Annotated in this window: 55 protein-coding genes and 1 tRNA gene; 34 read left to right on the plus strand and 22 right to left on the minus strand. The window is 58.6% G+C overall.

The window, feature by feature from the left end; all coding sequences use genetic code 11:
- Positions 1 to 79 precede the first annotated feature (79 nt).
- Positions 80 to 2,095 (minus strand): excinuclease ABC subunit UvrB, encoded by a 2,016-nt coding sequence (gene uvrB / locus ACW9JC_RS02165; protein ID WP_457453292.1) that lies wholly within the window; start codon positions 2,093 to 2,095, stop codon positions 80 to 82.
- A gap of 336 nt (positions 2,096 to 2,431) precedes the next feature.
- On the opposite strand from uvrB, the gene ACW9JC_RS02170 reads away from it, so the two are divergent.
- Positions 2,432 to 3,628 carry an amino acid aminotransferase gene (locus ACW9JC_RS02170; RefSeq protein WP_457453294.1) on the plus strand — a complete coding sequence of 399 codons (1,197 nt, stop codon included), beginning with the start codon at positions 2,432 to 2,434 and terminating at the stop codon, positions 3,626 to 3,628.
- A gap of 238 nt (positions 3,629 to 3,866) precedes the next feature.
- Positions 3,867 to 4,076 carry a hypothetical protein gene (locus tag ACW9JC_RS02175; protein ID WP_457453295.1) on the plus strand — a complete coding sequence of 70 codons (210 nt, stop codon included), beginning with the start codon at positions 3,867 to 3,869 and terminating at the stop codon, positions 4,074 to 4,076.
- Here ACW9JC_RS02175 and ACW9JC_RS02180 read toward each other — a convergent pair.
- Complete coding sequence (locus ACW9JC_RS02180) at positions 4,073 to 4,303, minus strand: hypothetical protein (RefSeq protein WP_019649343.1); 231 nt, start codon at positions 4,301 to 4,303, stop codon at positions 4,073 to 4,075. The two genes, ACW9JC_RS02175 and ACW9JC_RS02180, sit on opposite strands and share 4 nt — an antisense overlap.
- A 230-nt stretch (positions 4,304 to 4,533) precedes the next feature.
- On the opposite strand from ACW9JC_RS02180, the gene ACW9JC_RS02185 reads away from it, so the two are divergent.
- Positions 4,534 to 4,609, plus strand: a tRNA-Asn gene (locus ACW9JC_RS02185).
- 78 nt (positions 4,610 to 4,687) lie between these two features.
- Here the strand turns inward: ACW9JC_RS02185 and ACW9JC_RS02190 are convergent.
- The 3 genes from ACW9JC_RS02190 to ACW9JC_RS02200 all read right to left on the minus strand — a co-directional run bounded on the left by ACW9JC_RS02190 (position 4,688) and on the right by ACW9JC_RS02200 (position 8,208).
- On the minus strand, positions 4,688 to 5,683 hold the full coding sequence (locus ACW9JC_RS02190) for an AraC family transcriptional regulator (protein ID WP_457453297.1): 996 nt from the start codon (positions 5,681 to 5,683) through the stop codon (positions 4,688 to 4,690).
- Position 5,684: 1 nt separating this feature from the next.
- Entirely contained in the window at positions 5,685 to 6,698 is a 1,014-nt protein-coding gene (locus ACW9JC_RS02195) for an AraC family transcriptional regulator (protein ID WP_248691348.1), read from the minus strand.
- 259 nt (positions 6,699 to 6,957) lie between these two features.
- Entirely contained in the window at positions 6,958 to 8,208 is a 1,251-nt protein-coding gene (locus ACW9JC_RS02200) for an OprD family porin (RefSeq protein ID WP_457453299.1), read from the minus strand.
- Between the two features lie 360 nt (positions 8,209 to 8,568).
- Here ACW9JC_RS02200 and antA point away from each other — a divergent pair, with 360 nt between their 5' ends.
- The 15 genes from antA to ACW9JC_RS02275 all read left to right on the plus strand — a co-directional run bounded on the left by antA (position 8,569) and on the right by ACW9JC_RS02275 (position 22,579).
- A complete protein-coding gene (gene antA, locus ACW9JC_RS02205) occupies positions 8,569 to 9,972 on the plus strand; it encodes an anthranilate 1,2-dioxygenase large subunit (RefSeq protein ID WP_457453300.1) in 1,404 nt (467 codons plus the stop codon).
- Between the two features lie 2 nt (positions 9,973 to 9,974).
- On the plus strand, positions 9,975 to 10,466 hold the full coding sequence (antB, locus tag ACW9JC_RS02210; protein ID WP_457453302.1) for an anthranilate 1,2-dioxygenase small subunit: 492 nt from the start codon (positions 9,975 to 9,977) through the stop codon (positions 10,464 to 10,466).
- 19 nt (positions 10,467 to 10,485) lie between these two features.
- On the plus strand, positions 10,486 to 11,508 hold the full coding sequence (gene antC / locus ACW9JC_RS02215; RefSeq protein ID WP_457453303.1) for an anthranilate 1,2-dioxygenase electron transfer component AntC: 1,023 nt from the start codon (positions 10,486 to 10,488) through the stop codon (positions 11,506 to 11,508).
- Between the two features lie 104 nt (positions 11,509 to 11,612).
- A complete protein-coding gene (locus ACW9JC_RS02220; protein WP_457453305.1) occupies positions 11,613 to 12,773 on the plus strand; it encodes an ABC transporter substrate-binding protein in 1,161 nt (386 codons plus the stop codon).
- Positions 12,774 to 12,839: 66 nt separating this feature from the next.
- Positions 12,840 to 13,751 (plus strand): branched-chain amino acid ABC transporter permease, encoded by a 912-nt coding sequence (locus ACW9JC_RS02225; protein ID WP_151213217.1) that lies wholly within the window; start codon positions 12,840 to 12,842, stop codon positions 13,749 to 13,751.
- 10 nt (positions 13,752 to 13,761) lie between these two features.
- Entirely contained in the window at positions 13,762 to 14,778 is a 1,017-nt protein-coding gene (locus tag ACW9JC_RS02230; protein ID WP_457453306.1) for a branched-chain amino acid ABC transporter permease, read from the plus strand.
- Positions 14,775 to 15,524 (plus strand): ABC transporter ATP-binding protein, encoded by a 750-nt coding sequence (locus tag ACW9JC_RS02235; RefSeq protein WP_457453308.1) that lies wholly within the window; start codon positions 14,775 to 14,777, stop codon positions 15,522 to 15,524. The genes ACW9JC_RS02230 and ACW9JC_RS02235 overlap by 4 nt, the downstream gene beginning before the upstream one ends.
- Entirely contained in the window at positions 15,517 to 16,203 is a 687-nt protein-coding gene (locus ACW9JC_RS02240; RefSeq protein WP_457453310.1) for an ABC transporter ATP-binding protein, read from the plus strand. Before ACW9JC_RS02235 ends, ACW9JC_RS02240 begins: the two co-directional genes overlap by 8 nt.
- Before the next feature lie 6 nt (positions 16,204 to 16,209).
- Complete coding sequence (locus ACW9JC_RS02245) at positions 16,210 to 17,004, plus strand: alpha/beta hydrolase (RefSeq protein ID WP_457453312.1); 795 nt, start codon at positions 16,210 to 16,212, stop codon at positions 17,002 to 17,004.
- A 120-nt stretch (positions 17,005 to 17,124) separates the two neighbouring features.
- Positions 17,125 to 18,069 carry a PDR/VanB family oxidoreductase gene (locus ACW9JC_RS02250; RefSeq protein WP_457453313.1) on the plus strand — a complete coding sequence of 315 codons (945 nt, stop codon included), beginning with the start codon at positions 17,125 to 17,127 and terminating at the stop codon, positions 18,067 to 18,069.
- Positions 18,070 to 18,086: 17 nt separating this feature from the next.
- Positions 18,087 to 19,418: an aromatic ring-hydroxylating dioxygenase subunit alpha gene (locus ACW9JC_RS02255; protein WP_457453314.1), complete on the plus strand. Its 1,332-nt coding sequence runs from the start codon at positions 18,087 to 18,089 to the stop codon at positions 19,416 to 19,418.
- Positions 19,408 to 19,941: an aromatic-ring-hydroxylating dioxygenase subunit beta gene (locus ACW9JC_RS02260; protein WP_457453315.1), complete on the plus strand. Its 534-nt coding sequence runs from the start codon at positions 19,408 to 19,410 to the stop codon at positions 19,939 to 19,941. Before ACW9JC_RS02255 ends, ACW9JC_RS02260 begins: the two co-directional genes overlap by 11 nt.
- A complete protein-coding gene (locus ACW9JC_RS02265; protein WP_457453317.1) occupies positions 19,941 to 20,534 on the plus strand; it encodes a cysteine hydrolase family protein in 594 nt (197 codons plus the stop codon). Before ACW9JC_RS02260 ends, ACW9JC_RS02265 begins: the two co-directional genes overlap by 1 nt.
- Positions 20,531 to 21,319 (plus strand): SDR family oxidoreductase, encoded by a 789-nt coding sequence (locus tag ACW9JC_RS02270; RefSeq protein WP_457453319.1) that lies wholly within the window; start codon positions 20,531 to 20,533, stop codon positions 21,317 to 21,319. The genes ACW9JC_RS02265 and ACW9JC_RS02270 overlap by 4 nt, the downstream gene beginning before the upstream one ends.
- Before the next feature lie 27 nt (positions 21,320 to 21,346).
- Entirely contained in the window at positions 21,347 to 22,579 is a 1,233-nt protein-coding gene (locus ACW9JC_RS02275) for a dienelactone hydrolase family protein (protein ID WP_457453321.1), read from the plus strand.
- A 70-nt stretch (positions 22,580 to 22,649) separates the two neighbouring features.
- Here ACW9JC_RS02275 and ACW9JC_RS02280 read toward each other — a convergent pair whose 3' ends face one another.
- A complete protein-coding gene (locus tag ACW9JC_RS02280) occupies positions 22,650 to 24,167 on the minus strand; it encodes a nucleobase:cation symporter-2 family protein (protein WP_457453323.1) in 1,518 nt (505 codons plus the stop codon).
- Between the two features lie 255 nt (positions 24,168 to 24,422).
- On the opposite strand from ACW9JC_RS02280, the gene ACW9JC_RS02285 reads away from it, so the two are divergent.
- The gene (locus ACW9JC_RS02285; protein WP_457453325.1) at positions 24,423 to 24,704 is read left to right on the plus strand and encodes a BrnT family toxin; all 282 of its coding nucleotides are present in this window, start codon (positions 24,423 to 24,425) and stop codon (positions 24,702 to 24,704) included.
- 3 nt (positions 24,705 to 24,707) lie between these two features.
- Positions 24,708 to 25,031: a BrnA antitoxin family protein gene (locus ACW9JC_RS02290; RefSeq protein WP_457453327.1), complete on the plus strand. Its 324-nt coding sequence runs from the start codon at positions 24,708 to 24,710 to the stop codon at positions 25,029 to 25,031.
- A gap of 62 nt (positions 25,032 to 25,093) precedes the next feature.
- Here ACW9JC_RS02290 and ACW9JC_RS02295 read toward each other — a convergent pair whose 3' ends face one another.
- On the minus strand, positions 25,094 to 25,921 hold the full coding sequence (locus ACW9JC_RS02295; protein WP_457453329.1) for an arylamine N-acetyltransferase family protein: 828 nt from the start codon (positions 25,919 to 25,921) through the stop codon (positions 25,094 to 25,096).
- 112 nt (positions 25,922 to 26,033) lie between these two features.
- The gene (locus ACW9JC_RS02300; RefSeq protein WP_457453330.1) at positions 26,034 to 26,828 is read right to left on the minus strand and encodes an exodeoxyribonuclease III; all 795 of its coding nucleotides are present in this window, start codon (positions 26,826 to 26,828) and stop codon (positions 26,034 to 26,036) included.
- Between the two features lie 175 nt (positions 26,829 to 27,003).
- Here ACW9JC_RS02300 and ACW9JC_RS02305 point away from each other — a divergent pair, with 175 nt between their 5' ends.
- Entirely contained in the window at positions 27,004 to 27,315 is a 312-nt protein-coding gene (locus ACW9JC_RS02305) for a hypothetical protein (protein WP_457453331.1), read from the plus strand.
- Between the two features lie 55 nt (positions 27,316 to 27,370).
- Here ACW9JC_RS02305 and ACW9JC_RS02310 read toward each other — a convergent pair whose 3' ends face one another.
- The 4 genes from ACW9JC_RS02310 to ACW9JC_RS02325 all read right to left on the minus strand — a co-directional run bounded on the left by ACW9JC_RS02310 (position 27,371) and on the right by ACW9JC_RS02325 (position 32,112).
- Positions 27,371 to 28,777: a DUF1254 domain-containing protein gene (locus tag ACW9JC_RS02310; RefSeq protein ID WP_457453333.1), complete on the minus strand. Its 1,407-nt coding sequence runs from the start codon at positions 28,775 to 28,777 to the stop codon at positions 27,371 to 27,373.
- Between the two features lie 144 nt (positions 28,778 to 28,921).
- Entirely contained in the window at positions 28,922 to 30,502 is a 1,581-nt protein-coding gene (locus tag ACW9JC_RS02315; protein WP_457453335.1) for a sensor domain-containing diguanylate cyclase, read from the minus strand.
- 111 nt (positions 30,503 to 30,613) lie between these two features.
- A complete protein-coding gene (locus ACW9JC_RS02320) occupies positions 30,614 to 31,390 on the minus strand; it encodes an aldolase (RefSeq protein ID WP_457453336.1) in 777 nt (258 codons plus the stop codon).
- A gap of 17 nt (positions 31,391 to 31,407) precedes the next feature.
- The gene (locus ACW9JC_RS02325) at positions 31,408 to 32,112 is read right to left on the minus strand and encodes a haloacid dehalogenase type II (protein WP_457453338.1); all 705 of its coding nucleotides are present in this window, start codon (positions 32,110 to 32,112) and stop codon (positions 31,408 to 31,410) included.
- A gap of 109 nt (positions 32,113 to 32,221) precedes the next feature.
- On the opposite strand from ACW9JC_RS02325, the gene ACW9JC_RS02330 reads away from it, so the two are divergent.
- Positions 32,222 to 33,064: a LysR substrate-binding domain-containing protein gene (locus ACW9JC_RS02330; RefSeq protein WP_457453340.1), complete on the plus strand. Its 843-nt coding sequence runs from the start codon at positions 32,222 to 32,224 to the stop codon at positions 33,062 to 33,064.
- A 3-nt stretch (positions 33,065 to 33,067) separates the two neighbouring features.
- Here ACW9JC_RS02330 and ACW9JC_RS02335 read toward each other — a convergent pair whose 3' ends face one another.
- Complete coding sequence (locus tag ACW9JC_RS02335; RefSeq protein WP_457453341.1) at positions 33,068 to 33,856, minus strand: lipopolysaccharide biosynthesis protein; 789 nt, start codon at positions 33,854 to 33,856, stop codon at positions 33,068 to 33,070.
- A gap of 95 nt (positions 33,857 to 33,951) precedes the next feature.
- Entirely contained in the window at positions 33,952 to 35,703 is a 1,752-nt protein-coding gene (locus ACW9JC_RS02340) for a L,D-transpeptidase family protein (protein WP_457453342.1), read from the minus strand.
- An 84-nt stretch (positions 35,704 to 35,787) separates the two neighbouring features.
- Here ACW9JC_RS02340 and ACW9JC_RS02345 point away from each other — a divergent pair, with 84 nt between their 5' ends.
- The 6 genes from ACW9JC_RS02345 to ACW9JC_RS02370 all read left to right on the plus strand — a co-directional run bounded on the left by ACW9JC_RS02345 (position 35,788) and on the right by ACW9JC_RS02370 (position 41,425).
- Positions 35,788 to 36,492 carry a murein L,D-transpeptidase catalytic domain family protein gene (locus ACW9JC_RS02345; RefSeq protein ID WP_338585754.1) on the plus strand — a complete coding sequence of 235 codons (705 nt, stop codon included), beginning with the start codon at positions 35,788 to 35,790 and terminating at the stop codon, positions 36,490 to 36,492.
- A gap of 107 nt (positions 36,493 to 36,599) precedes the next feature.
- Positions 36,600 to 38,297, plus strand: a complete 1,698-nt coding sequence (locus ACW9JC_RS02350; RefSeq protein ID WP_457453344.1) for a copper resistance system multicopper oxidase — start codon at positions 36,600 to 36,602, stop codon at positions 38,295 to 38,297.
- A gap of 10 nt (positions 38,298 to 38,307) precedes the next feature.
- Positions 38,308 to 39,192: a copper resistance protein B gene (locus tag ACW9JC_RS02355; protein ID WP_457453345.1), complete on the plus strand. Its 885-nt coding sequence runs from the start codon at positions 38,308 to 38,310 to the stop codon at positions 39,190 to 39,192.
- 53 nt (positions 39,193 to 39,245) lie between these two features.
- Positions 39,246 to 39,629 carry a copper homeostasis periplasmic binding protein CopC gene (gene copC, locus ACW9JC_RS02360; RefSeq protein WP_457453347.1) on the plus strand — a complete coding sequence of 128 codons (384 nt, stop codon included), beginning with the start codon at positions 39,246 to 39,248 and terminating at the stop codon, positions 39,627 to 39,629.
- Between the two features lie 3 nt (positions 39,630 to 39,632).
- Entirely contained in the window at positions 39,633 to 40,553 is a 921-nt protein-coding gene (copD, locus tag ACW9JC_RS02365) for a copper homeostasis membrane protein CopD (RefSeq protein ID WP_457453349.1), read from the plus strand.
- A gap of 80 nt (positions 40,554 to 40,633) precedes the next feature.
- Entirely contained in the window at positions 40,634 to 41,425 is a 792-nt protein-coding gene (locus ACW9JC_RS02370) for a transporter substrate-binding domain-containing protein (protein ID WP_457453351.1), read from the plus strand.
- Between the two features lie 69 nt (positions 41,426 to 41,494).
- On the opposite strand, the gene ACW9JC_RS02375 is transcribed toward ACW9JC_RS02370, so the two are convergent.
- Entirely contained in the window at positions 41,495 to 41,716 is a 222-nt protein-coding gene (locus tag ACW9JC_RS02375) for a hypothetical protein (RefSeq protein WP_457453353.1), read from the minus strand.
- Between the two features lie 226 nt (positions 41,717 to 41,942).
- Here ACW9JC_RS02375 and dusA point away from each other — a divergent pair, with 226 nt between their 5' ends.
- Entirely contained in the window at positions 41,943 to 42,938 is a 996-nt protein-coding gene (dusA, locus tag ACW9JC_RS02380; RefSeq protein ID WP_457453354.1) for a tRNA dihydrouridine(20/20a) synthase DusA, read from the plus strand.
- 48 nt (positions 42,939 to 42,986) lie between these two features.
- On the opposite strand, the gene ACW9JC_RS02385 is transcribed toward dusA, so the two are convergent.
- Positions 42,987 to 43,820 carry an undecaprenyl-diphosphate phosphatase gene (locus ACW9JC_RS02385; protein WP_457453356.1) on the minus strand — a complete coding sequence of 278 codons (834 nt, stop codon included), beginning with the start codon at positions 43,818 to 43,820 and terminating at the stop codon, positions 42,987 to 42,989.
- A gap of 533 nt (positions 43,821 to 44,353) precedes the next feature.
- Between ACW9JC_RS02385 and ACW9JC_RS02390 the strand changes: the two genes are divergently transcribed.
- The 4 genes from ACW9JC_RS02390 (at position 44,354) to ACW9JC_RS02405 (ending at position 48,341) form a co-directional block, all read left to right on the plus strand.
- Positions 44,354 to 45,094 (plus strand): winged helix-turn-helix domain-containing protein, encoded by a 741-nt coding sequence (locus ACW9JC_RS02390; protein WP_457453357.1) that lies wholly within the window; start codon positions 44,354 to 44,356, stop codon positions 45,092 to 45,094.
- 27 nt (positions 45,095 to 45,121) lie between these two features.
- Positions 45,122 to 45,877 carry an EAL domain-containing protein gene (locus ACW9JC_RS02395; RefSeq protein WP_416128930.1) on the plus strand — a complete coding sequence of 252 codons (756 nt, stop codon included), beginning with the start codon at positions 45,122 to 45,124 and terminating at the stop codon, positions 45,875 to 45,877.
- 34 nt (positions 45,878 to 45,911) lie between these two features.
- Positions 45,912 to 46,598 (plus strand): winged helix-turn-helix domain-containing protein, encoded by a 687-nt coding sequence (locus ACW9JC_RS02400; protein ID WP_457453359.1) that lies wholly within the window; start codon positions 45,912 to 45,914, stop codon positions 46,596 to 46,598.
- A 348-nt stretch (positions 46,599 to 46,946) separates the two neighbouring features.
- Complete coding sequence (locus ACW9JC_RS02405) at positions 46,947 to 48,341, plus strand: undecaprenyl-phosphate glucose phosphotransferase (protein ID WP_457453360.1); 1,395 nt, start codon at positions 46,947 to 46,949, stop codon at positions 48,339 to 48,341.
- Between the two features lie 278 nt (positions 48,342 to 48,619).
- On the opposite strand, the gene ACW9JC_RS02410 is transcribed toward ACW9JC_RS02405, so the two are convergent.
- The 6 genes from ACW9JC_RS02410 to galE form a co-directional block, all read right to left on the minus strand.
- Positions 48,620 to 50,698: a YjbH domain-containing protein gene (locus ACW9JC_RS02410; RefSeq protein ID WP_457453361.1), complete on the minus strand. Its 2,079-nt coding sequence runs from the start codon at positions 50,696 to 50,698 to the stop codon at positions 48,620 to 48,622.
- The gene (locus ACW9JC_RS02415; RefSeq protein ID WP_457453362.1) at positions 50,695 to 51,459 is read right to left on the minus strand and encodes a capsule biosynthesis GfcC family protein; all 765 of its coding nucleotides are present in this window, start codon (positions 51,457 to 51,459) and stop codon (positions 50,695 to 50,697) included. The genes ACW9JC_RS02410 and ACW9JC_RS02415 overlap by 4 nt, the downstream gene beginning before the upstream one ends.
- Positions 51,456 to 52,121 (minus strand): YjbF family lipoprotein, encoded by a 666-nt coding sequence (locus ACW9JC_RS02420; protein WP_457453363.1) that lies wholly within the window; start codon positions 52,119 to 52,121, stop codon positions 51,456 to 51,458. The genes ACW9JC_RS02415 and ACW9JC_RS02420 overlap by 4 nt, the downstream gene beginning before the upstream one ends.
- A 14-nt stretch (positions 52,122 to 52,135) precedes the next feature.
- Complete coding sequence (locus ACW9JC_RS02425) at positions 52,136 to 53,245, minus strand: polysaccharide biosynthesis/export family protein (protein ID WP_457453365.1); 1,110 nt, start codon at positions 53,243 to 53,245, stop codon at positions 52,136 to 52,138.
- Between the two features lie 85 nt (positions 53,246 to 53,330).
- On the minus strand, positions 53,331 to 53,573 hold the full coding sequence (locus ACW9JC_RS02430; protein WP_457453366.1) for a hypothetical protein: 243 nt from the start codon (positions 53,571 to 53,573) through the stop codon (positions 53,331 to 53,333).
- A 261-nt stretch (positions 53,574 to 53,834) separates the two neighbouring features.
- Complete coding sequence (galE, locus tag ACW9JC_RS02435) at positions 53,835 to 54,851, minus strand: UDP-glucose 4-epimerase GalE (RefSeq protein ID WP_457453396.1); 1,017 nt, start codon at positions 54,849 to 54,851, stop codon at positions 53,835 to 53,837.
- 319 nt (positions 54,852 to 55,170) lie between these two features.
- Here galE and galU point away from each other — a divergent pair, with 319 nt between their 5' ends.
- Complete coding sequence (galU, locus tag ACW9JC_RS02440) at positions 55,171 to 56,004, plus strand: UTP--glucose-1-phosphate uridylyltransferase GalU (RefSeq protein WP_338585676.1); 834 nt, start codon at positions 55,171 to 55,173, stop codon at positions 56,002 to 56,004.
- Positions 56,005 to 56,045: the final 41 nt, after the last annotated feature.

Consider the following 56,045-nt stretch of genomic DNA (forward strand, 5'->3'; position numbering starts at 1 on the left):
ATCTTTTGATTTTGATTTTTAAAAAACAAGATCAAAAGATCGCAGCCTTCGGCAGCTCCTACAGGGGATTCGTTCGCAGTCAGACTGTGATTAATCGCTCGCGCAACTTGCCAATTTCATCGCGCATTTGCGCCGCCGCTTCAAACTCGAGATCACGCGCCAACGCGTACATCTTCTCTTCCAGAGCCTTGATGCGTTTGGCGATTTCGCCTGGCGAGCGCAATTCCGCTTCGTATTTGGCGTTTTCCTCGGCAGCCTTGGCCATGCCCTTGCGCTTCTTGCTGCGCGAACCCGGCACGGTGGCGCCTTCCATGATGTCGGCAACGTCCTTGAACACGCCTTTCGGGGTGATGCCGTTGGCCAGGTTGAACGCGATCTGCTTGTCGCGACGACGCTCGGTTTCACCGATCGCGCGCTCCATGGAGCCGGTGATCCGGTCGGCATACAGAATCGCCCGACCGTTGAGGTTACGCGCCGCCCGTCCAATGGTCTGGATCAGCGAGCGCTCGGAACGCAGGAAGCCTTCCTTGTCGGCATCGAGGATCGCCACCAGCGACACTTCGGGCATGTCCAGGCCTTCGCGCAGCAGGTTGATCCCCACCAGCACGTCAAAAGTGCCGAGGCGCAAATCGCGGATGATTTCGACCCGCTCCACGGTGTCGATGTCCGAGTGCAGGTAACGCACGCGCACGCCGTGGTCGGCCAGGTAATCGGTCAAATCCTCGGCCATGCGCTTGGTCAGCGTGGTGACCAGTACCCGCTCTTCCAGAGCAACGCGCTTGCCGATTTCCGACAGCAAGTCGTCGACCTGGGTCAGTGCCGGGCGGATCTCGATTTGTGGGTCCACCAGCCCCGTCGGACGCACCACCATGTCGATGACGCGGCCAGCGTGCTCGGCTTCATAGTTGCCCGGGGTCGCCGAGACGAAAATTGTCTGCGGGCTGATGCTTTCCCATTCATCGAAACGCATCGGCCGGTTTTCCAGCGCCGACGGCAGGCGGAAGCCGTACTCGACCAGTGTCTCTTTACGCGAACGGTCACCTTTATACATCGCGCCAACCTGCGGCACGCTGACGTGGGATTCGTCGATCACCAGCAAGGCATCCGCCGGCAAGTAATCGTAAAGGGTCGGCGGTGGTGCGCCGGCTTCGCGGCCGGACAGGTAACGCGAGTAGTTTTCGATGCCGTTGCAGTAGCCCAGTTCGAGGATCATCTCCAGGTCAAAACGGGTGCGCTGCTCCAGTCGCTGCGCTTCTACCAGTTTGTTGTTGGAGCGCAGGTATTCCAGACGCTCCTTCAATTCCTCCTTGATCCCTTCCACAGCCCCCATCAGGGTTTCCCGTGGCGTCACGTAGTGGCTTTTCGGGTAGAAGGTGAAACGCGGCAGTTTGCGGATGACTTCACCGGTCAGCGGATCGAACGCCGACAGGCTTTCAACCTCGTCGTCGAACAGCTCAATGCGGATCGCTTCGAAATCGGATTCCGCCGGGTGAATATCGATCACGTCACCGCGCACGCGGAACGTTGCACGGGCGAAGTCCATGTCGTTGCGGGTGTATTGCAGGTCGGCCAGGCGTCGCAGCAATTCTCGCTGATCGAGCCGGTCGCCGCGATCCACGTGCAAGACCATTTTCAGATAAGTTTCCGGACTACCCAGACCGTAGATGCACGACACGGTGGTGACGATGATCGCGTCCTTGCGCTCCAGCAACGCCTTGGTCGCCGACAGTCGCATCTGTTCGATGTGATCGTTGATCGAGGCATCCTTCTCAATGAAGGTGTCCGAGGACGGCACATAGGCTTCGGGCTGGTAGTAGTCGTAATAGGAAACGAAATACTCCACGGCGTTGTTCGGGAAGAACGCCTTGAATTCGCCGTACAACTGAGCGGCCAGGGTTTTGTTCGGCGCCAGCACCAGGGTTGGACGCTGCACCTGAGCGATCACGTTGGCGATGCTGAAGGTCTTGCCCGAGCCGGTCACACCGAGCAACGTCTGGTGCGCCAACCCGGCTTCGATGCCCTCGACCATCAGACGGATGGCTTCCGGTTGATCGCCGGCGGGTTCAAAGCGGGTGACTAGCTGAAATTCAGACATGTAAAACCTCTGGGATCACTCTTGCCGGCAAAACCGGCACGAACGAGAAAGACCACAAACGACCGATGTCGCCCGAGGAAAAAACTGGATTGCGCTCAATGTGGAGCCGATTGCCATCGCTTTCAAGGCAAACGTCCTACAACACGTAAAGCCTTTGACGACGTCAATCGACTAACGGTCGAAAAATAATCGGAAAAACTTACCGTAAAAGCCGATTCGTCTGTCGCCATGTGTCGCAGATGGCCTCTATACTAGCTCCCCGTTTGTGCACCGCTCTAGTGCATTCGGCTGGAGCGCGACACGTCCCTCCATTCTCCATTCAGAGCCGCCGCAAAAATGAGCCTGTTCTCCGCTGTCGAAATGGCACCACGCGATCCAATCCTGGGCCTCAACGAAGCATTCAACGCCGATACCCGTACCAATAAGGTCAACCTGGGGGTCGGTGTTTATTGCAACGAGGAGGGGCGAATTCCACTCCTGCGCGCCGTTGTCGAAGCCGAAACGATTCGCGTCGCTCAACACGCTTCCCGTGGCTACCTGCCAATCGATGGCATCGCTGCCTACGATCAGGCCGTGCAAAAGCTGCTGTTCGGCAATGATTCGCCGCTGATCGCCGCTGGCCGCGTCATCACCACCCAGGCCGTTGGCGGTACTGGCGCACTGAAAATCGGTGCCGACTTCCTCAAGCAACTGCTGCCGAACGCCGTTGTGGCGATCAGCGACCCGAGCTGGGAAAACCACCGCGCACTGTTCGAAACCGCTGGCTTCCCGGTGCAGAACTACCGTTACTACGACGCCGCGACCCACGACGTAAACCGTGTTGGCCTGCTGGAAGACCTCAACGCCCTGCCGTCCGGTTCGATCGTTGTTCTGCACGCCTGCTGCCACAACCCGACCGGCGTGGACCTGAGCCCAGCGGACTGGAAAAACGTTCTGGAAGTGGTCAAAGCCAAAGGCCACGTGCCTTTCCTCGACATGGCCTATCAAGGTTTCGGCGACGGCATCGACGAAGACGCTGCTGCAGTGCGTCTGTTCGCTGAATCCGGCTTGACCTTCTTCGTCTCCAGCTCGTTCTCCAAATCGTTCTCGCTGTATGGCGAGCGCGTCGGCGCCCTTTCGATCGTCAGCGAATCGAAAGAAGAAAGCGCGCGCGTGCTGTCGCAAGTCAAACGCGTGATCCGCACCAACTACTCCAACCCACCGACCCACGGTGCAAGCATCGTCGCTGCTGTGCTGAACAGCCCGGAACTGCGCGCTCAGTGGGAAGCCGAACTGGCCGAAATGCGCCTGCGCATTCGCGGCATGCGCACCCAGATGGTCGACACCCTGGCGAAAAACGCACCTCAGCGTGATTTCAGCTTCGTCGGCCGTCAGCGTGGCATGTTCTCCTACTCCGGCCTGACGGTTGAGCAAGTAACCCGTCTGCGCAACGAGTTCGGCATCTACGCCCTGGACACCGGTCGCATCTGCGTGGCCGCGCTGAACCAGAGCAACATCAAGGCCGTTACGGATGCCATCGTTCAGGTGATCTGAATCGCGTCGTGATACGAAAAACGGGAAGCCATAAGGCTTCCCGTTTTTTATTTGTCGCAGATAAATCTCAAACCACGGGCTGAGCCCTCTAAACTCCACACAATTCAAAATGTGGGAGCGAGCTTGCTCGCGATGACGTTCAACCAGCCAATACATATGCTGGATGCAATGCCCTCATCGCGAGCAAGCTCGCTCCTACAGGTATTGTGTACACCCTGGAATTCCTGCGAGAACCCACATGAAAAACGATGACCTTCGCGCTGATCGCGATGACCTGGATGAGCTGGATCGCTTCGTCCCCCGCGCCCCGGCCAAACGCGGCAATAACCTGGTGATGCAAGTCGCTGCCGGCGTGTTTCTCGGCGGTCTGGCACTATGGCTTGTGCAACTGGGGGCCACGGCGCTCTACGCCAAACTGATGATGGGCACGATCACCTTCGGCGGTTAAGCCAGTTCGCTCGCGCGTTGGCTGGCGGCGTCGTCATAGGCGACGTAGAGCGACTCGGCGACCTGGCTCTTGATCGCCTTGGTGCTTTCCAGCCCCAAAACAAACCCCTCGGCCTTGCCGCCGGCGCGATTCAATTCATCAGCAGTGCTGGCCTGAGTGATCGCGTCGAAGAGTTTTTCAGCGTGCGGGCCGACGCCTTTGGGCAGGCTGATCTGTGCGATGCTCATGCGAGCACCTCGTTGGTTTCGGGTGTTGTGGTGGTCAAGCGAGACATGGCGCGTACCTTTTCGGCGAATGGCCGGCAGCGCGTGTAACCACTTCCGGGCGGTCATGGTAGCTCCCTGAGGCGATTCCGGTAACCGCCAATTGCCGAGAAACCACCGTCCGTCCCGATGAATCCGTCGAGCTGCTATCTGGTGCTTGACTTCTCTTTTTGAATCAGTAACATAGGCGCCATTCCGCGATAGCTCAGTTGGTAGAGCAAGTGACTGTTAATCACTGGGTCCCTGGTTCGAGTCCAGGTCGTGGAGCCAGACACGGTTCGGAGATAAAAATCTCCGACCACAAAAAACCCGCCTTATGGCGGGTTTTTTTGTGCTCGCGTTTTCTGCTCATGCCTGAGACTTCATCGTCTGCCTGGGCAACTCTCCAAACCGCTGCCGATAGTAATTGGCAAATCGCCCCACATGCCCAAACCCGAACTCCAGCGCCACCTCAGTCACGCTGGCGTGCGGTCGCGCCAGCAAGTATTCCCGCGCGGCTTCAAGCCGTAATCCGCGCAAACGGTCCATCGGGCTTTGACCGTATTCACGCTGGCATAAGGTGTTGAGGCTGCGAATGCTCACCCCGGCGGCAACCGCCAGTTCAGCCAGGCTGATGCCCTGCGCAAGGTGTTCGCGCATACAGCTGTCGATTTTTTGCAGTTGGCGGGTGGGCTGGCGCGGCGAAGGCGAGTCTTGCTGCGCAACGCCACAATGGCTGAGCAGAAACAGCGGCAGGCTTTGCTCCAGATGCTGTAGCCAGCGCGAAGGCGCTGCGCTCACCTCGCCCTCGGGCAAGTGCTCCAGCAACTCGCTGACCAGACGAAACCAGCGCATCGCCAGTGGCCGTTGCAGGCGGCTGACCGGCGCCAACGTGAAGCCCGACGGCAAGTCATCGGCCAGCGCTTGCTGGCTCGCCTCGATCAGTGCCCGTGGCAGCTTGAGGATCAGTTGCTCACAGCCCTCCTCCCACACCACTCGCGCGTGTTCACGCGGGGACAGAATCGCCACTTCTCCAGGGCTGACGCCATAGCCCATGCCGTCTGACTCAAGGATGGCATTGCCGCGCAGCGGCATTTGTACCAGCACGAAATCTTCGAAAGGCTGCGGCCGGATTTCTACCTGGCCGCCGTAGCGCAGCGCATACAGTTCGCAGCTGGCGACCTGGCCGCGATAGAACGCCGTATCGACGCCACCCCGTGGCCAATTCAGCTCATGTTCGACCAGCGCTTGCCCCATCAAGCGCTGGGTTTCCTGCGCCGAGCGGCTGGTGAAGACCGGCTCGCGGCACATCAGCGACAAGTTCAGGCCCACGCTGTTGGCGGTGGCGGCTTGTAAGGTCGTCATCTCAAAGCGACCGATTGCGACGGGCTTCGCTGCGTTGCAGAGTGGCGCTGGGGGTTTCGTTGAACAGCTTGCGGTACTCGCTGGCGAACCGGCCCAGATGCGAGAACCCCCAGCACATCGCGATCACCGAGATGTTGCGCACCGAAGCGTCTTCGAGGATTTCCTGACGCACCGCGCCGAGGCGATACTTCTTCAGGTAAGCCATGGGCGAGACGCCGAAGTGCTTGCGAAAGCCTTCGAACAGTTTGAAGCGGGACACCCCTGCTGCCGCCTCGATGTCTTCCAGGTGCATGTCTTCGCGGGCGTTGCTTTCGATGAAGTCCTTGGCGCGCACCAGGTAGTACGGCAACTTGGCGCCCAATTGGTCACGCAGTTCGGCGCTGTAGTTGTTGGGCTGGGAAAGGATCAGGCCCTTGATCAACGCGCTTTCGATATCGCGGGTGAAGAACACTTGGTTGAACAGATCCTGCCCGCGCTCCAGCTCATCGATGTAGTAACGGGCCAGCCGCCACCAGGAGGCCGAGGCACCGTTGACCGCGTCCATCACTGGCTCGAACTTCACCGGCATTTCCAGCGGGCGCTGGAGCATGCCTTCCAGGGTCTGGCGCATGGCCATGCGGGTGATCACCACGGAAATCTTGTGGCAGTCACCGGCCATGGTCAGTGCCTGGGTTTCGTGCGGGGTCACGATCAGGCCCTGGTCCTGGCTGGAGTGCAACCGGCGACCGTCCTTGAGCAGCTCCTGTTCGCCACGAATCGGCAGGCTCAAGCTATAGCAATTGAGGTGTTCAGCATCCTCGACGCCGATGGTCACGTCGGTGCCGTATTCCATCCGGCCCAAAGTCGTGGACATCGATTTGAACACATTGGCCTTGTGGTGAAACTGAATCCGGTTTGGCTGGCTGGTCTGCAGTTCGTGTGGCCCGCAAATACCGGCCATCCACGCACGGGCACCAGCCAGGTCGTAGCGATCTATGCGGATATCTCGAAACTGGGCAACATTTGGTTCGGTCATCTCAGTACACCCACGGCAATGGACATCGACACGCTCTTCGGCGCGTATTCTCATTACGTTTGCAAGGGCTATGCCCAGCCGGTGCGAACAGGCGATATCCGCATTTTTTGGCTAGTAATCGGAAACTATCTGGATATCGAACGCGCTGTGCGGCGTTGATGCGCACAGCAACGGTGCCGGTCATAGTCAGCGCCTTGGGTAATCCGCTACCCAAGGCGTCACTTCAGCGCACAACCGCGTTCGATTTGAGGGCAGGACGTTACCAAAATTTCCAGGTGTAAGTGGTGATCAGGCGGTTCTCCACCCAGTCATTGCCGTGGCTGAATTTGGCGACGACATTGCCCGCCTCCACGCCCACGCCTTTGAGCGGCCCGCTTTGCACCACATAGGACACCACCAGGTTGCGCTCCTGCTCCGCTGCCTGACTGAGGTTGTCGCCACGGTCCACCGACGTGCCCTTGAAGTAGCGGGTCATGAAGTTCAGGCCCGGCACGCCGAGGGCGGCAAAGTCGTAGTCATAACGCAGTTGCCAGGATTTTTCGTTGGGCTTGATGAACCCTACCCGCGACCAGTTCACCAGAAACGGCTGCGGGACATAACCGCCCAAGGTCGGGAAGTTGCTATCACCGAGCATGCGCTGATAGCCCACGCCGAAGCGGTGCCCGCCCTTTTTCAGCGAGGTCATGGCGCCGTAGGAGCGGTTGTCGATATCGCCGTAAAGCGCGTCGCCGTCTTCGCTGTTGTTGAAGTAACGTAGGTCCGTCTTCAGCCCATAACCGTCACCCAGATCCGCCAGATGAGTGATACCCAGGTAGTGCTGCTGGTAGATATCTTCCAGTTGCGCGTAAAAGTAGGTGCCGGTCAGCGAAGGGGTGAATGCATAACTGGCGCCGGCGAGGTTCAGGCCGTCGCTGCCATGGCGCACGCCGGAGCCGGTCTGCAGGTACAGCTTTTCGTAGTTGGAGGAGTTACGCGCGCCGATCTCCGTAAGCCGGCCGGCGGTCAACGTCAGGCGGTCGACTTCCTTGGATTCGAGCAAGGCACCGCGGTAGGTCGTGACCAGTTGGCGCGAATCGTCAATGATCACCACGGGCAGAAACGGCCGCAACTCACCGACTTTCAGCTCGGTTTTCGAGTAGCGCATTTTCAGCGTCACACCGCCGCGGCTGTATTCATCGGCCTGCTCCTGGCGGCTCTGGCTGTAAGGGATGATCGTGTCATCGCCTCGCCCGCCACCGCCGTCCAGGCGAAAGGCGTATTGCGCCTCTGCATCGAGGCCAAACTGCACCGGACCTTCGGTATAGCCGGAGGCGAAACGCAGGTCGAAACCCTGGGTCCAGCTGCCCACTCGCGAATGGGGCGGGTTGTTTTCTTTGTAATCCCGATCAATGTAAAAGTTGCGCGTACCCAGCGTCAGCTTGCTGTCATTGACCACATCTGCTTGTGCCAACAATGGCGTCAACAAGCCAACTGTTTGAACCCCCCGAACGAACCAAGTCTTATGCAACATATTATTTCTTCCCCTGCTGCTTATTTAGCAACACATGAATAGAAGGCACTTTTGGTACGGAACCCAAGGCCATGAGCAATGGCAGTTTCCAGCGACCTGCAGCGAGACACTCTGATGGTGCTTCGATTGAAATTAAGCCGTAACAAGTTCGTCAGCGGCTATCCCGTTACTGAACGACAAATAGCCATTTGCTCAGCCGACAAACGCGACAAAAGCCCGTGTTTACGGGGGTTACTCGCCATCAGCCTAAGAACAGAGCTTATTTTCCGGATGGGTTTCCACTATTAAGCGGATAGACCCTGCCCGCCACCAAGGCATTAAATGAACCCATGAATTAGCCCATTGGCCGAGGACTGGGAAATGACAACTGCACGAAGTGTCGAACAGTGGAAAAGTTATATCGAAAGTTGCCTGGACTTCCGTCCGGAAGACGGTGTTTATCGTATTGCCCGCGATATGTTTACCGACCCGGAGTTGTTCGATCTGGAAATGGAACTGATTTTCGAGAAGAACTGGATCTACGCCTGCCACGAAAGCGAGATCGCCAATAATCACGACTTCATGACGATGCGCGCCGGGCGCCAACCATTGATCATCACCCGCGACGGTGAAGGTCGTCTCAACGCACTGATCAACGCCTGCCAACACCGCGGCACCACCCTCACCCGCGTTGGCAAGGGCAACCAGTCAACCTTCACCTGCCCCTTCCACGCCTGGTGCTACAAAAGCGACGGCCGACTGGTGAAGGTCAAGGCGCCGGGCGAATACTCCGAAGGCTTCGACAAGGCCACCCGCGGCCTGAAAAAGGCCCGCATTGAAAGCTACAACGGCTTTGTTTTCGTCAGCCTCAATGTGGAGGGCACCGACACCCTGGAAGACTTCCTCGGTGACGCCAAAGTGTTCTTCGACATGATGGTGGCGCAGTCGCCAACCGGTCAGCTCGAAGTGCTGCCGGGCAAGTCGGCCTACACCTACGACGGCAACTGGAAACTGCAGAACGAGAACGGCCTGGACGGCTATCACGTGAGCACCGTCCACTACAACTACGTGGCCACCGTGCAGCACCGCCAGCAGGTCAACGCCGAAAAAGGCCTGAGCGCCGGCGACACCCTGGACTACAGCAAGCTGGGTGCCGGCGACAAGGAAACCGACGACGGCTGGTTCGCCTTCCACAACGGCCACAGCGTGCTGTTCAGCGACATGCCCAACCCGGCCGTACGCCCGGGCTACGACAGCATCATGCCGCGCCTGGTCAAGGAACACGGCCAGGGCAAGGCCGAGTGGATGATGCATCGCCTGCGCAACCTGAACGTCTACCCGAGCATGTTCTTCCTCGACCAGATCAGCTCGCAACTGCGGATCATCCGCCCGCTCGCCTGGAACAAAACCGAGATCAACAGCTTCTGCCTGGGCGTGGTCGGCGAGTCGGATGCCGATCGGGAAAACCGCATTCGCCAGTTCGAAGACTTCTTCAACGTGTCTGGCATGGGTACCCCCGATGACCTCGTGGAGTTTCGCGAAGCCCAACGTGGTTTCCAGGCCCGACTGGAACGCTGGAGCGACATTTCCCGTGGCGAAGGCAAGTGGGTCAAAGGCGCCACCCGCAACAGCGAAGCCATTGGCATCGCCCCGGCACTGACCGGCACCGAGTTCACCCATGAAGGCCTGTACGTCAACCAGCACGCCAACTGGCAGCGCTTTTTGCTCGAAGGCCTGGCGCGCAAGGCTGCCGAACAACAACCGTTGAAACTGCGTGAGGTGTGAACATGAATTCGCAACTGCAATACCGCATCGAGCAATTTCTCTACCGCAACGCCGAGGCTTGCGATGCCCAGGATTGGGACACCTACCTCGCCATGTTCAGTGACGACAGCGAATTCCACCTGCCGCAATGGGATTCGGAGCACGTCTACACCACCGACCCGAAAAAAGGCATGTCGCTGATCTATTACCCCAACCGGGGTGGCCTGGAAGACCGGGTGTTCCGCATACGAACCGGCAAGGCTGCGTCGACCATTCCGATGCCGCGCACCTTGCACCTGATCAGCAACGTGCGCATCGCGCCGCTGCAGGACGATGAGCTGGAGGTCCGCGTCAACTGGAGCACCCTGTATTACCGCATGCAGACCGCCGAGCAATTCTTCGGCCGCGCCACCTACCGCCTGCGCCCCGACGGCGAGAGCTGGAAGATCGCCCGCAAGCACGTGGTGCTGCTCAACGACACGATCAATTCCGTACTCGATTTCTACCATCTCTGAACCCTGCGGATTAACGCCCATGACGTACAAGGTCGCCTTCAGTTTCGCCGACGGCAAAACACTCTTCTGCAACGTGCAGAACAATGAAATCCTGCTCGACGCGGCCCTGCGCAGCGGGATCAAGATTCCGTTGGATTGCCGCGAAGGGGTTTGCGCGACCTGCCAGGGCCGCTGTGAATCCGGGCAATACACCCAGGACTACGTGGACGATGAAGCGCTGTCGGCCAGCGACCTGGCTGAGCGCAAGGTGCTGAGCTGCCAGACGCGCGTGCAGTCGGATGCCGCGTTCTACTTCGACTTCGATTCCAGCCTCTGCGGCAGCAACGGCCCGAGCAGCCTGCAAGGCACCGTGAGCGAGGTGCGCCAGGTCTCCCCGACCACCGCCATCGTGCACGTGGAAGTCGGCGCAGCGGGTGCGGCGCTGGACTATCTGCCGGGCCAATACGCGCGCCTGCAAGTACCCGGTACCGAACATCGGCGCTCGTATTCCTTTGCCTGCGCGCCGGGCAGCAGCAACTTGCAGTTCCTCATTCGCCTGCTGCCCAGCGGGGTGATGACCGACTACGTGCGCGATCGCTGCCAGGTCGGCGACGTGATTCACATGGAAGCGCCACTGGGTGCCTTTTACTTGCGCCATATCGACCGCCCGCTGGTGATGGTGGCTGGTGGTACCGGGCTCTCGGCGTTCCTCGGCATGCTCGATCAGATCGCCGAGCAGCGAGGCTGCGGTCACCCGGTACACCTCTACTACGGCGTGCGCGAGGCCGAGGACCTGTGCGAGATCTCGCGCATCGAGGCCTATGCCGCAACGATCCCGGGGTTCCGATTCACGCCCGTGGTCAGCAACCCCAACCCCGACTGGCCGGGCAAGACCGGCTACATCGCCGAACACCTGGAGTTGGCCGAGCTGCGTGACCAGCCGTTCGACCTGTACCTGTGCGGCCCGCCGCCGATGGTCGAGTCGATCAAGGACTGGCGCCAGCAGCACGGCCTGGATCAAAGCCGCCTTTATCTGGAGAAGTTCACCGAGAGCAACAGCTGACACAGCGACCCATAACAACAATCAATCGGCCCGACCGAACACTGAATCACTGCCCTCATCGACATCTACCGTGCGTTGGCACGACCTACTTCATAGGCCGCCTCATGAAAAACCTGGTATTGCGTGCATGTCTGGCAACCTCCCTCTGCGCAGCGACGGCTGCCCAGGCCGTGGAGCCAGTCCGAATCGGCTTCATCACCACCCTCTCCACCCCCGCCGGTTATCTGGGCGAAGACTCGCGAGACGGCTTCCAGCTGGCGATCGATCAGGAAGGCGGCAAGCTCGGCGGCGTGCCGGTGCGACTCATCGTGGAAGATGACGGCCTGCAACCGGCCAAGGCCAAGCAGATCGCCGACCGCATGAGCCTGGACGGTATCTCGCTGTACACCGGGGTGATTTTTTCCAACGTGCTGGCGGCCGTGATCAACACCGCCACCAAGGACGGTTTCTACGTCAGCAACAACACCGCGCCGTCGACCCTTGCCGGTGAAAAGTGCATGGCCAACTACTTCGTCGGCTCCTACCAGAACGACACCCCGCACGAAATGGCCGGTGTCGCCGCCAATGAACTGGGCTACAAGAAGATGGTGATCCTGGCGCCCAACTATCAGGGTGGCCGTGATGCACTGGCCGGTTTCAAACGCACCTTCAAAGGCGAAGTGACCGAGATCTACACCAAGCTCAATCAGCTGGATTTCTCGGTGGAACTGGCGCGCGTGCGTGCGCTGGCGCCGGATGCGATTTTCCAGTTTCACCCGGGTGGCGGCGGTATCAACTTCGCCAAGCAATACGGCGGCTCGGGCCTGTCGGCGCAAATTCCGATGGTGGTGCCGGTGTTCTCCATGGATGAACGCATGCTCGCCGCCACCGGCGACGTGGCCAAGGGCACCAACATCGTCACCCTGTGGAACCCGCAATCGGACAACCCGGCCAACCAGGCCTTCGTCAAGGCGTTCACCGAGAAATACAAGCGCGTGCCGACGGTGTATGCCGCCCAGACTTACGACACGGCCCGGCTGATCGGCGCCGCCCTGAAAACCTCCCAGGGCAATCTCAAAGACCAGCCGGCCTTCCGCTCGGCCATGAAGAACGTCAAGTTCGATTCCATTCGCGGTGACTTCAGCTTCGCCCAGAACCAACACCCGGTGATCGACTGGTACCTGCTGCAAGTGCAGGCCGGCGCCGACGGCAAGCTGATCGAAGTGCCGATCAAGACCCTGGCGACCCGCCACGTCGACAGCTACGCCGCTCAATGCGCGATCTGACCGGCACCTGACTCCCGTCCTCGCCCTGCAGCACAACTGCGGGGCGTTTTCATGAGGAACGCAGCAATGCTATTGCTCGAACAGATTCTCAACGGCCTGCAATACAGCGCCTTGCTGTTTCTGCTGGCCTCAGGCCTGACCCTGATTTTCGGCATTATGGGCGTGATCAACCTGGCCCACGGCGCCTTTTACATGGTCGGGGCTTTCTGCGCCGCCTATACCGCCATGGCCACCGGTTCGTTCTGGCTTGGCGGCCTGGCCGCGCTGATCGGCTCGGCCTGTTACGGCGCGCTGATCGAAACCTCGATCATGCGCCGCCTCTACAATCGCGATCATTTGGATCAGGTGCTGGCGACATTGGCCGTGGTGTTTTTCAGCAACGAATTGCTGACCCTGATCTTCGGCCGCAGCCCACCAGCGATGCCCACGCCCGAGTGGTATTCCAGTTTCGTCGAAGTGCTGCCGGGATTGATGTACCCGGTCAGCCGGCTGCTGTTCATCGCCGCCGGACTGATCGTGGCGGTCGGCATGTGGCTGCTGATCAACCACACACGCTTGGGCATGTTGATTCGCGCCGGTGCCGACGATCACGAAATGGTCGGCGCCCTGGGCGTCAACATCGCCCGGCTGTACACCCTGGTGTTCGTATTCGGCTGCGTGCTGTGCGGCCTGGCCGGTTTCATGGCCGCACCGCTGCTGTCGGTGGAAATAGGCATGGGCGAGAAGATCCTGATCACCACCTTCGTGGTCATCGTCGTCGGCGGTGTCGGCTCGGTGCGCGGTGCGTTGGTGGGGGCCTTGCTGATCGGCATGGTTGATAGCCTCGGTCGTGCCTACATTCCGCCGCTGCTGGACCAACTGTTGCCCAGCGAAACCAGCGGCACCCTGAGCGCCGGGCTGATTTCCGCCAGCGCCTACATCGTCATGGCCCTGGTGCTGCTGGTGCGCCCGCGCGGCCTGCTGCCGGCCCGCGCCTGAGGAGAACGCTATGTCACCACGCCTCATCATTGACCTTGCGTGCCTGGCGACCTTCGCCTGCATGCCGCTGCTGGCCCACTGGCTGCACGAGCCTTACCTGGTCAGTTTCTTCACCCGCCTCGCAATCTACGGCATGGCGGCCATCAGCCTGGACTTGCTGATCGGCTACGGCGCCATGGTCAGCTTCGGCCATGCCGCGTTCTTCGGCCTCGGTGGTTACATCGTCGGCGTCATTGCCTTTCACACGTCCCAAGGCCTGCCGCTGTGGGGCTGGGAAGGCAGCAACAGCGCGCTGGTGGTGTGGCCGCTGGCCCTGTTGGTGTGCGCGCTGTTCTCGCTGCTGGTGGGTTATCTGTCGCTGCGCACCAGCGGCGTGCAGTTCATCATGATCACCCTGGCGTTCGGCCAGATGCTTTATTTCGTGCTCGGCTCGCTGTCGTTGTACGGCGGCGACGACGGCATTCTGCTCAACGAGCGCAATACCCTCGGCGCACTGGATCTGGCTGACGCCAACCACTTCTACTACCTGTGCGTGGCCTTGCTGGCCGGCTGGTTGCTGCTGTGCCGTCGGCTGGTCAATTCGCACTTCGGTTTTGTCCTGCGCGGGCTCAAGCAGAGCGAGCGGCGTACCGTCAGCCTGGGCCTCAAACCGTTGCGCTATCGCCTGACGGCGTTTGTGATCGCCGGCACCGGCGGTGGCCTGGCGGGGATTCTGTGGGCCAACTACGCGCTGTTCGTCAGCCCCGACATGGGCGCCTGGCACAAGTCCGGCGAGTTGATGGCGATGGTGATCCTCGGTGGCGTCGGCACCCTGCTCGGCCCTCTGCTGGGCGCCGCTACCTACCTGGGTCTTGAACAGGTGCTGAGCCAGTGGACCGAGCATTGGATGCTGATCTTCGGGCCATTGCTGTTGCTGGTGGTGCTGTTCGGCAAGAAAGGCGTTTACGGTTTGCTGCTGAGCCTGTTGCAGCGCAAGCCGAAGGTGGCTGCCGTCAAACCGAACGCCGCCGTGGAGGCACGCCCATGAGCGCACAACTGTCGATCCGCGATCTGCACAAAGCCTTCGGTGCCGTGAAAGCCACCAACGGCGCCAGCCTTGAACTGCTCAAAGGAGAACTGCACGCCATCATCGGCCCCAACGGCGCCGGCAAGTCCACCTTGATCGCGCAGATTGCCGGCGAGATTTTCCCCGACCAGGGCCAGATTCAACTCAACGGCCAGGACATCACACGCGTGCCGGCCTGGCAACGGCCGCGCCTGGGACTGGCGCGGGCTTTCCAGGTCAGCCAGCTTTACACCGAGTTCACTCTGCTGGAGAACGTCGCCCTGGCCATTGCCGCCCGCGAGGGCAAGGCATTCGGCATGTGGCGCCCGTTGAGCCGCGACACCCGTCTGCTGGAACCGGCACTGGGCTACTTGCAACAGGTGGGGTTGGGCCTTCGCGCGCAAGACTCGGTGCAGGCGCTGTCCCACGGCGAACGGCGGCAACTGGAGATTGCCCTGGCGCTGGCCCAGGAAGCGTCGGTGCTGTTGCTCGATGAGCCGATGGCCGGGATGGGTGCCGACGAATCCGCGCGCATGACCGAGCTGCTGCACAGCCTCAAGGGCCGCTACGCGATCCTGTTGGTCGAGCACGACATGGATGCGGTATTCGCCCTCGCCGACCGCATCACGGTGCTGGTGTACGGCCAGACAGTACTGACCGGCAGCGTCGAACAAGTGCGCAACGACCCGCAAGTACGGGCCGCTTACCTGGGAGAAGAACATGCTTGAAGTTCAAGGCTTGAAAGCGGGTTATGGCTTGAGTCAGGTGTTGTTCGATATGCACCTGAGCATCGAGCAGGGCCAGGTGGTGTCGCTGATCGGCCGCAACGGTATGGGCAAGACCACAACGGTCAAATCGATTATGGGATTGCTCAAGCCCAGCGCCGGCAGCATCCGTATCAACGGCACGGAAATGCGCGGTGCCGCGCCCTATCGCATCGCCAAGGCCGGCCTGGGGCTGGTGCCGGAAGGCCGCCGCGCCTTCGGCACCTTGAGCGTGCGGGAAAATCTGCTGGCCACCGCCACGCGAGGCAAGTGGGACCTGGCGCGGGTCTATGAACTGTTCCCGCGCCTGCTGGAGCGTCAGGACCAACTGTCACGCACGCTGTCGGGCGGCGAGCAGCAGATGCTGGTGGTCGGCCGCGCGCTGCTGACCAACCCCAGCCTGCTGATTCTCGACGAAGCCACTGAAGGCCTGGCGCCGATCATTCGCGAGCAGATCTGGAGTTGCCTGGCCACCCTCAAGGCCGAGGGCGAGACGATTCTGGTGATCGATAAAAACCTCAAGGAAATGGCGCGAGTGGTCGACCGCCATCACGTCATCGAGAAGGGTCGACAGGTCTGGGATGGCACACCGCTGGAGCTGGCGGCCCAACCCGAATTGTCGCAACGCTACCTGGGAGTGTGAGCAGCCATGGACCTCGATCAGGCTTATAACAACGTCGCCGCCGTGGGTGATTTTCCGCAGATCATGCAGCGTTTTCGCCAGCGCAGCGCCGAGACCTATGCAAGCCACGCCTGGCAGCGTGATGTGCCGTATGGCAATGCCATGCGTGAGCGTTTCGACTGGTCTGCCCAGGCGAATGCCGGGGCGCCAACACTGCTGTTCATTCATGGCGGTTACTGGCAAGCCTCGGACAAGGACGACTACGCCTTTATCGCCGAGGGCTTGATTGAGGCCGGCTTCAATGTCGGTTTGCTGGAATACACCCTCGCACCCGAAGCGAGCATGAGCACCATCGTCGGCCAGATCGGCAAGGCACTGGACTATCTTTTGGCGCATCGCGAAGCTTTGAGCATCGGTCAGCAGGTGGTGCTGTGCGGGCACTCGGCGGGTGGCCATCTGACCGCGCTGTATCGACGGCATCCACTGGTGACCCTGGCCATGCCGATCAGCGGCCTGATGGAGCTTGAACCCATCAGCCGCTGCTGGCTCAACGACAAGCTGCAACTGAGCGAAGAAGAGGTCCGCCGTTTTAGCCCGCAAAGGCTGATCGGCGATGGCGCACCGTTGCTGGTGAGCGTGGGCGGGGATGAGTTACCGGAGTTGATTCGGCACTCGCGCGAATACGCCAGCGCCTGCCTTGAGGCCGGCCAGACTGTGAGCCTTGTCGAGCTTGCCGGGTGTCATCACTTCGCGGTGCTCGACGATCTGGCCAGGGTTGATGGCGAACACGTGGGGGCCTTGCTTGAGCACCTGAACCGCTAGTAGCACGCATCGCAGCTAAAAAATAACTCTCGCCAGAAGTGGACACCGGTTTGCCGTTTGCGGCTTTTTTGACCCGCTCAAGCTTCATACAGTGACTACGAATTCAGACAGGAATTGCGTATGTCCAGCCTCTCGCTCAGGGTCCAACAAATTGATCCTCTGACCCCCAGAATCCGTCGCGTGCTGCTGGTATCCAGCGATGCCCAGCCGCTGCCGGACTTCACCGCCGGAGCCCATCTGGAGGTGCATGTACCGGGCAGTCGCGCTCAACGCCGAGCCTATTCGCTGGTCAACCTGCCCGGCAGTGAACACTACGAAATCGCCGTCCAGCTCGAAGAAGCAAGTAGCGGTGGATCACGCTGGGTGCACTCACTCAAGGTCGGCGATGAACTGCTGGCCGATGCGCCACGCAACCACTTCCCACTGTGTGAAAACACCGAACATGCCCTGCTGATCGCCGGTGGTATCGGCATCACGCCGATGCTTGGCATGGCCCGGTCGCTGCACGCGGCGGGCAAGCCGTTCACCCTGCATTACGCCGGTCGCGATGAAGCGCAGATGGCCTATCTGCCCGAGGCCCGCGCCTGCCTGGACAATCATTGCTGGATCAGCGGCGGCGACCCGCAAAAACGCTTTCCTGCCGCTGCGATCCTGGCCACGCCAAGACCCGGCCTGCACCTCTACATCTGCGGCCCGAGCGCCATGCTCAACAGCGTGTTGGCCTGCGCTCGCGAACAGGGTTGGGCAGAAGATCACCTGCATTACGAACTGTTCAGCGGCGCCCTGGAAGTGGCCGGCGACAAAGGCTTTGAGGTGCACCTGCGCGAAAGCGGCGTGAACCTGCAAGTGGCCGCCGGGCAAAGCGTGCTGGAGGCCATGCTCGAGGCCGGCCTGGACCCGATGTTCGACTGCCGACGGGGTGACTGCGGGGTGTGCGTCGCCCAGGTCATCGACGGCCAGCCCGATCACCGCGACATCTGCCTGTCGGAGCGCGACCGCGCCAGCGGCAGTTTCTGCACCTGTGTCTCCCGTGCCAGCAGCGCGCTGCTGGTGCTCGATCTGTGACAAGCCGAGGACATCCCGTGATACCGACCAACGAGCAAATCGCTGCCTTGATCCGCGAGGACAGCGTTCACAAGAGCGTCTACACCGACCCGACCCTGTTCAAGCTGGAAATGGAGCGTATCTACGGCAACGCCTGGATCTACGTCGGCCATGTAAGCCAGGTGAAGAACCCCGGCGACTATCACACCACGCGCATTGGCGATCAGGACGTGATCATGGTGCGCGGCGCCAACCAGCAGGTCAGCGTGCTGTACAACCGCTGCCCGCACAAGGGCGCCAAACTGGTAGCCGACGGTGATGGCAGTGTCGGCAAATTCTTCCGCTGCCCGTACCACGCCTGGACCTTCAAACTCGACGGCCAGCATCTGTCGGCGCCGCTCAAGAGCGGTTTCGAAGGCACTTGCTATGACCCCAAGCACCCGGATTTTTCCATGGTCAGCGTCGCCCGCGTTGAGACCTATCGCGGCTTCGTGTTCGCCAGCCAGGCGGCGTTCGGACCGGACCTGAAAACATTCTTGGGCGGCGTCATCACCTCCATCGACAACCTCTGTGACCGCTCACCGGTCGGTGAAGTCGAGGTGGCCGGCGGCATCTTCCGAGTTCAGCAGCGCTCGAACTGGAAAGTGTTCTACGAGAACCTGCACGACACCATGCACGCCCGCGTCACCCACGAATCGTCGGTTGACGCGGCGCGTGGCGAAGCCGAAGCCATCGGTGAAATGCCCTTTGAACTGCTGATCATGGATGGCAACGGCGAACCCTACGACTTCTGGGAAAAACTCGAACTGCGCGCCTACCACAACGGCCACGGCTACATGGAAGCCATCTTCGATCCGGCCGCCGCCGAGCGCGACGAAGTCTCCCGCGCCCACTTCGAATGCCTGAGCCAGGCCTATGGCGGGCAGCGCGCCAAGGAGATCCTGGGCATGAATCGCCACAACACGGTGATTTACGGCAGCGGCTCGCCGCACACGGTGTTCATGCAATTCCGGGTCATCCGCCCCATCGCCGTGGACCAGACCATGGTCGAGATCCAGACCTTCCGCTGCAAGGGTGCTCCGGATGCCGTGTTCGACCGCGCACTGACCTACGCCAACGTCATCAACTCGCCCTCCTCCAACGTGATGCCCGACGACGTCGAAGTCTATGCTCGCTGTCAGGAGGGCAACATGACCCGTGGTGGCGAGTGGATCAGCATGCACCGCTACGCCGGCACCGATAAGCCGCTGGAGGACGGCGCAGTCTCCACCAACGGCACCAGCGAACTGCCGATGCGCAACCAGTTCGCCGCCTGGAAACAGTTCATGACTGCCACCCTGATTGCCAAGGAGAGCACCCATGCTGCTTGACCGCCGAATCGACGTCGACACCCGCCAGTTAACACCCGCTCAGGTGCCAGCCGAGACCCTGCGCCAGATCGAACAGTTCCTTTATCAGGAGGCACGCCTGCTGGATGAGCGGCGTTTCTGGGAGTGGGACAAGCTGTTCACCGACACCGGCATGTATTGGGTGCCGCACAAGCACGAGCAAGCCAACCCGTTCGACCATATCTCGTTGTTCTGGGAAAACCGCATGCTGCGCGAAGTGCGGATCCGGCGGGTGGAAAACGCCCGCAACTGGTCCCAGCAACCGCAGACCCAAACCGCGCACCTGGTCGGCAACGTCATGGTTGAAGGTCTCGACGCTCAGGGCTTGCTGGTGATCAGCGCCAGCTTCCAGTACAGCGAATGGCGCCTGGAACAACGCCAGCTCGCCGGTCGCTACACCTATAAATTGGCCGCCCAGGACGGTGGTGGCTGGCAGATCCAGCTCAAGCGCGTGGACCTCATCAACTGCAACGATGTGTTCGCCAACCTTGAGGTGTTCGTGTGATGAACACGCCACTGGTGATCGCCCTGCACTATCAGAACGACGTGCTGCACCCCGAAGGCAAGATTCAGGTCGGACTGGGTGCCGATGTCAGCAAGCGCGCCGCGCTGCTCGATGCGGCCGGTCGATTGCTCGCTGGCGCACGCGCCAAGGGCTGGCCGATTGTCCATGTGCGTGTGGCGTTCCGCCCGGACTACGCCGACCTCATCCAGAACGCGCCGATCCTGCGCACGGTCGCCACCCTTGGCGCTGTCCGGGAGGGCAGTTGGGGCGCGGAGTTTTTCAGCGCCCTAACGCCACTGAACAGTCGCCGCGAGTTCGTCGTCACCCATAACAGGATCAATGCGTTTTATGGCTCACCGCTGGAAACCCTGGTGCGCCGGTTCAATCCCTCGCACTTGTTAATCGCCGGCGTGGCGACCCACTCGGTGGTGGAAAGCACCGTGCGCCATGCGGTGGATTGCGGTTTCGAGGTGACGGTCGCGGCGGATGCTTGCGCCAGCGCGGACAGCGGCGTACACGCGGCCTCGCTGGCGAGCATGGCGCTGATCGCCCGTATCAGTCACGTCAACGAAGCTCTGGAGGACTTGGCATGATGCTCGAAGGCAAAGTGGCGATTGTGACCGGCAGCACGCAAGGGCTGGGTCTGGACATCGCTCGGCAGCTGTTGGCTGAGGGTGCCCGGGTGATGCTGGTGGGGCGCAACGCCGACAGTGGCCAGGCATTGGCGCAAGCGCTGGACTGCGGATTTTGCGCCTGCGATGTGGAGCGCGACGAAGACATCGACGCGTGCATTACTGCCACGCTGGCCCGCTTCGGCAGGCTCGACATTCTGGTCAACAACGCGTGCCTGTACGCCGATCAGGGACTGGCGTCGGATCGCGCGCAGTGGCTGAAGACCCTCAACGTCAATCTGGTATCGGCGGCGATCTTTACCCAGAAGGCCGCCGTGCATCTGCCCAGCGGTGGCGTGGTGATCAACATCGGCAGTACCGGCGGCAAATTCGGTGCGGCCGGGCGCGCGCTCTACCCTGCTTCCAAGGCCGGCATCCTGCAACTGACAAAAAACCTGGCCATGACCCTGGCTCCGGCGCAAGTCCGCGTGCTGAGCGTTTCCCCGGCCTGGACCTGGTCACCCAGCGTCGCCGAGTTCAGCGACAACGATCCGCAACTGGCCGATCGGGTCGGGGCACCTTTTCATCCGCTCGGGCGCATCGGCCGGGGCCATGAGGTCGGCAGCGTGGTGGCGTTTCTGTGCAGTGCCGGTGCCGGCTGGATGACCGGTGTCGACGTGCCGGTGGACGGCGGCTTTTCGATTCTCGGGCCAGACCGTGGCGTGTCGCCGCGCGTGTGGTTCCAGCAACACCGTGACAGCCAATAAATCTGATAACCGAATGAGGTAGATGACATGGGCAAAATGATTGAGATCCGGGCAACGGACAGCAACGCCACGTTCAACGGTTACCTGGCCCTGCCGGCCAGCGGCAAAGGCCCCGGGGTAGTGATCGGCCAGGAGATTTTCGGGATCAACGCCAACATGCGCGCCGTGGCCGATTTCTATGCCGAGGAAGGCTATGTGGCGTTGGTGCCGGATCTGTTCTGGCGCCTGCAACCGGGCATTGATCTGGGCTACACCGAAGCCGATTTTGCGACGGCCATCGACCTGTTCCAGCGCCTGGATGTGGACAAGGCGGTCACTGACATCGACGCCAGTTTCAACGCCCTGCGCGCACTGCCTGAAGTCGAAGGCACGGGCCTGGGTTATGTCGGCTTCTGCATGGGCGGCAAGCTGGCCTGGCTGACCGCCACGCGCACCGATGTGGCCTGCGCCGTCGGCTATTACGGCATGGGCATCGAACACCTGCTGCACGAATCGGAAAACCTCAAGGGCCGCCTGGTCCTGCATTTTGCCGAAAACGATGGTTACTGCGACGCCAGTGCCCGCGCCCAGATCAGCCAACACCTGGCCGGCAACGACAAGGCCGAAATCTACGTGTACCCAGGCGTCGACCACGCCTTCGCCCGGGCCGGGAGTTCTCACTACGACAAACCGGCCTCGCTGATGGCCCATGAACGCAGCATCGCCGCCCTCAAGCGCGAGATCGGCCCCCACTTCAACCTGTCAGCCCTGTGGGAAGACCACATCCGCCACGAGTTCGAGACCCGCGACGTACCGGCCACCATGGCGACCATGGTCGCCGAGCCCTACGTCAACCATATTCCCACCATGACCGGCGGTGTCGGCGCCAAGCAACTCAGCCGCTTCTACCAACACCATTTCGTCCACGGCAACCCGCCGGACATGAAACTCATCCCGATCTCGCGCACCATCGGTGCACTGCAGATCGTCGATGAATTCATCATGTGTTTCACCCACAGCACCGAAATCGACTGGATGCTGCCCAACGTCGCACCCACCGGAAAATACGTCGAGATTCCGATGCTCGGCGTGATCAAGTTCCGTGGGGACAAGCTGTACCACGAGCATATCTACTGGGATCAGGCCAGTGTGCTGGTGCAAATTGGCTTGTTGAACCCTGAAGGGCTGCCGGTGGCCGGCGTGGAAACGGCGAGAAAGCTGTTGGATGAACAACTGCCGTCCAACACGTTGATGGGGCGCTGGACGCAAAGCGAGCAATAATCGAAACCGCATGAATGAAAAAGGCCGATCTGTCATTCAACAGATCGGCCTTTTTTCATTCATCTAAACGTCAGACATGTTCACTGCTTTTCGCATGCACCGGGCGTGGCTCGCCATGCCCGTGGTCCACTTCAACCACCGGAATTTCCTTGCCATCACAGTCATGCAACTTGCCGTCGCTGAAGTAATCCCCTTCGCGCAGCGCTGCCAGATCCTGATAGCGAAGAACTCGCTCGGTGCCCGCCGCAAACACCGACTGCTGGTCGGAGTTACCAGCCGTGAGGTGGTTGAAGGTCAGGTTGAGCACGATCGCCATGATCGCCGACGAACTGATGCCGGAATGGAAAATCGTGGCGAACCAGCTTGGGAAGTGATCGTAGAAGTTCGGCGCTGCGATCGGGATCATGCCGAAGCCGATCGAGGTTGCCACGATGATCAGGTTGACGTTGTTGCGGTAGTCGACCTTCGACAGCGTACGAATGCCGCTGGCCGCGACGGTGCCGAACAACACGATACCGGCGCCACCGAGAACGGAGGTCGGCACGGCCGCGATGACCCGGCCCATGAACGGCAGCAGGCCGAGCAGCACCAGGAACAGACCGCCGGTAGCCACCACGTAACGGCTCTTGATCCCGGTCACCGCCACCAGCCCGACGTTCTGGGCGAAGGCGCTCTGGGTAAAGGAGCCGAAGATCGGCGCGATCATGCTCGACAGCATGTCGGCGCGCAGACCATTGCCCAGACGCTTGGAGTCAACCTTGGTTTCGATGATTTCACCGACCGCCAGGATATCCGCCGAGGTTTCCACCAGCGTCACCATGACCACGATGCACATCGACAGGATTGCCGCGAAGTGGAAGGTCGGCATGCCGAAATGGAACGGGGTCGGGAAGCCGAACATCGGACCTTCGCTGACGGATGAGAAATCCGCCATGCCCAGGAACACCGCGACGATCGTACCGATGACCATTGCCAGCAGGATCGATAGACGCGAGATGGTCGCGCTGCCGATCTTGCTCAGCAGCAGCACCAGCACCAGTGTCATTGCGGCCAGGCCGATGTTGGCCATGCTGCCGAACTCTGGGGAATGGCTGTTACCGCCCATGGCCCAGCGTGCGGCCACCGGCATCAACGTCAGGCCGATGGTGGTGATCACGATGCCCGTGACCAGCGGTGGGAAGAACTTGGTGATTCGAGAGAACACCGGCGTGATCAGTAACCCGATCAGCGACGCCGCTATCACCGCCCCCAGAATCGACTGGAACCCTCCCTCACCGCCGCTGCTGACAATCGCCACCATGGTCGCGACGCCGGAAAACGACACACCCTGTACCAGCGGCAACTGACAACCGAAAAACGGTAGACCCAGGGTTTGCAGCAACGTCGCCAGCCCCCCCGCAAACAATGAAGCAGCAATCAACAATCCAATGTCCGCGGGCGAAAGGCCGGCCGCCTGACCAATGATCAAAGGCACCGCGACGATGCCGCCGTACATGGTCAGAACATGTTGCAGGCCGTAAGCCATATTCGCGCCGATACCAAGATTTTCATCTTCTGGCCGTTGGTGTGAAACATGGGGCGTTTTCATGTTAGGGGGTTCCCTGGTTTTTGTTATGCGCACACTGTATGCAAGACTCAGGACAAATGTCTATAGAGTTGTATACAACTTGCTCGTCAAATTATGAACGGTTGGTCATGCAAGCCGTCTGCCATCGTGCGCAATCTCACCTAAAACCTTGAAATACATCCTCGCGAGCCATTCTCCCCCGCCCGCTAGTCTTTTGAATTCCTGGCGACCATCGGTCGTGATCGCCACCTTCCATATACATATAAAGTATGCATAATGAAGCCATTCGAAATTCAGTATCACAAGGCAAAGAACGCAGCCAACAAACTCAAGCACCAAGGGATCAGCCTCGCCGAGACAGAACCGGTGTTCCATGACGAACGCGCCCTGACTTTTCAGGACGATCACCATGATGAACAACGCTGGATTACCTTGGGGCTGGATGGCAAAGGGCGTTTGCTGGTCGTCGCGTACACCTACCGTGACCCGAATTTCGTTCGAATCATTTCAGCGCGTCTCGCCAGCAAAAACGAGCGGCGCCAGTATCTGGAGGCTTGACCCATGAAAGACGAGTACGACTTCAGTAACGCCAAGCGCGGGGCGGTGGCCTCCAGCAAAGGCAAGACCCGCATCACCATCATGCTCGATGATGTCGTCATTGAGGCGGCACGCGCGCTGGCCGAAAGCGAGGGCTACGGCTACCAGACCGCAATCAACAACACCCTGCGCCGGTCGTTGTTGGCCGATGGCAAAGTCGCTGAGGCCAATTCTACGGCGCACCTCAAAACGGGGATCACCGTTCCCGAACTGAGAAACCTGGAGAAAAAATTGTTGGAGGCCCTCAGAGAAATTCATCGTGTGATGGAACCCGATGCACAACCCTGAACTGACGCAAAAAGGGGCAGATTGATTCAATCTGCCCCTTTTTTGTGTGCACGATGCTGTTTCTATTGCGGTTTGATCAAGCGTTCAAGTGTGTGCATCAAGGTCGCATGGGGCGGCACCCGAATGCCGAACTCGCTTTCCAGCAAGGCACTCAATTGCGGCACATCGGCCACCTGCCGGCGTTCGCTCTCATGGCCTATGCGATGGATCGCAAAACTGCCGTTATTGAGCGTACGACGCCACCCTTCCCCGGTCCGCGCCACCATCAGCTGCTTGGCGAACGACGATTCCGGATGAGTCGAGACGTACCAGTTGCCGACGCTGTAATCGATGTCTTCCTGGCGTTGCAGATCGAAGATATACATCGCTCGCCACTCGTCGCCGACCTTGGCTCGAAGCGTGTAACCATCCTCGTGCTGTTCGATGCGATAGGGTTCGTGAGGTGTGAATTGCTCGGCAGGACTGTCGAGCAACAGCGGCGCGGTGGGCACCATGCCGCCGAAGCCGACGTCGGTGATGTAGCGCACGCCGTCCAGTGTCACCAGGCTCAAGCGATGGGTGCGAGCGGTCCATGCGCCTTCGGGCTGGCCCATGACCACGCGACCGCTGATGCCACGCGCGTCGAATCCCAGTTCCTGAAGCAAAATCAGGTACAGATAGTTGAGTTCGTAGCAGTATCCGCCTCGCCCGTTGTGCAGGACTTTCTGCTCGATCGACGGCAAGTCGATCAGCACGGGTTCGCCCGACAGTGTGGTGAGGTTTTCAAACGGGAAAGCACCGGTGTGGCGCAATTGAAGCTGCTGCAAGGTTTCCAGGGTCGGTGCCGGAGGCGCATCGAAGCCCAGGCGCCGCAGGTACAGCGCACGGTCGGTCAGGCGTGGCTCGCTCATCGTTCAGTCCTTTTGCACGGCGGCTGCGGATCGTTCCGCCAATGGCCGCTATGTATAAGGGATGAACCGTTGCGCACGACAATTGATTTAGCCAATGGCCCAGCGAAAACAATCAACGGCGTTTGCGCGAGTCCAGTTGAATCCAGGTTGGCGCATGGTCGCTGGCATGCGGTTCGTTGCGTACCCAGGCGTCGACACCAGCGTCCTGCAAGTAAGGGCTCAAGGCCGGATTGAGCAATAGGTGATCGATGCGCAACCCGGAATTTTTCTGCCAGTGCTGACGAAAATAATCCCAGAAGGTGTAGAGCCGATCCTCGGGATACAAGTGGCGCAGTGAGTCGGTCCAGCCCTGATCCAGCAAACGTTGATAACACGCGCGGCTCTCGGGTTGCAGCAAGGCGTCCTTGAGCCAGGAGCGCGGGTTGTAGATGTCCTGGTCGGTAGGAACCACGTTGTAGTCACCGGCCAGCACCACCGGGTGATCGCTACCCTGCAACGTCTGCGCATGGCGAATCAGTCGCTCGAACCAGGCCAGTTTGTAGTCGAATTTCGGCCCCGGCTGCGGGTTGCCATTGGGCAGGTACAGGCAACCCACCAGCACGCCATGCACGGCGGCTTCGATGTAGCGACTGTGGCTGTCGCCCTCATCGCCTGGCAACCCTCGCCGACTCTCCAGCGGCTGCGCATCTCGCGCCAGAATCGCCACCCCGTTCCATGACGCCTGCCCCTGCCAGATCGCACCGTAGCCGATGGCCTCAAGCTCGGCGGCGGGAAAGGCGCTGTCGACCGATTTGAGCTCCTGCAGACAGGCGATGTCCGGTTTCTCGCGTTCAAGCCAGGCCAGCAGGTTCGGCAACCGGGCACGCATGCCGTTGACGTTGAAGGTCGCAATTCGCAGCTTTTTCATGACCACCGTTCCGTTTGGCGGGGTGTGAAAACTGTGACCTCAGTGCCCGACCGTGGTTGCGTCGGCCACAGGGTTTTATGGGTTGCCGCAAATATGCCACTCGTCATCCAGCCGGCACCAACCACCCCGGCCTTCACACCAACATCAGGTAACGACTCACCTTTGGAGACGTACCATGATGAACATCAAAATTACCTCCCTGCTGATGGCGGGATTGCTGTCTACGGCGTCGTTAGCCACCTACGCAGCCTCCAGCGATGGCGCTGATGCGACGGGCACCAAATCCGGTGCAACCAGCGGCCCTGTCATGCCACCCGACAATACCCCCGCCGCGCCTTCAGGCGGAAATGCCGGGGATGGCGGCGCGACGGGATCTTCCAGCGGCAGTGCGGGTGGTGCAGGCGGAAACAGTGGCTCGGGCGCAGGTGGCGGCACCGGTTCGGCGGGTGGTGGAACCGGCGGTGCTGGCGGCGGGACGGGCAGCTGAACGCGTAAAGGCAGCCGATGGTGAGCATCGTTGGCTGCCTTTCACTGCCTGAGTTTTACATCTGTTTGACCGGAGGCGGGTTCCACTTGCCGTTCATTGCTTCGGCCTTCGGCCCATACAGGCGCATGGTCAGGTTGAACGGGCCTTTGGGCGCCGGCAGCCAATTGGCTTCCAGCTCCTTGCCGGGGCTTTCATTCTGGAAATACAGATCAAGCGATCCATCCGCATTGGTCTTGAACGGCATCCAGCTGCTGACCGCGAATCGATCCAGTTTATTACCAACCTGGAAACCTTCAGGGTCGTACAGCGTGATTGACCAGAACGCATTCACCGGCGGCTGTTGCCCTTTGTCGAAATGCAGCACGTATTTATTCACGCCATCGAGCGCCTTGCCGTTTGAGTCGCCCACGTTCAACGGATAAATCGCATCCTCGGGCAGGTTGGCGCCAAGCCCTACCTGGGCAACGATCGCGCGCTTGAGGTAATAGTTGCCGTAGACCCCCATGGTGTCTGTGTTCATCGACCAGCCGTTCTCCACCCGCGCCAGCGTCGGTAACTTCCAAGCCATCAGCGCTTGCGCGTCCTTGGGCACCGTTGCAAGCGCCGCTTTTACATCAGGGTCCAACGCATCCAGGTTGAATGGCTTGCCCGGCTCGATCCCGATGCGCTTGATCTGCGCCAGCATCGGCTGATCGGTGATGTGCGGCGGGTTCACTTTCAGCAGTTCGGCGGCGTAGGCGAAGTAGTCGCCGGCCGACATCGTGTCGACTTGGACTTTCGGCGGGGTTTTCATATCCACGGCCGGGTCGATTTTCACACTGACCGCTTCAGCTTCTTTGCCCAACCGCGACAACGGCGTCACGGTGTAGCCCGCCTGAATCTTGTGCACCGCCGCGTAGTCTGCCGCGCCATCAGTCTTGGTGCGGCCGATGATCCAGACAAAGGGAGTTGGCGCCGGCAGCTGACTCATCCCTGCCGGCACGGTGCCGGTCCAGCCCGGTGGAGTGACCAGAAATTGCGCCGCGTCGGTGCCGGTGGTGCGCCAGCCCGGCGAGGCGAACACGTCGCTCCACATGTCGAGCATCGGCAGCAAATAGAAACGCCCGGCGGTGTCCGGCGCGGCGATTACCAGCGGTTCTTTGGTCAAGTCGAGCCAGGCAATGGAATACAACGTGTCGAAGTTGGAGCGCACCACGCCTTTGAAATCTGCTGGTGGATACTGCGGCACGCTCACAAACATGTTCATCGGGCCTTTACCGAATTCCTTGCCCGGCTCGATGTTGGTGAATTGCTGGCGGGTGATGTCCATGGTCAGCAGCGGATAGAAATAAACGTAGGCATCCACGCCGATCGCATGAGCCTCGTCGGCAGTGATTTTCGATTGCGCGTGACTGGTCAGCGGAAAAACGGCGGAGGCTGCAACGGTTAGAGCAACGGCTGTCAATGCTTGGGTTATCGGCATGTTGGCGATCATCCGTGCGTAAGGGAGATCTGCCGGGTTCGGCAGAGCTTACGGAACTCTAGACGATCAACAGGACAACTTTTGACAGGCGGACAGCCGGGCCGTTTGTGGTGTTTCGAGGGTGATACAACCCGGCGAAACGCTTCAACGATCCGAGCGCATCAGCGCCGGGACGCCGCCCTCCATCGACAGCACGGCCGAGCGATTACGCCCCGAATGCTTGGCCTGGTACAGCGCCGCGTCCGCACGCTGGATAAACACTTCCATGCTGTCGCGCCCCGTCGGTATAAACGAATAACAGCCGAGGCTGACCGTGACGTATCCGGTGGGCGAACCGCTGTGGCTGATGTTCTTGTCCATGACGCTGCGGCGGATATGTTCCGCGATCGTCATGGCGCCATGAATGTCGGTATCGGGCAGCAACACCGCAAACTCTTCGCCGCCGTAACGCACCGCCAGATCGGCCTTGCGATGGCAGCAAGCTTTTACCGCCCGCGCCACCTCAGCCAGGCAGTGATCCCCCACCACATGACCGTAAGTGTCGTTGTAGCACTTGAAATAATCGATATCGAGCATGATCAGGCTCAGCGCACTGTGCTGGCGTGCGCCGCGTCCGAACTCGATATCCAGCGCCCGCTCGAATAATCGCCGGTTGGCCAGACCGGTCAGGCTGTCGTGGGTGGCGATCAACTCCAGCGCTTCCTGGGCCTTGCGCAGATCCGCCTCGACCCGTTCGCCGACGCGCACCTGACGGATGAATACCCAACCGAACAGGCCCACGCCGAGCATCACCAGCGCGACGATGGCACTGGAGCGAAACGCGGTGTCGTACCATCCCGCCAAAATCGAGTCCCGGGACGATGCCGCCGAGACCACCAGTGGGTAAGCCTCCAGTTGCCGGTAGCCATACAAACGGACAACGCCATCCATCACCGAGGTGAACATCGCGTTGCCTGAAGGCGCTCGCGGCAGCAGGTTCTGAAAGATTTCGCCCTGGGCCAACGACGTGCCGATCTGCGACTCCATGAATGGCCGGCGCGCCAGCAACGTTCCATCGGTCAAACCGAGGAACATCGAGCCGTTGTCGTCGATGTCGAAGCTTTTGAAGAACTGGTCGAAGTAGGACATTTTGATCCCGGCCAGTAACACGCCCTGGAACTGGCCGTTCTTGTCGTTCACCCGTTTGGAAACCGGAATGATCCACTCGCCATTTTCCCGGCTGCGAATCGCCGGGCCGATGTGCGCCACGGACGACACGTTTTGCTGGTGAAACTTGAAGTACTCCCGATCCGCCACGCCCGGGCCCCGAGGCAGATTTTCGAATGAGGTCACGACCCACTGGCCTTTCTGATCGAACAGCAGGATGCCGTGCAATTGATTCAGCGCCTGCACCCGTCGGGCGAAAGTACTCTGCAAGCGAGCTCTCAGGGAGGGAGCGAATCCATCGACCTGAATCCAGTCCACCAGACTGGTCAGCACCAGATCGGCCTGCATGAACGTGTCTTCGGCTTGCTGCGCCATGGCCCGCGTCAGGTTCGACGAGGCGACCTGGGCCTGGCTCAAGGCATGCCGCCGGGATTGCTCCAGTTGCAGATAAAGCAACGCGCACAGGCACAAGCACACCGTGGCAATGAACAATACCGCTGCCTTGCGCAACGGTATGCGTTTCAATGCGACGCCAGGGGCGTGGTGTGGGTCGTACTGGCGTGTAGGCAAAAAGCGCATCCTGGAAGGGCAAGGCATGGGCGGTGGCCCAAATCCCCTGGTTTTGTGCGCCAAGTCTACGGGGTTAGTACCAACAAATGGCAGCCATATGTCACGTGGTCGCCATCCGCCTCAACCGTCAGAACGCTGCAACCGCCGCATCGCACTATGCAGATGCGCCCGCGCACTTTCGGCATCACCCAAGCGCATCTGTTCATAGGCGCGCTGGGCGATGTCATGGGGCACCGGCAGAAGTTCTCGCTGGGTCGCCATTGCCATCAACTGGACCTGGGCGGCACGCTCCAGGTAATACAGATCGTCCCAGGCTTCGGCGATGGTGGAACCGGCCACGATCACCCCGTGATTCTTCAAGAACAGGATGTCGGCGTTGCCCATTACACTGGCAATGCGATCGCCTTCGGACTCATCCAGCGCCAGGCCGTTGTAGTGTTCGTCCACCGCTGTGCGCCCGTAAAATTTTAACGCCGTCTGCCCCAGCCACAACAGCGGTGGACCTTGCAGCAGGCATAGCGCGGTGGCGTGCGGCATGTGCGTGTGGAACGCCACTTTCACGCGCGGCAACTGTTTATGAAGCCGCGCATGAATATAGAACGCCGTCGCTTCCGGCAGACCTTCGCCCTGAACCACATGGCCGTGGAAATCGCAGACCAGCAGCTTGTCAGCCGTGACTTCTTCGAAGGCGTAGCCGTAAGGGTTCACAAAAAACAGATCGTCGCGCCCCGGCACCATGGCCGAAAAATGATTGCAGATGCCCTCCTCCAGACCATGACGCGCCGCCAGTTGAAAACACGCCGCCAACTCCGTGCGAGCGGTGATGACAGCAGACGAATCCAGATCGAGGTCGGCGTAAATCGAGGGACGGAAACTGCCTGCAAGAGTGTGAGCCATGGCGATGCCTCCGGGGGTTACCAGCCAAGGGACGTGAACAAAGGCACGACCTGATCCAGCGTGTTCAATATCGCATCGGGTCGGTAGTCCGGCAGTAATTGCCGACCGGTGCCACGGTCGATCCATACGCAACGAAAGTGCATGTCCCGGGCGGCGGTGTGGTCCAGTGTCGGGCTGGCGCAGATATGCACCACTTGGTCGCGGGTGACGCCGAGTTGTTCGTGCGCATAGTCGAACAATCGCGGATCGGGTTTGTAGGCGCCGGCCTGTTGGGCCGTGATGACCCTGTCGATATGCCCGCCCAGTTGCGCGACATTGCCGGCAATGATGTCGTCGTCGGTGTTGGAGACGATGCACAGCTTGAAGCCCATTTCCTTGAGTTGCGCGAGGGTCGCGATCACCTCGGGAAACGGCGGCATCCGCGGAATCGCCGCGGCTAGGCGCTGACTGTCTTCAGGCGCGCTGGCCAGGCCAAGCTCTTCCAGAGCCAGATGCAAACCGAGGGTGCTCAACTGACGGAACGAGCGATGCGGCGGAATCTGCTCCAGCCGATGCTCGTGCCGGTCGTAGACCTCGATCAGGCGCTCGACCTCCACGCTGTGCTTGCCCTTTTCGCGCAAAATCTCGGCCACCACGGCTTTCAAACCTTCATCCCATTGAATCAGCGTGCCGTAGCAATCGAAGGTCAGCCATTCGGGGCGCGGGGTGTTTTTAAGGGGCATGGCAGCATCCTCTGAAGTGTGGCTTTCAGGTTATGCGTCAACAGTGATAGTGTGAAATTAAATTAGTACCTGATCGTCAGTTGCAAAACGAATATCAAAGGTGTCCGCGATGCTCGATCTCGAACTGCTCAAAACCTTCGTCTGTGTGGTCGATGAAGGCAGCTTTACCCGCGCGGCCGAGCGCGTGCACCGGACTCAATCCACCGTGAGCCAACAGGTGCGCAAACTCGAAGAACTGGTCGGGCATTCATTGCTGATGCGCGATCGCACGGGGCAAAACATCAGCCTCACCGAGCACGGCGAAATGCTGATTCACTATGCGCGTCGCTTGCTGGCGTTGTCCTCGGAGGCCGTAGAAGCGCTGGCCAGCGACGTCGACCTGGAAATTCTGCGCATCGGCGTGCCGGAAGATTTCGACGCCCGGCGCATGGCGATGATCCTCGCCGGCTTCAACCGCGAAAAACCCCAGGCGCGCCTCGAGACCGTCAGCGGCATGAGTACCGACCTCAAGCAGAAACTCGCCAGCGGTGACATCGACATTGCGCTGGTCAAACGCGAGCCGGACAGCGGTCCGTGTTGGGCCGCCTGGCCGGAAGCGCTGGTGTGGGTCAAAGGTGCACAGACCGACCCGGCCAACGGCGTATTGCCGCTGGCGCTGTTTCCTCAAGGCTGCATTTATCGACAGCGGGCCATCCGCCTGCTGGACGTGGCGCAACGGCCGTGGCGGGTCGCGTTTGGCAGTCACAGCCTGACCGGGATTCAAGCGGCGGTAGCCTGCGGATTGGGTATTTCGGTATTACCTGCTTCAGCGGTGCTGCCCGAGCACAGCATTTGTACCGACCTGCCGCCATTGCCACCCACAGAGGTGGCACTGATCAGCCGCGAGGGCGCACTGAGCGGATTGCAACGAGCACTGGTGGAGTTTCTGCGGGTGGAGTTGAGTCAGGTTTGATCGTCAGATCAGCCGCTCGAGTTCATCCAGCGTCACGCGTGGGACGAGTTCGACAGGAATCTTCGAAGTGCTGGACACGTTGTAAACCCGAAAATCCGCATTCACGACGCTTTTCGCCAGGATCGCGAAAGACGGCAGGATTCTCTTATGAAAATGATCGTCGAGTACGCAGGGAGAAATGAACGTTCCGGGTGTTTCGTAAAAGCGACTCACCGATGGGTCCAGATCGACACCGACCAGAAACACCTTGGTAAACCCCAAGTGATAGGCAAGCTGTATGGCCAGGTAGGCCACCGTCCGCGCATCAAAAAAGCCGCGTTTGAGGTTCTTGCTGAAGCCAAGGGTTTTATTGCGACCATTGCCGATCTTGCGATTTCTCACCAGTTCCTTATCCGTCCTGAACAGGTCACGCCAGGAAAGTCTTGGTGCTCGCCTCAAAAAATACAGATCCCCCTGAGGCTTGAACGAAGTGTGCCAGATATGATTTTCCCATAACGCCACCCGCTCGCTCAGGTGCATGGCTTTTGTAAAGAGTTCGGGTTGCTGCTCGGAAAAACCCTGATCGGTGCACACATAAAAAAATGGACTGATGCCTGTCCCGATAAATTTCGAAATGGCGCCGTTCATGGTAATCATTGGAACGTCTGCGTACTTGTGCAGCGGAAAGTCTTTGGCGGAAGCCCCCGAGGCAATGATCAGTACTGAACCTTTTTGAGAGTTGCGACAATCATCCAGGTCTCGCACTTGGAGTGGCCCGGTAGTGAGTGGAGCTTTTCTCTGCGCAACATCCATTAATGAATTCCCTATCCATGTCGGTCGATCGATGATCTCTGACCCGTTTTCAGAACAATAGTTTTGCTCTGAAAACGCATTCCGCCGCTCCCTTGCTACGGCTTGCTCTGTCCTGTTACGACCAGCGTGCTTTCTCCCCCCGGCAATTCCAATGCGGGCAGTTTTGAAGGCAGGTTCAATTGTCGCAGTACCGGAGAATCGTAGCCGTAAACGTCAGGCTTGAACGTCACCCTTCCCTCTTTGCTCAAGTCGACTGTCCAGTACGCCAGCAGCACCGGAATCTTGACCGGAAGCTTGATGTTTTCGGTCTTGCCGTTGGCCAACTGCTTTTGAATGCCCTCGCTGTTCCAGCGCACCGGATCGTTGAACAGCAGCTCGACCAACTGCAGCGGATTTTCCACCCGGATGCAGCCGGAACTGGTGGCGCGCATGGACTTGGCGAACAACTCGCGGTGCGGCGTGTCGTGCAGATAAATCGCATAGTCGTTGGGGAAACGAATGACCACCTGCCCTAACGAGTTCTCGGGGCCGGCATCCTGACGCAGCGTGATGCCGCGCGCGTTGTACCAGTCGATACCCGACGGATCGAGCACATGTCCATCCCGGTCCAGGGCTCTGATCCGGTTGGCGGCCAGATAATCCGGATTCTGCTGAATCTTGGGCAGCATGTCCTTGACCAGAATCGTCGGCGGCACGGTCCAGGTGGGATTGAACGTGATGTAGGTAATTTCGGACTGAAACACCGGCGTACTGCGAAACGGCTTGCCGACCTGTACCCGGGAACGCCAGATCGGCTGGCCGTCGCGATACAGCGCGACCTTGTACCCGGCGATGTCGACCACGACAAAAGTGCCCTGGAGTTTGTAAAGCAGCCAACGAGCCCGCTCCATGTTCACCCGGACCTGATCGATCCGCGCATCAACGGGCACATTCAACGCCGCCAGGGTCGCCGCCCCCGCCACGCCATCCGCGCCAAGGTATTGCTCGGTCTGATACTTCTTCACTGCCGCGATGACACTGTCGTCGTAATCGTTTCGATTGCTCTTCGGGGCCGCCAGGTATCCACCAGCCGTCAAACGGGCACGCAATTGTGCGACTGCCGTCCCGGTCATTCCCGGCTTGAGCGACTGCCCTTCGGTAACTTTCGGCCAACCGCCGGCATCGCGCACCTGACGCAACTGCGCCAAAGCCTCTCGCATGCTGCGGTAAACCGCTTCCTGCGGCGGTGCCTGAGCGAACCCGCGTGCCACGTCGTGATCGTCGAGCGCGGTAAAGAAACTGTTCACGTCCTCACGGGGGTCAACGCCGACCGGGTCGAAATTCCAGTGAAAATCCAGTCGCGACGGATCAACTTTGCCGCGTCGTAATTGCAGCAGCGCAGCGATGTAGGTGCGGGTCAGCGCGATATCGAAGGCTGCCGATTGCGTCGGTGTCGGCGCGGTGGCCTGCATCGTCAATTGCGCCTGGGCCAACTCGTCAATCCGATAGTCCTCAGGGATCAGGCCATCGATTTTCGTGTCATTCAGGCTTTTGAGCAACTGGGTGACATCGCGTCCGTTGGTCCACGCCGCGCGATAATTACGGTGCGAGTAAAAATCCATGACCACCCGGCTGATATCCACCCGCTGATGCTTGCGCGCAGTGAGCAACGGTGGAAACGCCGATTTCAGCGGTTCGAGCACTGCCTGGATCGCTTGACCGACGACATCATCGGGCGCCGCAGACAAAACGGTCGTTTCAGGAGATACCGGCACGATCGGCGAACTTTCACCAAAAGCAGTGCCGCTGATCAGAAAGACCATAAAAAATACGCGGCTTATGACGAATAACCTTGTTAATTGCCCCATGGATAATCCTTAATCTCCCGCAAATCAAAAGGCTAGCGTTCCACTCGCTGCTAGACTCGATATATTCCTGATGAGACTTACCTTATGCCGTTACAACGCTTTGGCTTTCTACTTACAGCGCTGCTGTTGACGTCGGTCTGCATACCCGCAGCCTACGCCGATTCGCTGGAAGTCGCGCTGGCCAAAGCCGCTCCGAAAGCCAATGCAAAAGTCATCGCCCTGGCTGTACGCGCCACCCAGTGCACTCGCGCCCAAGGCGCAGTCCCGGCACAGAGACTAGCAGTGATCGATTATTCCCTGCCCTCGACTGAACAACGGCTGTGGGTTTTCGACTTGAAAAAGCGCAAATTGCTCTTTCACGAACTCGTCGCCCATGGCCGCAACAGCGGCGAAAACATGGCCACCTGGTTCTCCAACCAGAACGAAAGTTTCGCCACCAGTATCGGTTTGTTCCGCACGCAAGAAAGCTACCGCGGCCAGAACGGCTATTCATTGCGCATGGAAGGCCTGGAGCCGGGCTTCAACGATAACGCTTTTGACCGGGCAATCGTCATTCACGGCGCACCGTACGTCAGTCCCGTGCTCGCACGCGCCAATGGCCGTATCGGCAGAAGCCTCGGCTGCCCGGCAGTCCGGCCGGCGATTGCACATCGGCTGATCGACTCGATGAAGGATGGCCAACTGCTGTTTTCCTACTATCCGGATCAGCGCTGGCTGAAGTCGTCTTCGTACATTAATTGCGGTGGCGGCACCGTGGCGTCGTCCGATAAGCCTACTAAACGCCAGTAACCACCACCCTACCTGTCAAAACTGTAATCCCCGCCTCAGCCTGCTGAAAGCCACCGCCCGTTAGCCTCGTCGACAAGTTCACCAGGCTGACGGACGGGATAATCGGCATGCACTCCAACACTTCACGACGCACCTTCGTCAAAGGCCTGGCCGCCGGCGGCTTGCTGGGCGGCCTCGGGTTATGGCGACCGCCGGTCTGGGCCGTCAGCAGCCCCGGCCAACCGCAAGTGCTGACGGGCAGCGACTTCGAGCTGTTCATCGGCGAAACCCCGGTCAACTTTACCGGCAACCCGCGCACTGCGATGACCATCAATGGCAGCCTTCCCGGCCCGCTCCTGCGCTGGCGCGAAGGCGATACGGTCACGCTGCGGGTGAAGAACGCACTCAAGGACAGCACCTCCATTCACTGGCACGGCATTCTGCTGCCGGCAAACATGGACGGTGTGCCGGGCTTGAGTTTCAAAGGCATCGAACCGGGCGGCCAGTACGTCTACCAATTCAAGGTCCGGCAAAACGGCACCTACTGGTATCACAGCCATTCGGGGTTGCAGGAACAGGCCGGCGTCTACGGGCCGCTGGTGATCGACGCCAGGGAGCCGGAGCCGTTCCAGTACGACCGCGATTACGTGGTGATGCTCACCGACTGGACCGACGAAGACCCGGCCAGCCTGATGAAGACCCTGAAAAAACAGTCCGATTACTACAACTACAACAAGCGCACCGTGGGCGATTTCATCGACGACGTCAGCGAGAAAGGCTGGGGCGCGACGGTCGCCGATCGCAAGATGTGGGCGGAAATGAAGATGAATCCCACCGACCTGGCCGATGTCAGCGGCGCCACCTACACCTACTTGATGAACGGCCAGGCGCCGGACGCCAACTGGACCGGCGTGTTCCGCCCCGGTGAAAAGCTGCGACTGCGCTTCATCAACGGCTCGGCCATGACCTACTTCGATATGCGCATTCCGGGCCTGAAAATGACCGTGGTCGCCGCCGATGGTCTTCACGTAAAACCGGTAACTGTCGACGAATTCCGCATCGCCGTGGCGGAAACCTTCGACGTGATTGTCGAGCCGAGCGAAGCCGCCTACACCCTGTTCGCCCAATCGATGGACCGCACCGGTTATGCCCGCGGCACTCTCGCGTTGGGATCCGGATTGTCGGCGCCAGTGCCATCGCTGGACCCGCGTCCGCTGGTCACCATGGATGACATGGGCATGGGCGGCATGGATCACGGCAGCATGGCCGGCATGGACCATAGCAACATGGCCATGCCCGGCATGCAGTCCCATCCAGATTCGGAAAACGACAACCCGTTGGTAGACATGCAAGCCATGTCCACCTCACCCAAACTCGACGACCCCGGCCTCGGCCTGCGCAACAACGGCCGCCGAGTCCTGACCTACTCCGACCTGCGAAGCACCTTCGAAGACCCGGACGGGCGCGAACCGGGCCGCACCCTCGAACTGCACCTCACCGGTCACATGGAGAAATTCGCCTGGTCGTTCAACGGCATTAAGTTCTCCGACGCCGAGCCGCTGCGCCTCAAGTATGGCGAGCGCGTCCGCGTGGTGCTGGTGAACGACACGATGATGACGCACCCCATCCACCTGCACGGCATGTGGAGCGATCTCGAAGACGAGAACGGGGCATTCATGGTGCGCAAACACACCATCGACATGCCACCGGGCTCGCGCCGCAGCTATCGGGTTACCGCCGACGCGCTCGGTCGCTGGGCCTATCACTGCCATCTCCTGTACCACATGGAAATGGGCATGTTCCGTGAAGTTCGCGTGGAAGAATGAGGCGCCAACCATGATCAGATTCACCTCCGTTGCCATGGCCCTCCTCTCCGGCCTGCCGTTTTCTTTCGCCATCGCAGCCACTGACGACATGCAGGGCATGGATCACAGCCAGATGACTGGAATGGACCATGGCCAGATGCAAAGCATGGACGAAGGCCAGATGCAGCCCGCGGCGCCGACTGAAAGTCGTACGCCGATTCCACCGTTGACCGATGCGGACCGAGCCGCCATTTATGTCGACCCGGCCGGGCACCGTGTGCATGACAGCGCACTCAACTCATTCTTTCTCGCCGACAAGCTCGAATGGCAGGACGCCGACGACGGCAGCACCCTGGCCTGGGATTTGTCCGGCTGGATCGGCGGCGACATCGATCGCCTGTGGATGCGCTCTGAAGGCGAGCGCACCAACGGCAAGACTGAAGACGCCGAAATCCAGGCACTGTGGGGCCACGCGATCAGCCCATGGTGGGACGTGGTCAGCGGCATTCGTCAGGACTTCAAACCCGGCGCACCGCAGACCTGGGCCGCGTTCGGCGTGCAAGGCATGGCGCTGTACAACTTCGAAGCCGAGGCCACGGCCTTCATCGGCGAAGGCGGCCAGAGCGCCGCGCGACTGGAGGGCGACTACGACATCCTGCTGGCCAACCGACTCATCCTGCAGCCCACCGCCGAGCTCAACTTCTACGGCAAAAACGATCCACAACGGGGGATCGGCTCCGGCCTGTCCAACAGCGAAGCCGGCCTGCGCCTGCGCTACGAAATCCGCCGGGAATTTGCGCCGTACATTGGCGTGACCTGGAACCGCACCTACGGCAAAACCGCCGATTACGCCGCCGCAGAAGGCGAGGACCGCAGCGAGACGCGCCTGGTTCTCGGCGTGCGGATGTGGTTCTGAACCCGTTAACCCAACACTAAAAAACAGCCGCATTGAGCGGCAAGAGGCCTTGCATGCGCACCATCAAAATCACTGTTATCGCTATGTTGTTGTCTACCGGGCTGCTGCTGAGCAGTCTCGCTCAAGCACATCCGAAGCTGCTGTCCTCCAACCCCACCGAAGGTGCGCAGGGTGCAGCACCGGGCACCATCGAACTGCACTTTTCCGAAAACCTGGTGACGCAATTTTCCGGTGCAAAACTGGTCATGACCGAAATGCCCGGCATGGCCCACTCGCCCATGCCCATGAAAGCCAAAGTCAGCGGCGGCAGCGATCCAAAAACCATGCTCATCACCCCGCTATCGCCTCTGCCCGCCGGCACCTACAAAGTGGAGTGGCGCGCCGTGTCGTCGGACACCCACCCGATCACCGGCAACGTTACTTTCAAAGTGAAGTGAGTGATGAGCGACTCGGCCAACATCGTCCTGCGATTTTCGTTGTATGTGGATTTGCTGCTGTTGTTTGGCGTGGCGTTGTTTGGGCTGTACAGCCTCAGGGGGCCGGAGCGGGTTTCAGGGGTGGTGCTGCCGTTTCGATCATTGCTGGGGGCGACGACCGTGCTCGCAATGGTGCTATCCGTCGTTGGCATGCTGCTGATGGTCAGCAACATGAGCGGGGAGTCGAACCTTGCCGAGCTGCGTCCGCATATTGAAATGATGGTGTTGGAAACGGACGCAGGCTCGGCCTGGACGATTCGGATCATCGCGCTGCTCGTCGCTGGGCTGGCGATGCTGATCCACCCTCGCGCTCCGACTGTTGGATTAGTGCTGACGGCTTTTGCTGGCGGTGTCGCCCTCGCCTCTCTGGCGTGGACTGGCCATGGCGCCATGGATGAAGGCATCTGGCATTTCACCGCGGACATTTTGCACCTGCTGGCCGCGGGCGCCTGGCTGGGTGCGCTGGTCGCGTTTGCCTTGATGTCACAAACCCACGTCTTGCAAACCGAGAAGCACATCCGTCTGCTGACCCGCGCCGTCAGCCGGTTTGAATCAGTGGGCGCACTGATTGTGGCGGTCATCGCAGTGACCGGTGTCGTGAACTACCTCTTCATCGCCGGGGCGAAAGTCGACGAAGTATTTCTCAGCGCCTACGGGATTTTGCTGTTTATCAAAGTCGCGCTGTTTGCCGGCATGCTCGTACTCGCCGCGCTGAACCGCTTCCACTTGGGACCGTTTCTGGAGCGGTCATTGCGCGATGGTCAACACCGAGTCGCGGCGAATGCGTTACGTCGCAGCGTGATGATGGAACTGGTTGCAGCGGTTTTGATTGTCGGATTGGTGGCGTGGCTGGGGACACTAAGTCCGGAGATGGACGGACAGTAGTGCTCGCTCACTTTTGAGTCCCTGAAAGTTTTCACTACACTCCCTCCTCCAAGCCACACCATCACAAAAGCCCGATAACAATGAAAAAAATCAGAAGCACATTGATGCTCGGCGGCCTGCTCGCCCTGTCGTTTGGCGCCCAGGCTCAGGAAAGCGCATCGCATCTGGACAGTGTCATTCAACAAGGTCAACTGCGCGTTTGCACCACGGGTGACTACAAGCCCTACACCTTCAAAGCCGAAGACGGCAAGTATTCCGGCATCGATATCTCGATGGCCCGCGCCCTGGCCGACAGTCTTGGCGTCAAGGTGGAATGGGTGCCGACCACTTGGAAAACCCTGATGCCCGACATGCTCGCGGGCAAGTGTGACATCGCTATGGGCGGCATCTCGGTCACTCTGGAACGGCAGAAAAAGGCGTTTTTCAGCACCACCCTGGACGTCGACGGCAAAATCCCGCTGGTGCGTTGCGAAAACCAGGCGCTGTACCAGACCATCGACCAGATCAACCAACCCTCGGTACGCCTGGTCGAACCGGCCGGCGGCACCAATGAAGCCTTCGTCCACGCCTTCCTGCCCAAGGCACAATTGCAACTGCACGACAACGTGACCATTTTTCAGGAACTGCTCGACAAGAAAGCCGACGTGATGATCACGGATGCGTCGGAAGCGCTGTACCAGCAGAAGCAAAAACCTGGGCTGTGTGCAGTCAATCCGACGCAATACATGCAATACGGCGAGAAGGCCTATCTGCTGCCTCGGGATGACATGACCTGGAAGTTGTATGTCGATCAGTGGCTGCATTTGGCCAAGGTGACGGGTAACTACCAGAAAGTGCTGGGACAGTGGTTGGCGGTGCCTGACGCTAAATAATCAGGCATTGTTGCGAGCAGCAAAAAGGCGCCCCTCTTCAGGAGCGCCTTTTTTGTTTTCGTTCGGGACTCAGTCGTCGTGCAACAGGCCGGAACTGTAATCACCGAAGCTGTTGCCGAGCGCACTGCCATGGAAATTCAGTTTATTGGGGTTGTTATTGGTCGGCCCCGGTCCGAATCCATTAGACAATTGGGCGTCATCCGCATAACGGTGATCGGTACTCACACCCGAACAGGCGCTCAACAGCACAGCACAGGCGATCAACGCGAATTTGATGAGGTTTGAGAGCATTTTTATTGTTCCTGTGGGTGGGGGCGCGTTGGCTTGATCCTGTGCACTCATCGTAGGCCTCTGGTCAGGCGGAGATTATGAAACTTTGCAGGGCGACAGCGTTGGTTCAGGTAGGAAGGCTTCTGAAATCAATCGCGCGATCAATGTCCCTGGACCCGTCCAAACCCCACAAGTCCAATCCTGTTAAACTCCCCCACCTCCCAGCCTCACCGATTCCAGATCCCCAATGTCCGTAGCTACCGCAACACCTGCCCTGCTGTCCCGTCGGTTCTCCGTCGCGCCCATGATGGATTGGACCGACCGCCATTGCCGCTTTTTCCTGCGCTTGCTGTCGAAAAACGCCCTGCTCTATACCGAAATGGTCACCACCGGTGCCCTGCTCAATGGCGATCACGAGCGTTTCCTGCGCCATGACGAGACCGAGCATCCGCTCGCCTTGCAGCTTGGTGGCAGCGTCCCGCTGGACCTGGCCGCGTGTGCACGCATGGCTCAGGAGCACGGCTACGACGAGGTGAACCTGAATGTCGGTTGCCCGAGTGATCGGGTGCAGAACAACATGATCGGCGCGTGCCTGATGGGGCATCCGCAGTTGGTGGCCGATTGTGTGAAGGCAATGCGCGATGCGGTGTCGATTCCGGTGACGGTGAAGCACCGCATCGGCATCAATGGGCGTGACAGCTACGAGGAGTTGTGTGATTTCGTCGGCACGGTTCGCGAGGCCGGGTGCACGAGTTTTACCGTGCATGCGCGGATCGCGATTCTGGAGGGGTTGTCGCCGAAGGAGAACCGTGACATTCCACCGCTGCGTTATGACGTGGCGGCGCGGTTGAAGGCGGATTTTCCGGAGCTGGAGATTATTCTCAACGGCGGGATCAAGACGCTGGAAGCCTGCCATGAGCATTTGCAGACGTTCGACGGCGTGATGCTCGGCCGCGAGGCCTATCACAATCCCTATGTAATGGCCGAGGTGGATCAGCAATTGTTCGGCAGCACAGCGCCGGTGATCACTCGCGCCGAAACACTGGCGCAATTGCGGCCTTACATCGCCGCGCACATCGCTGCGGGCGGCTCGATGCACCACATCACGCGACACGTGTTGGGGCTGGGCACCGGGTTTCCGGGGGCGCGCAAGTTTCGGCAGCTGTTGTCGGTGGATATCCACAAGGCCAAAGATCCGTTGGCCTTGCTGGATCAGGCGGCGCAGTTGCTTGAAGGGCGTTAAGCGCTGATTGAGCACCAGGTTGCAGCTCACGCAACCTGGTGCCGGTGTTCAGAGCGCCGCCGCTTCAGTCCAGTTGACCCAGCCGAATACCCACGTCGCCAGAATCAGCAAGCCGAAAACAATTCGATACCAGGCGAATGCGGCGTAGCTGTGGCTGGCGATGAACTTCAGTAAGCCGCGTACCGCGAGCATGGCGAACACGAACGCCGTCACGAAGCCCAAGGCGAAGACCGGCAAGTCGCCGGCCTGGAACAGGTCCCGGTATTTATACCCGGAATAAACGGCGGCGCCGACCATGGTTGGCATCGCCAGAAAGAACGAGAACTCAGTCGCAGCCTTGCGTGACAGACCAAACAGCAGCCCCCCGATAATGGTCGATCCAGAGCGCGAAGTGCCCGGTATCATCGCCAGGCATTGCGCAAAACCGACTTTGAGGGCGTCGGTCCAGCGCATATCGTCGACGTGGTCGACGTACACCACATGGTCGCGGCGCTCAGCCCACAACATGACGATGCCACCCAAGACCAGCGCCACCGCTACAGTTATCGGGTTGAACAGGTATTCGTGAATTTTATCGGCGAACAGTACCCCGAGAACAACGGCAGGCATAAATCCAATCAATAGATTCAAGGTAAACCGTTGCGCATTACGCTGGGTCGGCAATCCACTGACGATTTCGAGAATCTTGCGCCGGAACTCCCAGACGACGGCCAGGATCGCCCCTAGTTGGATAATGATGTTAAACGCCATTGCTCGCTCACCGCCGAAATCGAGCAAGTCCGCGACAATAATCTGGTGCCCGGTACTTGATATGGGAAGAAACTCCGTGAGTCCCTCGACTGCCCCTAAAATCAAAACCGTTACCGTAGTCCAAAAATCCATTAACCCCCCGTGTAGACCCTCGCGACTCTCGCGTGCAAGGTCTGTTGACCATTCGAACATTAGGCGAAAGAAATAGTAAAACGCATCAAGCCGCGCATTAGAACCGCTTGTTATTAAATGTCCAGCCTCCGCAGCTGTAATCACGAAGTTATATACAAGTTATTAAAGGGTATATCGCTCTCCGAAACTGCATGAGCCCCCTCCATCGACATGAGATTTTCAAGGCCTGGTGAACTTTCGATAGAAAACCAAAACCGATAGAAGCGCTAGCCACACGTACAGCTTATGGGTTCGTGAATCCGGGATATCGAGAAAAAAGATGGCATAATGCTATGCCCTCATATCGTCCGGAGTGTCTCAGATGATTGACCGCTCCATTCCTCTGGAGAGCAAACGATCACGTCAGATTCATCAACAATGTTAGAAAAACCGTGTCGACCACTTCAAATTCCGGTGAAATGTTACCAATTGTCAGTCACAAATGAGAATCGGTGCTTTAACATCCAAACGTCAGCACCCAGCCGAGTCAAAGCATGATGCTTACAGGTAACAAAACGACCTCAAACCACAACCACGCAAGGGAGCAGGCAGGGATTCTCACCATTGGGCGGACCCATATGTTAGCTGAGGATTTCCGTGAGTTAGTCGCCAGTCACGCAGGCAATGAAGTACCCGTCGATGCAACGTGCTACAGCAACTCATTCAATAGGAATATGCACCCGGAGTTGTATCGAGCGGTCTTTATCGTCGTTGACAACCCTCAGGCGTTCATTGAAAGCATTGCATTGATCGAAGGTCTGCGCGCCAACAATATGGCGTCAATAATTTTTGCAGCGATCACCGGATCAGGCACTTACAACAAGATGAAGTACTATCTTGCCGGTGCGGATTACTGCGTAAAATTCAGCAGCGCTCCTGACGATAACGTCCAGGTATTTTCCGATTTTTTTGGTAGTCAGGAATGGCAGTCAAAGGACAACCTGCTTCTCGACCCCACGCGTATGTGCCTCATCGGAGATGATAAAAAACTTGATGTATCGTTTGCAGAAATGAAAATTCTTGAGGCTTTTTCTGAAACGAAAAACCATATATTGAGCCATGACGAAATCGCCAGAGCCATGGGCCTCAATATTAATTTTTATGACCCGAGAGCCTTGGAAAAATCGATCAGCCGCCTTCGCGGCAAAATAAAAGGCATGTATGGCACCAACGCCATTCAAAGTATTCGCGGGTATGGATATCGCTTAATCAGGGGTTTGATTTCTTCCACCTGATTATTTATGCAACGGAGTTATTGCATTATGAACGCAACCGAATGCGTGCCTCGCTTCGACCGTGCGAATCAGTATTTGTCTCGGCAACTGATTCTTACACGCGATGACCGCCCATTTGGCAGCGAGATCAGAGTAAAAACCGACGACAGCCAGTTCCTGTCCACTCTTGCATCTTACGCACCAGCAACGCATCAGATGAGCAGCATCTACAGTGAAGCGCTGATGCACACTCGGCTGATTGCCTTCTCATTAAAAGAGCGCAACGCCTCTAGCGAAAACAAGTATTTGAGTCGCCGATTTGTTTGTATCGAACAGTCAGCGCTCATCAATGCTGCCCTCACCGAAGAGCTGATCCAGTGCAACGAGGCCCTGCGCGGCTTTGGTCAGACACTGGTGGTCGCACTCAATGAGCTACCTTTTCCGGCGGTCAACTTTACCGACAAAAAGAAAATCATCCATAACGTGTATCTATTGAAAGATCACGGTATCGAAATCGCATTCGACGGCTTCAACATTCACGACGAAAGTATCGAGATCTTTACAACCCTGAATCTATTCGACTATATAAAGATCTCTGTTTCCACCTTAGACTTGAGCCTCAAGCTCACGGGCAACCCGGAACTATTCAATCGACTCTACGAGCGTATGACCCTGCAGGCTCACAATACCAAAGTCAGCTTTATAGCGGACAGAGTAGAGCATGCTGCAAGCCATGTATTGGCGCGAGCCTTGCCCTTCGATTATTTCCAAGGGAGCCATTACTCCCCTGCCGACAACCTTTAAACCAATACCCAGGCGTGCAATTCAGGAGAGAGACATGGAAAGCAGTACAAACCTCCCGAGAAAATACTTTGTAGTAGTCACTCACAGCCCCGCGCTACAGTTGGAACTGGAGACACTACTCTCCAGCAAGCGATATAACTCGTTCGGTACGTCGCAAGCCAAGATGTTTGTAGAAGGCGTGGCCCCACCTTCCTCCGCCCCTAAACTTATGGAGTTTATTTTCCCGCACGTGGACAGAATGATCTCGCCTGTTATCAAGCATGATACACAGCGCATTCTTTCGACATTCAAGTCCGAGTGGCAAGCCGCTCAATCCAGCCCTCTAATTAACAGTATCACCTCTATCGCAATTGAACCCAAGGACGCCGCCAGGGATTTCCCCTCCAACCTGGTCGAATCGCGCACTACTCTGGCTGAAACCTGGCGATTCAGTAATGGCAGTGGCGCGTTGATCAAGGATGACATTGAGATTGTCTTGACTGGCCTGGAGGCCACATTACTCAAGAAGATGCTGCACCATGATGATCGCGTGGTCAGCAAAGACGATCTTATCCGCAGTATCGGCAGAGAGCCCGAACACTATCGCGGTCTCGAAATGTGCCTGAGCCGACTACAGGAAAAATTCAAAAGCGCCACAAATGGCGAACGTCTTTTCCGTGCAGTCAGAAACCGTGGATATTGCCTGATACAAAAAATTGTACGCGGGAAAAGCCTGACCTGAGCAATTAACACGGTCACAACGGCAGTGCGCTACAAAAATAAAAAACGCACACCCTCCAACTTTGTTACCTGCTACTCCCTCCCTTAAGATACGCCCCCAACCTTCACAATTATCGACCTTTTCTAACACACCCTGCCTCCCCGCCATATTGGACTTCGACACTAACTCTTCGTTAGAAGTCGTCAGACAGCCATCGCACCGATAACTTAATCTATTGACTGACGACAGCGCCGCCCCTTGGCGTTTCAGCTCGTCAACGCATGGCCCTCTTATAAGAATAATAACGCTGCCAGATCAACTTAGCTCTTGTCTGTCGACACGCAAATGGACGTATTTTGGGGATATCGCATGGTTAACAGTCTTCGTATCAATCGAAATACCACTCTCAAAGGATTGACCTTCTGGGGACAGTGGGTAGTTGGCCAGGGCTTTGCTGTTGCCCTGTTACTTTCATTGGTTTATTACCAAACAGGAGCGGTAGAGTTTTATTATCGAGTATGCGCAACATTGACCGTACTTGCATCGGTTCCCGCTTATACATGGTGTGGTGTCTATGCCAAGAAAGACAATTACCTGGAGGGGTTGATCAGGCTGTTGATGGGTTGGTCAATGACGTTGGCGGCACTGGCTATTGTTGCCTTCCTTTGTAAGGCCAATGAACTGTTTTCCCGCCAGATCATTCTGGTTTGGGCTATCGGCAGTTATGTTGGACAAGCGCTGTTGTACGTTCCTCTGCAGGGTTTTTCGAAGTACTACCAACGGTCACTTCAAAGAGAGCGTAGAACGCTGATCGTCGGAACTGGTGAGCTGGCATTGGGATTGGCCAACAAGCTTCGCACCCTCGAGCATTTCCCACTGGTCGGTCTGGTCAGCTCCGATGCCACCTCCCGATTGGCGGCGAGTGCACCACCCATCGTAGGCCCGCAAGAGGAATTGTTGGAGCTGATCAAAATCCATGACATTCGACGCCTGTACATCACACTGCCCTTGAGTGAAGCGGTACAAATCGAAGCCATGTATGGCGATTTGCTGGATGCCCACGTAGATGTGGTGTGGGTCCCGGACTTGAACAGCCTGACCCTGCTCAATCACTCGGTCAGTGATGTGGACGGTCTTCCGGCAATCCATCTGAATGAAAGCCCGCTGACCAGCCAACCCACCGCCGCACTGAGTAAAAGCCTGCTCGATAAATGCGTGGCGTTGATGGCGATTGTCGTTCTAAGCCCGCTGCTGTTGGCCATCGGTCTGGCCGTCAAGCTCACCTCTCACGGTCCGGTGTTTTTCAAACAGGATCGGCATGGCTGGAACGGCAAGGTTATCCAGGTCTGGAAGTTCCGTTCGATGCGCGTTCACGACGATGCGGAAGTCAAACAGGCCAGTCGAAATGACTCACGGATAACAGCCGTCGGGCGCTTTATCCGTCGAACCTCAATCGATGAACTGCCGCAGCTGTTCAACGTGTTGCAAGGCCATATGGCCCTCGTCGGGCCACGTCCGCACGCCATTGCGCACAATGACTACTACTCCGGCAAGATTCTCGCCTATATGGCCCGCCACCGAATCAAACCGGGTATCACCGGGCTGGCTCAAATCAACGGTTGCCGCGGCGAAACCGACACCATCGACAAGATGCAGAAACGCGTCGAGATCGACCTCAAGTACATCAACAACTGGTCGCTGTGGCTGGATCTGAAGATCCTGGTAAAGACGCCCTTCACCTTGCTGTCTAAAGACATCTACTGATGGCTGGATAGTCAGGCGCAGGCAAACATCAAGGGGACGCAAGTCCCCTTTTTCGTGGGCAAGATTCGGGTTCTGCCCCTCATCAACCTGTCGCGTCAAAACACCCCGGAGTTCGTTTCAGCTTCGCGGTACGGTCGGTCGAGGGGTGTTCCAAGGGGTGGGAATCGCAACGAGCGCTGCGATGTTAGCTGCTCACGGTACAACCACCTAACACACGTTCGCTTGCGGTAGAACGTGAAGCGATCTACAGCGCTTGTCGCCCTGTAGATCGCCTGTGGTCACTCAGTGATTTTCTCAAAGTTGCGATAGAACAGATCACTGTCACGGCTGTCGGTCATCGCCTGCAACGAGTAACTGCGATTGAGTCTCGCACCACCATCGCGGGTCAATGGCGACCAGACGATGTTGGCGCGGCGCATGGTCGACATGCTCATCATCTCGTCGAACGGAATGGACATGTAAATACCCTTGTCGAAACTGCCTTCGCCGTACTCCGCACTGGTCGCGGTGGTCAGTGTGACCCAGGCGCCAAATCGCACACCATTGGCAAATTCCCGTGACAGGTCGACCGTGCCTCCCCAGTCCCGCGCCAGGTAACGCCCGACGCTCACAGCCGCTTGGGTATCGAAAGGCAAGTCGGTATAGCCTGTGACGTGGCCGGTAACGGTCGAGTAGTCACGCAGGCCGAAACCCTGGTCAAAATTGCGTTGGCGAACAAAGTTCAGGTCCGCACCGACAGACCAACGCTGCCCCGCCGGACGGAACAACACTTCACCACCGACACCGGCAAACATCGATTCCAGATAACCGCCGTAAACCATCCCATACAAATCCTTATCCAACTGTTTGGCATGGTTTAACTGGAAGGTCGGCATGGTCACGTCGGACGTCGTCAGATACTCGCGCAGGTCAGTGCGCACTCGCGGCAAACCACTGGGTGCGTCGTAGGTAAAGTGGTCGTAGTTGTTCACCAGATTGACACTGAGCAGGCCGCTCCACCAGGTATTGCGCGTGAAGCGATACTCGGCATCCGCATCGGCAGTCAATTGATAAAGCAACCCGTCAGGACCACCGATATTCTGTTTGTAGCCCAACCCGATGCCATAGTTGAACGGATCGCGCGCCTGCGTGTATAGCGTCGTTTCCGCATGCGGCATCGCGGCATTGACCTCCGTCGTGCGGTGCAGACTTTGCAGCGGCTCCTCATTGTTGACCACTTCGCGGAATGTCTGGCGCGGTACGCTGGTTTCTTCCAAAGGCATGTCGTAGCGCTTGTTCACCAAAGTGAACCAGTCGATGTCGTCGTTGACGCTGTTGTCCAGAATCCGGCTGGCGCGGCCGACGGCTTTTGCCGAGTGGAAATAATTCGTCTGCTCGCCGTATACAAACAACTCCGGACCACGCTGGGTGATTCGTTCGACGTTGTAGCCGGCATTTTTCTGCAACCGACGGGACACATCGGCCCAGTTGACCTGGTCTGGCGCGGTAGCGGGAGCCTGTGCGGGAAGCCGTTCTGCCGGTGGGTCGTAGGTCTTGGCCGGCGCCTTGCGGCTGACGAAGTTGGTGTGCAACGTGATGCCGAACATCGCGGTGTTGCCGCGCTCCCAACCTGCGCTGAGGTCCACCGAATCAGTCAGCTTGAAAACCGCGCCGATGTTGATCGGCGAGTCCTGCTTGATCTGATTATCCTTCGGCTCATTCTTGTAATCGTTGCCTTCATATTCGAGTTTGAGGCTGAGCGGGTCCCACGGCGTCTGGTAGCTCACGCCGCCAAACAGTGAAGGTCGTCCGCGAAAATAGGCATTGGTATTGACGTCACCGGTTCCGTCGCTGTCTGGCCGGGTCTTGAAACGATCGTCGACCCAACCGGCCGGGTTATCGAAATCGCCCCGGTTGCCCAGGTAACCCCAGGCCACGCCGGCGCTGAAATCGAAGTCGTCATAGCGTTTGTTGGCAACCAGGAATTCGCTGGAGAACAGACCGGTCCCCCCCACGTCGCGGAAACCCAACGCCAGCTCGGGAGCCCAGTGGCTTTCTTGCCACAGGCGCACCTTGACGTCCACGGCCTTGTCTTTATAGCTCTGGTCGCCACTGAGCGACTCGGGGCCGTACTTGCGATTGGTGATCGCGGTGTAACGAAACGAGCCTTCGAGCCAATCGAAAGGCTGCAGAGAAATGCTGTAGCGACTGTACGGGTCTGTGCGACTGGCATTCACGCTCAACTCACCCGCAGGGGCCATCCGCGCCGTCGGCGTCTGCAACAGGCCCACTCCGCCGAAATCATTTTGAGTGAAGCGTGGCTCGGCATGCGCCAGACCACAGGGCAATAACAACACGGCTGCAAAACGTAAACTCAAGGAACCACCTCAGCCAGTTGTGTGGCAAGAAATTCAGCCAACTGCTGATTCAGTTCAGGTATGGGCGGATTTAGATCATCGGTTCTGACGGGAACCAGGATTTTGCTGCCGGCGGCAGGCACCTGGCCGCTCTCGCGATTCCAAGGAGCAATGCCGACACGTCGGGTGACGCCATCGGGCTGAATGAGCCAGAGGTAATCGGTATCCGCGTCGGCCAGCGGTGCACACGACTGCAGGTATTCCCGCGCCTGTTGCATGGCGCGATGTTCGAGCCGGCACGGTTCTGCCACTGCGCCCAATACCTCGACCACACTGGGTCGCGACGGATAGATCAGGCTGTCGCCGTCATCGAGGCGGAAGTTGCGCGCGAACCCGACCTCGATTGCGACCGGGTCCAGAATGGCAACCTCGCGTCCCGTGACTGGCATGCGGCTGACTTGCTCGTACATCCGCAACGCCAATGCAGCCCGTTGGGTTTGTTCGAAGAGCAAAGCGGTTCGTTGCAGTACCTTCAAATCGAACAGGACACCGGCCTTGAGCCGAGTCTGCTCGTCGAGCAATGGCTGGCGTAACCAGGCGGCGGCCAGCCAGTAGCTTTCAGGATTGGGTTGCGCGGAGCGGATCACGTCCAGTACGCGCGCCCCGGATGGCAGGTCGACCGCCCCGGAGTTGCGCACATCACCACTGACGGAAACCGCTGCCGCACTCACACTGCTGCTAATCAACAGCAGGCTCGTCCATAACACGGCGGAAAACTTCAACGGACAACCTCACGTTCAGCGGTTAACCGAACGATCTTCACCCGCAGTTGCTTCGTCAGCTGTTGCTCACTCTGCAGGATGAAACCGTTGTCCGGATTGACCCAGTAATGATTGGTCGCGTGCAGGCCAATAGCCGGTGCATCAATATGCTCATCGACACGCAGCAAAGCGTATTCCTTGTCCAGAATCCTGATTGTTTCCATGGGCTGGCGCGTAAAGCGGCTGTTCAACACCACACCCGTTTCATAGCCTTGATAAAGATCGATAAAGCGCTGGCTGCTGTAGCCATCGGGCAACCGGTGGAGCCCTTGCTTGAAGGGTGAAACGGCGGTAAAACGAGTGCCGTCCAGGTCGCCGCCCAAGCCAAGGCCGACGCTGCGCACCGCAAGCCCGTCGCGCAGCAACAGCACTTGCTTGCCGGAAGCGACCCAATACTGCAAATCGCCTCTCTGGCGCACCATTGCCAACACCCCTTCGCCGGAAGGGGTGCTCAACTTGATCTGGGGATACCGGATCGCAGCCACCTGGTCTGGCGTCACGTCCAGTTCGTCGGGCCCGCTGACCGCCCCTTTCAGGTTAGTCAGCGTGGCCGTCATCAGGGGATTGCATCCACACAACAGCAACGCCGCCATCAAGCAGACGCTAACATTCAACGTTCTCACAGTTGGACCAGACCTTATCGGTTGTTGGCTTCGCTCATGTTGTTTTGCGCGGCTGCGCCAATGCCGAGAATCGAAGCCGATGGCACCAATTGACTGATGAAGCGATTCCAGCGAGTGACGTTGGCAGGCCCAACGTAAACAATGTCCTTGGGATGAACATCGAAGTGCGTGGCGAGGGCCATCGCGGAAGGAGACTCAGCTTGCAGCTGAAAGATTTTCGCCGGTTCGACATCGAGGTTTTCGACACCCCTGATGACGTACACCGCGTTGCCGTTCGAAGTGGTCTGATTCAGTCCGCCCACCGAGCCGATGACGTCGGACAAATTCATGGTCCGGGTCTTGAACGTCAACGCACGTGGCTGGTTGACCTCCCCCATCACATAAATCTTCTTGTTGTCGTTGTACGGCAGGTACAACTGGTCACCACCCCGGAGGTAGACCTTCTGCAACTCGGAGTCCGGTTGGTTGAGCGCGTCGAGATCGAGCGTATAGACACGCCCGTTGCGCGTTAACAGCAACCCGGACAGATCGGCGTTGAGCGGGTCAATGCCGGCGGAACCCAAGGCTTCGACCACAGTAAGTGGATTGGTGGAAATGGGCTGCGGACCGGCCTTCAATACGGCGCCCGACACCACGACTTTCTGGCTGGCGAAGCGCAGCACGGCAACATCCACTTGCGGATCGGAAATGAACGTCGACAACCTTCCGGCGATATCGGAGCGCAGTTGCTGGATGGTCTTGCCGGCGGCCTGGATTTCTTTGATATACGGGTAATACAACGTGCCATCGGAACGCACCAGGCGGCCGTTCGCATCGATCTGCTGCTGCGCTCCGGAAGGGGCCGTAAGCTCCGGGTGATCCCATACCGTGATGTACAACACATCATTGTTACCGATGAGGTACTCGCCGGGAGCCTTCAGCAGTTCCGCAGGCAATGACTCACGCAGGGGTGTGGCTCTTTCCATGGCGATGAGTTTTGGGGTAATCGGAATCAGTTCGACCCGACTGCTTTCACTGGAGCCCTCACGAGTAATATCACTGGTGCTCAAATGTTGACCTGGAGAAAACATGCAACCTTGCAAAGCAATACTTGCCAGCATTAAAAAGGGAAAACTGCGATTCATAATGGCACTACGCTAGTCAAGGGCAAACCAAAACAAGATCACCCGGCTTTGACCGGGCAACCTTGAATTAAACCTGCGGGATTTATCAGTTACTTGTACCGGTGGTCCCGGTAGTGCCAGTGGTTCCGGTAGTTCCGGTGCCACCATTGGAACTTCCGCCACTGTTGGATGCTGCAACCGCAGCCGCAACCAATGCTGTACCCGCCAGGATGGCCTCCGTGGCAGTCACGCTACCCACCACTGCGGTATCCATCGTGAGTGGTTCTTCTGCGGCGATTGTCCAGCTGCTGATCATGGACAATAAGGCTATTACCATCATTCTTTTCATATCAAATTCCTCCCTGGTGCTCGATTCTTTGGATTGATACCAGGTGCTCAGTTAATTGCAGAACATGATCAAGCCGCAGGGTGTCGAATCGAATCCGTTATTCGTCGCCAACACCGCATGACTGACACACGTCGAACGGCAGTGTTTATATGTACGGACTTGTCCAACGCATGACCAGTCAATTTTCCCGACGTTCTTTAACATCGCCTTTGGATATAACAATTGAGGCCAGAACAACGTGTAACTCGCACCGGAGAAGCATCAGCCCTGATATCCCGCCGGATGACTCGATTGCCAACGCCAGGTATCAATCATCATCTGCTGCAGATCCCGCGAAGCCTTCCAGCCCAACTCCTGCGCAGCCTTGGATGGATCGGCCCAACACTCCGCAATATCGCCCGAACGTCGCGGCATCACGCGATAAGGCACCGGGCGACCCGACGCCTGTTCAAACGCCCGCAGCACCTGCAAAACGCTGTAACCATCTCCCGTGCCCAGATTCCAGGTATTGATCCCGGTACGCCCGGAGATCGCCTGCAATGCTTTGAGATGTCCGTCAGCCAAGTCCACAACATGGATGTAATCGCGCACGCCAGTGCCATCGACCGTTGGGTAATCGTCACCAAAAATCGACAGTTCTTGCAGGCTGCCGACGGCCACCTGGCTGATATAAGGCACCAGGTTGTTCGGAATACCGCGGGGATCCTCCCCCATCAGCCCGCTGGGATGAGCCCCGATCGGGTTGAAATAGCGCAGCAGCGCAATGCTCCAGCGCGGTTCCGCAGCACACAGGTCCTGCAAGACGTTTTCAATGATCAGCTTGGATTGCCCATAAGGATTGGTGGGCGTACCCGTAGGGAAATCTTCACGGATCGGCATCTGCTCAGGCGCGCCGTAAACCGTCGCCGATGAACTGAACACCAGTCGAAAGACTCCAGCCGCGTCCATCGCCTGGCACAACGTAATGCTTCCGCTGACATTCGCCTGGTAATACTCGAGCGGCTTGCGCACGCTTTCGCCAACGGCCTTGAGTCCGGCGAAATGCAGCACGGCATCAATCGCATGTTCCTGAAAAATCCGGTCCAGCAATGCTCGGTCACAGACATCGCCATGGATCACCAGCGCGGTTTTCCCGCAGATGGCCTCCACCGCATGCAATGAGGCGTCCGAGCTGTTGCTGAGGTTATCCAGCACAACCACTTCATAACCTGCTTCAAGCAGTGCAAGCGTTGTGTGCGAACCGATATAACCGGTTCCACCCGTTACCAGAATTTTCATAGAGTGGTCCATACAAGGTATTTGGAGTGTTAAATAACGTGTATCAGACGCCTTACTTAAACTTATAATCAGCGCGCCGAAACTTTGCACTTATTAACACTTTACCCAACACCAAACTACGAACAGACACCGACTAAAACTAACCAATCAATACAAATCCAGACAACTAATAACATTCACCACTATTAGCACAACCAACAATTGCGACCACACAAACATTTAATGTATTAAAGCACAAGCACTGCAATACTCTGACATTCACAACCACTGTCCCCAGCGACTATTCGTGACTGTGAATAATAACTTTCAGGATATATCCATGATTCGTAAATGTTTGTTCCCTGCCGCTGGCTACGGCACGCGTTTCCTGCCGGCGACAAAAGCCATGCCCAAGGAAATGCTGCCGATCGTCAACAAACCCTTGATTCAATATGGCGTTGAAGAGGCACGGGACGCCGGCCTCCAGCATATGGCGATCGTTACCGGTCGGGGCAAGCGTGCACTGGAAGATCATTTCGATATCAGTTATGAGCTGGAGCATCAGATTCGCGGTACCGAGAAGGAAAAGTTTCTCGCCAGCACCCGGGAGCTGATCGAAACCTGCACGTTTGCCTACACCCGCCAGGTCGAAATGAAAGGCCTGGGGCATGCCATTCTCAGTGGCCGTCCCTTGATCGGTGACGAACCGTTTGCCGTGGTACTGGCCGACGACCTGTGCCTGAACTTGCAAGGCGACGGCGTGCTGGCGCAGATGATCCAGCTCTATAAAAAATTCCGCTGCTCGATCGTGGCCATCCAGGAAGTCCCCCGAGATCAGACCCACAAGTACGGTGTGATTGCCGGCGACCTTATTTCCGAAGGCATCTACCGGGTCAACAACATGGTTGAAAAACCTGCTCCCGAAGACGCACCGTCCAACATGGCGATCATCGGTCGATACATCCTGACCCCCGACATCTTTGATCTGATCGCAGACACGCAACCCGGCAAAGGCGGAGAAATCCAGATCACCGATGCGCTCCTGAAGCAGGCGAAAAACGGCTGCGTGCTGGCCTACAAATTCAATGGCCTGCGCTTTGATTGCGGTAGCGCCGAAGGCTACATCGACGCGACCAACTTTTGTTATGAACAGCTGTATCTCAAGGGCCTTTAACCTAAACGGTGCAACGCACTCCCCGCTCCCGCTCCGGAGCC

The sequence above is a fragment of the Pseudomonas sp. SDO5591_S426 genome, assembly GCF_054070755.1.

What these genes read in the sequence shown, in the direction of transcription:
- uvrB (WP_457453292.1), bottom strand. Translation starts at nt 2,095, where the DNA reads ATGTCTGAATTTCAGCTAGTCACCCGCTTTGAACCCGCCGGCGATCAA.
- ACW9JC_RS02170 (WP_457453294.1), top strand. Translation starts at nt 2,432, where the DNA reads ATGAGCCTGTTCTCCGCTGTCGAAATGGCACCACGCGATCCAATCCTG.
- ACW9JC_RS02175 (WP_457453295.1), top strand. Translation starts at nt 3,867, where the DNA reads ATGAAAAACGATGACCTTCGCGCTGATCGCGATGACCTGGATGAGCTG.
- ACW9JC_RS02180 (WP_019649343.1), bottom strand. Translation starts at nt 4,303, where the DNA reads ATGAGCATCGCACAGATCAGCCTGCCCAAAGGCGTCGGCCCGCACGCT.
- ACW9JC_RS02190 (WP_457453297.1), bottom strand. Translation starts at nt 5,683, where the DNA reads ATGACGACCTTACAAGCCGCCACCGCCAACAGCGTGGGCCTGAACTTG.
- ACW9JC_RS02195 (WP_248691348.1), bottom strand. Translation starts at nt 6,698, where the DNA reads ATGACCGAACCAAATGTTGCCCAGTTTCGAGATATCCGCATAGATCGC.
- ACW9JC_RS02200 (WP_457453299.1), bottom strand. Translation starts at nt 8,208, where the DNA reads ATGTTGCATAAGACTTGGTTCGTTCGGGGGGTTCAAACAGTTGGCTTG.
- antA (WP_457453300.1), top strand. Translation starts at nt 8,569, where the DNA reads ATGACAACTGCACGAAGTGTCGAACAGTGGAAAAGTTATATCGAAAGT.
- antB (WP_457453302.1), top strand. Translation starts at nt 9,975, where the DNA reads ATGAATTCGCAACTGCAATACCGCATCGAGCAATTTCTCTACCGCAAC.
- antC (WP_457453303.1), top strand. Translation starts at nt 10,486, where the DNA reads ATGACGTACAAGGTCGCCTTCAGTTTCGCCGACGGCAAAACACTCTTC.
- ACW9JC_RS02220 (WP_457453305.1), top strand. Translation starts at nt 11,613, where the DNA reads ATGAAAAACCTGGTATTGCGTGCATGTCTGGCAACCTCCCTCTGCGCA.
- ACW9JC_RS02225 (WP_151213217.1), top strand. Translation starts at nt 12,840, where the DNA reads ATGCTATTGCTCGAACAGATTCTCAACGGCCTGCAATACAGCGCCTTG.
- ACW9JC_RS02230 (WP_457453306.1), top strand. Translation starts at nt 13,762, where the DNA reads ATGTCACCACGCCTCATCATTGACCTTGCGTGCCTGGCGACCTTCGCC.
- ACW9JC_RS02235 (WP_457453308.1), top strand. Translation starts at nt 14,775, where the DNA reads ATGAGCGCACAACTGTCGATCCGCGATCTGCACAAAGCCTTCGGTGCC.
- ACW9JC_RS02240 (WP_457453310.1), top strand. Translation starts at nt 15,517, where the DNA reads ATGCTTGAAGTTCAAGGCTTGAAAGCGGGTTATGGCTTGAGTCAGGTG.
- ACW9JC_RS02245 (WP_457453312.1), top strand. Translation starts at nt 16,210, where the DNA reads ATGGACCTCGATCAGGCTTATAACAACGTCGCCGCCGTGGGTGATTTT.
- ACW9JC_RS02250 (WP_457453313.1), top strand. Translation starts at nt 17,125, where the DNA reads ATGTCCAGCCTCTCGCTCAGGGTCCAACAAATTGATCCTCTGACCCCC.
- ACW9JC_RS02260 (WP_457453315.1), top strand. Translation starts at nt 19,408, where the DNA reads ATGCTGCTTGACCGCCGAATCGACGTCGACACCCGCCAGTTAACACCC.
- ACW9JC_RS02265 (WP_457453317.1), top strand. Translation starts at nt 19,941, where the DNA reads ATGAACACGCCACTGGTGATCGCCCTGCACTATCAGAACGACGTGCTG.
- ACW9JC_RS02270 (WP_457453319.1), top strand. Translation starts at nt 20,531, where the DNA reads ATGATGCTCGAAGGCAAAGTGGCGATTGTGACCGGCAGCACGCAAGGG.
- ACW9JC_RS02275 (WP_457453321.1), top strand. Translation starts at nt 21,347, where the DNA reads ATGGGCAAAATGATTGAGATCCGGGCAACGGACAGCAACGCCACGTTC.
- ACW9JC_RS02280 (WP_457453323.1), bottom strand. Translation starts at nt 24,167, where the DNA reads ATGAAAACGCCCCATGTTTCACACCAACGGCCAGAAGATGAAAATCTT.
- ACW9JC_RS02285 (WP_457453325.1), top strand. Translation starts at nt 24,423, where the DNA reads ATGAAGCCATTCGAAATTCAGTATCACAAGGCAAAGAACGCAGCCAAC.
- ACW9JC_RS02290 (WP_457453327.1), top strand. Translation starts at nt 24,708, where the DNA reads ATGAAAGACGAGTACGACTTCAGTAACGCCAAGCGCGGGGCGGTGGCC.
- ACW9JC_RS02295 (WP_457453329.1), bottom strand. Translation starts at nt 25,921, where the DNA reads ATGAGCGAGCCACGCCTGACCGACCGTGCGCTGTACCTGCGGCGCCTG.
- ACW9JC_RS02300 (WP_457453330.1), bottom strand. Translation starts at nt 26,828, where the DNA reads ATGAAAAAGCTGCGAATTGCGACCTTCAACGTCAACGGCATGCGTGCC.
- ACW9JC_RS02305 (WP_457453331.1), top strand. Translation starts at nt 27,004, where the DNA reads ATGATGAACATCAAAATTACCTCCCTGCTGATGGCGGGATTGCTGTCT.
- ACW9JC_RS02310 (WP_457453333.1), bottom strand. Translation starts at nt 28,777, where the DNA reads ATGCCGATAACCCAAGCATTGACAGCCGTTGCTCTAACCGTTGCAGCC.
- ACW9JC_RS02315 (WP_457453335.1), bottom strand. Translation starts at nt 30,502, where the DNA reads ATGCGCTTTTTGCCTACACGCCAGTACGACCCACACCACGCCCCTGGC.
- ACW9JC_RS02320 (WP_457453336.1), bottom strand. Translation starts at nt 31,390, where the DNA reads ATGGCTCACACTCTTGCAGGCAGTTTCCGTCCCTCGATTTACGCCGAC.
- ACW9JC_RS02325 (WP_457453338.1), bottom strand. Translation starts at nt 32,112, where the DNA reads ATGCCCCTTAAAAACACCCCGCGCCCCGAATGGCTGACCTTCGATTGC.
- ACW9JC_RS02330 (WP_457453340.1), top strand. Translation starts at nt 32,222, where the DNA reads ATGCTCGATCTCGAACTGCTCAAAACCTTCGTCTGTGTGGTCGATGAA.
- ACW9JC_RS02335 (WP_457453341.1), bottom strand. Translation starts at nt 33,856, where the DNA reads ATGGATGTTGCGCAGAGAAAAGCTCCACTCACTACCGGGCCACTCCAA.
- ACW9JC_RS02340 (WP_457453342.1), bottom strand. Translation starts at nt 35,703, where the DNA reads ATGGGGCAATTAACAAGGTTATTCGTCATAAGCCGCGTATTTTTTATG.
- ACW9JC_RS02345 (WP_338585754.1), top strand. Translation starts at nt 35,788, where the DNA reads ATGCCGTTACAACGCTTTGGCTTTCTACTTACAGCGCTGCTGTTGACG.
- ACW9JC_RS02350 (WP_457453344.1), top strand. Translation starts at nt 36,600, where the DNA reads ATGCACTCCAACACTTCACGACGCACCTTCGTCAAAGGCCTGGCCGCC.
- ACW9JC_RS02355 (WP_457453345.1), top strand. Translation starts at nt 38,308, where the DNA reads ATGATCAGATTCACCTCCGTTGCCATGGCCCTCCTCTCCGGCCTGCCG.
- copC (WP_457453347.1), top strand. Translation starts at nt 39,246, where the DNA reads ATGCGCACCATCAAAATCACTGTTATCGCTATGTTGTTGTCTACCGGG.
- copD (WP_457453349.1), top strand. Translation starts at nt 39,633, where the DNA reads ATGAGCGACTCGGCCAACATCGTCCTGCGATTTTCGTTGTATGTGGAT.
- ACW9JC_RS02370 (WP_457453351.1), top strand. Translation starts at nt 40,634, where the DNA reads ATGAAAAAAATCAGAAGCACATTGATGCTCGGCGGCCTGCTCGCCCTG.
- ACW9JC_RS02375 (WP_457453353.1), bottom strand. Translation starts at nt 41,716, where the DNA reads ATGCTCTCAAACCTCATCAAATTCGCGTTGATCGCCTGTGCTGTGCTG.
- dusA (WP_457453354.1), top strand. Translation starts at nt 41,943, where the DNA reads ATGTCCGTAGCTACCGCAACACCTGCCCTGCTGTCCCGTCGGTTCTCC.
- ACW9JC_RS02385 (WP_457453356.1), bottom strand. Translation starts at nt 43,820, where the DNA reads ATGGATTTTTGGACTACGGTAACGGTTTTGATTTTAGGGGCAGTCGAG.
- ACW9JC_RS02390 (WP_457453357.1), top strand. Translation starts at nt 44,354, where the DNA reads ATGATGCTTACAGGTAACAAAACGACCTCAAACCACAACCACGCAAGG.
- ACW9JC_RS02395 (WP_416128930.1), top strand. Translation starts at nt 45,122, where the DNA reads ATGAACGCAACCGAATGCGTGCCTCGCTTCGACCGTGCGAATCAGTAT.
- ACW9JC_RS02400 (WP_457453359.1), top strand. Translation starts at nt 45,912, where the DNA reads ATGGAAAGCAGTACAAACCTCCCGAGAAAATACTTTGTAGTAGTCACT.
- ACW9JC_RS02405 (WP_457453360.1), top strand. Translation starts at nt 46,947, where the DNA reads ATGGTTAACAGTCTTCGTATCAATCGAAATACCACTCTCAAAGGATTG.
- ACW9JC_RS02425 (WP_457453365.1), bottom strand. Translation starts at nt 53,245, where the DNA reads ATGAATCGCAGTTTTCCCTTTTTAATGCTGGCAAGTATTGCTTTGCAA.
- ACW9JC_RS02430 (WP_457453366.1), bottom strand. Translation starts at nt 53,573, where the DNA reads ATGAAAAGAATGATGGTAATAGCCTTATTGTCCATGATCAGCAGCTGG.
- galE (WP_457453396.1), bottom strand. Translation starts at nt 54,851, where the DNA reads ATGAAAATTCTGGTAACGGGTGGAACCGGTTATATCGGTTCGCACACA.
- galU (WP_338585676.1), top strand. Translation starts at nt 55,171, where the DNA reads ATGATTCGTAAATGTTTGTTCCCTGCCGCTGGCTACGGCACGCGTTTC.